Genomic DNA, 56485 nt, shown 5'->3' on the forward strand with positions numbered 1-56485 from the left:
AGTCGCTCTCACCGGAAGAGGGCGCGGGCGGCGGTGCGGCCGGGGGCTCCGCCTCGCGGGGAGGGGCGGCGGCGGGCGGCGGGCGGCTGTAGCCCTCCCCGGCGATGGCGCGCGACATCTTCTCCGCCATGGCGTCGCTGCCGGACAGGAGGAAGTGCTCGCGCGCGCGGCCGTACTCGCCCATCTGGGCGAAGGTCAGTCCCAGGTAGTTGTGGGCCTTCTTGTGGTCCGGGGCCAGGTCGGTGGCCGTCTCGAACTCGCGCGCCGCGCGCTGGAGCGCGTTCGTCTTCAGGTAGACGAGCCCCAGGTTCACGCGCAGCGTCGGGTCCACGGGGTTGTCCCGCACGAGCATCTCGTACAGGTCCGCCGCGCGGTCGAAGAGGCCCAGCTTGAAATACGTCAGGCCCAGGAGGTTCTGGGCCTTCTCGTGGCGCGGCTGGAGCTGGTGCGCGCGCTCCAGGAAGCTCTTCGCTTCGGTGACCTTGCCGGCGCCCAGCAGCTCGCTCCCGCGTTGGAGCTGCTGCAGGAACTCTTCATCAGCGGGACCCGGCTCCCGCGTCCCCTTCGTGCGCGTCGTCATTCTCGGATGTGGGCTCACGGCTGCTGGCCTCGGCCTGGGCGAGCCGCTCGCGCTCCTTGTAGTGGTAGTAGAGCTGGAGGACCTTGCGCACGTATTCCTGCGTCTCGGCGTACGGCGGCACCTGGCCTCCGTACTTCTTCACCGCGTCCGGCCCGGCGTTGTACGCGGCGACCATCTTCACCATGTCGCCGTCGAACATGTTGGCCAGCACGCGCAGGTAGCGCACGCCCCCCTCGATGTTGTCCTTCGAGTCGAAGATGTCCTTCACGTACATCTCCGAAGCGGTGCCCGGCATGAGCTGCATCAGCCCGCTGGCGCCCTTGTTGCTGAGCGCGTTCGGGTTGAAGTTGCTCTCCGTGTGCATGATGGCGCGCACCAGCGCCGTCGGGATGCGGTAGCGGAGCGCCGCGTTGGCGATGTGCGGATCCAGCTCCGCGGGCGTCCGCGCGCGCCCCCGCACGGGCGCGGACTTGGCCGGCGCCGGCGTGAAGGTCCCGGCCAGCTTGCGCGCCTTGCGCGCGCCCCCGGGCGGCACGTTCGTGTAGACGATGGTGCCGTCCTTCTCCACGTAGCTGTAGATGCCGTCCGCGGCGAAGGCCGGGAGGGAGGCAGTCAGCAGGACGGCGAGGGCGGTCAGGACACGCATGGCGGCGGGCGAAACCTTAGACAACGCCCGGAAAGTCCTCAAGAAAACGCCTTGTTTCCGGCACTTACCGCCATTAAGGCTGTCGACCATGCCCCATCGGTTCGATTTCCTGGTCATGGGCGGCGGCGTTGCGGGCCTGTCGTTCGCCCTGCAGGCGGCCCAGCACGGCACGGTCGCGGTCCTCACCAAGCGCGAGCGTGGTGAAGGCAACACGGCCTACGCACAAGGGGGCATCGCCGGGGTCCTGTCCCCCACGGACACGTTCGACGCGCACATCCAGGACACGCTCGTCGCGGGCGCGGGCCTGTGCCACCGCGACGCGGTGGAGGTGACGGTGCGCGAGGGGCCCACGCGCCTCAAGGAGCTGGTGGCGCTGGGCGCGGCGTTCGACCAGCGCGGCGGCGAGTTCGACCTCACGCGCGAGGGCGGCCACTCGGCCCGCCGGATCATCCACGCGGGCGACATCACCGGCCGCGAGGTGCAGCGCGCGCTGCTGGCCGCGTGCGACGAGCAGCCCAACATCACCTTCTTCCAGAACACCGCCGCCATCGACCTCATCCTGGACCGGCGTCCGCACACTCCGGCCGGCAGCCGGTGCCTGGGCGTGTACGCGCTGATCGAGGACGGCTCCATCGAGCGCTTCCTCTCCAAGGTGACGGTGCTGGCCACGGGCGGCGCGGGCAAGGTGTACCTCTACACCTCCAACCCGGACGTCGCCACGGGCGACGGCGTGGCCATGGCGTACCGCGCGGGCGCGCGCGTGGCGAACATGGAGTTCTACCAGTTCCACCCCACGTGCCTCTTCCACCCGGAGGCCAAGAGCTTCCTCATCAGCGAGGCCCTGCGCGGCGAGGGCGGCAAGCTGCGGCTCAAGGGCGGCCAGACGTTCATGGAGCGCTACCACCCCATGCGGGACCTGGCCCCGCGCGACGTGGTGGCGCGCGCCATCGACGCGGAGCTCAAGCGCACGGGCAACGACTGCGTCTACCTGGACATGACGCACCTGGGCCGCGCGTACCTCACGGAGCGCTTCCCCAACATCTACGCCACCTGCAAGGCGTTCAACATCGACATGGCGGTGCAGCCCATCCCGGTGGTGCCCGCGGCCCACTACCAGTGCGGCGGCGTGGTGACGGACCTGGACGGGCGCACCAACATCCCGGGCCTCTACGCCATTGGCGAGGTGTCCTGCACGGGCCTGCACGGCGCCAACCGGCTCGCGTCCAACTCGCTGCTGGAGGGCCTGGTGTTCGGCCACCGCGCGGTGCGGGTGGCGGCGGAGGAGCTGTCCTCGCTGTCCCTGCCGAAGGAGGATCCGCCGGCCTGGGACTCCGGCAGCGCGGTGGACTCCGACGAGAGCGTGGTCGTCACCCACAACTGGGATGAGATCCGCCGGCTGATGTGGAACTACGTGGGCATCGTCCGCACGGACAAGCGGCTGATGCGCGCGCGGCGGCGGCTGGAGCTGCTGCGCGAGGAGATCCGCGACTACTACTGGCGCTTCAAGGTCACCCGCGACGTCATCGAGCTGCGCAACATCGCGGAGGTGGCGCACCTCATCGTGGACTGCGCGAGCCGCCGCAAGGAGAGCCGGGGCCTGCACTACACCCTGGACTACCCCCACACGGACGAGCACCAGGGGACGCGCGACACCGTCCTCTCACGGGAGCTGTGAGCGACCATGTCCCGCCCACGCCGCATGCTGGATGACCTCCCCGGTCCCTCCGGGATGGATGACGCGCGGGGCGCCGCGCCGGGCCCCCGGGATGGGGACGGGCCGCCGCCGGGCCCCCAGCAGCCCCGGACGCGGCTGCCCACGCCCTACGTGTGCTTCGCCATCATCGCGGGCGCGGTGGTGATGTTCTTCCTCAGCCCGTCACTGGGCCGGCCGCTCATCATCGGCAGGACGAACTACGGAGTCGTGGGGCCGCTGGCGCTCTACGGGCCGTGGGTCCAGGCGGGTGAGTACTGGCGCCTGTTGGGCATGGTGTTCGAGCACGGCGGCCCGATGCACCTGCTCTTCAACATGCTCGCCGTGTACTCGATGGGCGCGTCGCTGGAGCGGGGCATCGGCAGCGCGCGGTTCCTGGCGCTGTCGCTCGTCACGGCGCTGGGCGGCTCCGCGTTCGCGCTCTTCTTCAACTTCGACACCGTGACGGTGGGCGCGTCCGGAATGATCCTGGGCTGGGGCGGCGCGATGCTGCCCATCTTCAACCAGCAGGGCCGCCGGGAGCTGATGTTCTGGCTGTTGCAGGTGGCGGTCATCAGCCTGCTGCCCGGGGTGAGCTGGTCGGGGCACCTGGGCGGCTTCCTCTTCGGCCTCCCGTGCGGCATGGCGCTGCGCCAGGGGCCGAAGTTCTACGCGCGCGCCATCCCCGTCCTGCTGTTCATCGCCGCGGTGCTGGCCGTGGTCGCCGCCCATCCCGGGCGCCTTGGAGGCCTTTGACGATGGCTGAAGCCACCGTGCGCAGCGTCTGCGTCTTCTGTGGTTCGCGCTCCGGCGCGCGCGCCGAGTACCGCGAGGCCGCCACCAGGATGGGGGCCGCGCTGGCGAAGCGGGGGCTGGCGCTCGTCTATGGCGGCGCCAGCGTGGGGCTGATGGGCGCGGTGGCGGACGCGGTGCTCGCCAACGGCGGCAAGGCCGTGGGCGTGCTGCCCCACTTCATGGACGCGAAGGAGCTGGCCCACCCGCGGCTGACGGAGCTGCACCGGGTGGACTCCATGCACTCGCGCAAGGCGCTGATGGCCGAGCGCGCGGACGCCTTCCTCGCCCTGCCCGGCGGCTTCGGCACGCTGGATGAGCTCTTCGAGATCGTCACCTGGGCGCAGCTGGGCCTGCACCGCAAGCCCATGGGCCTGCTGGACGTGGACGGCTTCTTCCAGCCGCTGCTCGCGATGGCGAGGCAGATGGTGGAGGCGGGCTTCGTCCCGGAGCCGCAGGGCATGCCCTTCGCGGTGAGCGCCTCGCCGGACGCGCTCCTGGACCGCCTGCTCGCGGGGCCCACCATGCCGCTCACGTCGAAGTGGCTGAAGGATGGCCAGCAGACCTGAAGGCCCGCGGCCGCCCCGCGTCAGCGCGCGTGGACCTTCAGCGCCACGTTCCCCAGCGACGAGGCGACGCGGAACACCACCTCCTCCGTGCCTTCGGGGATGACGGGCTGGCCGTCCGAGAACGTCTTGGGGAAGCGCACGCGGTAGCCCACCCAGAAGAGGCTGGCGTAGGGGTAGTAGGCGCGCACGTTGAGGTCCGACCGGCCCAGGCGGCGGATCTCCAGGGGCGTGATCTCGCCCGCGGGCGTCACCAGCGCGAGCCGCCAGATGCTGTTGCGGTGGGCGAAGTCGTCGTAGCGGTAGTCGTTGACGTGCACCGCCAGGAAGAACTCGTGGAACTTCGCCGCATCCGCCTGCTCCTCCGCCAGGAGCTGCTCCACCTTCGCGGCGGGCAGCGTCTGGAAGATGGCGCGGCGGTGGACCCGGGCCTCGCGGAAGGCGGGCGTCTGGAGCGTGGCCCCCGCGAAGACGCGCGTGTCGAAGCCGTCGTAGATCTCCTTGCGGTCCGAGTACCGATCCAACACCGCGAGGTAGGCGGCCTCCTGCTTCGGATCATCCAGCGTGGGCGCGGGCTCCCCGACGACGGGGGGCGTGGTGGAGCAGCCGCCCAGCACGCCCAGCAGCACCGCGGCCACCAGCAGCCTTCTCACGGGATGAAGTCCTTGCGCGTGAACAGCGTGGTGAGGCGGTGGCCGGCGGCCTCCACGGCCTCGCGCCCCCCCTCCAGCCGGTCCACCAGCGCGAAGGCGCCCAGCACCGTCAGGCCCTCCAGCTTCGCGCGCTCGATGGCCTTGAGCGTGGACGCGCCCGTCGTGACGACGTCCTCCACGATGGCCACCGGGGCGCCGGGGCCCAGCGCGGACAGCCCCTCAATCCACTGGCCGGTGCCGTGGCCCTTGGGCTCCTTGCGCACGATGAACGCGTGCAGGGGCTTCAGGCCGCCGCCCTCCAGGAAGCTGGTGAGGCTCACCGCCGACGCGAGCGGATCCGCGCCCAGCGTCAGCCCGCCCGCGGCCACCGCGGACGGAGCGTCGCGCCGGATGGCCTCCAGCAGCAGCCGGCCGATGAGGTAGTGGCCCTCGGCGAGCAGCGCCGTGCGCTTGCAGTCGATGTAGAAGTCCGACTCCTTGCCGGAGGACAGCACCACGCGCCGCCGCTCGAAGGAGCGCTGCGTGAGCACCGCCAGGAGCCGGGCGCGGTCGCGTTCGAGCGTTTCCGCCATGGCCTACAGACCCTCCAGGTACACCACCAGCTGCGCCGAGTAGCGCAGCTGCATCAGCAACTCCGCCCTGCGCGCTTCATCCAGCGCGGCGAACACGTCCGCGAGCAGCGAGAGGTCCTGGTTGAGGGCGCCGATGCGCTGCACGACGTCCGCCGCCAGCTCGTCCGCGTCGACCTCCTCCTCGACCCCTTCCGGCGCCAGCGTCTCCTCGGTGGCGAGCGCCTTCTCCAGCATGTCGCGCACCGGCGCCGTCAGCCGCCCCTCGGCCTCCAGCGACTCGCGCTTGGCCGCCAGCACGTCGTGCTCCACCGGCGAGGCGTGGATGGCCTCCGCCAGGGACAAGAGGAGCGCGTCCTCGTCCGACAGCTCCTCGTGCACGCGCACCTGGACCTGGTCGCGCTTGAGGAAGCGCAGCGCCGCCACGCGGCGGAAGCCGCAGATGAGCTGGTAGCGGTCCTCACCGCGCGGGCGCACGTCCACCGGGAACAGCTGGCCCAGTCGCGCCAGGTCCGTGGCCAGCTCGGACACGTCGCCCTCGTCCCGCAGGCGGAAGGTGGTGTCCTCGTCCAGTCGCTCCAGCGGCAACACCATCGCCGTCACCTGTCCCATCACGCGCGGCACGATGGCCTCCGCGTGGGGCTCCCCTTCCGGGGGCGCCGCTTCATCGTTGGAGCCCTGCTCCGATTCCGCGCCCGCGGCCTCCTGGCTCGCGCGGCTCGCCACGTCCCAGATGCCGGCGCTCAGCAGCGCGGCGTCCGCGCCCGACACCGGCCCGGAAGGCGGCTCCGCCAGCACGTCCCTCGCCTCGCCGCCCCCGTCGCTGCCCGTGCCGGAGGCGTCCTGGACGCGCTCCCCCGAGGACAGCTCCACGTAGCGGCCGGGCCCTGACGTGGCTTCCGTCCCCGCCGGTGACGTCTCCACACCCGTCGAGGACGCCTCTGCGCCCGTCGAGGATGCCTCTGCGCCCGTCGAGGATGCCTCCGCGCTGGTCGATGACGTCTCCCCATCCGTCGGAGACGCCTCTGCGCCCGCCGAGGACGTCTCCCCATCCGTCGGAGACACCTCTGAGCCCGTCGGTGACGTCTCCGCGCCCGTCGAGGACGCCTCCGCGCCCGTTGGTGCGCCGTCCGGACCGGGAGCTGCGCCCTCCGTGCGCGCTTCGGGCGCAGCGGCGGCGTCGGCCCCGCTCGCGGTGCCCTCGCCGGGCAGGTCCGACTGGGCCCCACCCGCCGCGGCCTGGGCGGCGCCTTCCGGCGTCACGTCCCCGCCCACACCCTCGCCGTGCTTCGGCGGGGACGCGTCGGCCGCGCCGTCCTGCTGGGGCGGCGTCGCGTTCTCCCCCGGCGTGCCCGGCATCCCTTCCTCTCCCTCGGCCCTGTGCTCGGCGTCCATGGTGGCACCCCCGGTGGTTCCACCCCCGCGCCGCCGGAAACGACGGCGCGGCGGGCGGCATCTAGCGGGACTTCTTCACCACGACCTTCTTCTTCGCGCCAGCACCCATCACGCGGGGAACAGGCGCGCCAGCACTGCTCGCCTGCTCAGTGGACGCCGGCCGCGGAGGCTCCGGAGCCCGGGGTGCGGCCGCCGCGGGCGGCGGGGGCGGCAGCGGCTTGGCGGACGGACGCGCCACGACGGTGGCCGGCGCCGTCGTCGCGGGCGGCGTGCGCGCGGGAGGCGGGGGCGGCGTCGGGGCGGCGCGCGTCGGGGCGGCCGGCGGCGTCGGAGGACGCGGCGGGGTGGCCCCCGGGCGCACCGTGGGACGCGTCACCGCCTGGGGACGGGCCACGGCGGGGCGCTCGGACGGCAGACGGCCCGGCTCCACGTCGCCCATGTCCACGCGGCCTCGGAAGCTGGCGCCGTCCACGATGATGACGCGCGGGGCGCGGATGTCGCCCACCATGCGGCCCTCGCGGGTGAGCTCCACGCTCTCGGTAGCGTTGATGTTGCCCACCACCACGCCGCTGACGATGGCGTTCTTCACCGCCACGTTCGCCTTCACCACGCCGGACGGCTCCACGATGAGGGTGCGGCTGAGGGTGAGCTCACCCTCGACGCGCCCGCGGACCGTGAGGTCCTCGTCACCCGTGAGCCGACCGCTGATGAGGATGGAGGGCCCCACCACGGTGTTATCGACGGCGTTGCCTGCAAGCTCCTTCGCGGTCGCCACGGATCAGCGCTCCTTCATGTCCATGTCGACGTTGCCCTTGAAGGAGGCACCGTCGGCGATGAGGATGCGCGGGGCCTTGATGTCGCCCACCACGCGGCAGTCCGTCTTCAGCTCCACCTTGTCGCTGGCGGCGATGTTGCCCGTCACGCGGCCGGCGATCTCCACGTTCTGCGTCTCGATGTCCGCCTCGACGACGCCCGAGCCCTCCACGTAGAGGCTCTCCTTGAGGGAGATCTTCCCCTTCACGGTGCCCTGGATGACCAGGTCCTCGTCACCGGAGATCTCCCCATCGATGACGATGCTCGAACCAATGATCGTATTCGCCATGAGTGTTGTCCGCCCTCTCGAAGCTGTGCGCCTGGGGGACCGTGGGTCGGTCCCCGGTGGATGCTAGATGTCGTCCGGCAACTTCACGTCCATCTCGATGGAGCCGTTGAACACGGCGCCGTCCTCGATGATGACCCGCGGGGCCTTGATGTCGCCCGCCACCTTCGCCGAGGCGTTGATGGCCACGCGCGTGGAGGCGTCGATGTTGCCGCTCGCCTCGCCGTTGATGGTCAGCTCCTCGGCGCGGATGTCCGCCTGCACCTTGCCGGTCCCCTCGATGGTGAGGTGGTTCTTCAGGGCGATCTGCCCCTCCACGCGCCCCTCGATGACCAGGTCCCCTCCGCCCGTGAGGTTGCCCCTGATGACGATGCCCTTGCCAATGATGCCCGTTTCACCCTGTGCCATGAGGTGATCCTCGCCAGCGCCTGCTCCGTCGGGAGCGGGGCGACCTGATTATGTCAGAGATGCGCGGAGATCCAGCCGGAGATGTCCTGGAACACCGTCGCGCGGTCCCGCTCGTTGAGCGGCTCGTGCCGCATGCCGGGGTACTCCTTGAACTTCTTGTCCGCCGTCCCCGCCGCCTCGAAGAAGGCCCGCGCCGCCGCCGGCAGCGCCACCCCGTCCTCCTGGCCGCACAGCACGAACAGCGGGACTTGAATCTTCGGCGCCAGCGAGAGCGTCTGCGCCTGGGCGGCCGTGGACTCCACGAACCAACGGGGCGTGGCGAAGGGCACGTACAACGGGTCCGCCTCGACCGCCTTCTGGATGTCCGGGTCGGTGCTGAGCATGTCCGGCGCCAGGCCCGAGGGGACCTTCATCCAGGGCACCAGGGTGCCCACCATGCGCGCGGCGAGCACCTTCGCGGCCGGCGGGGAGATGGCCAGCTTGAGGTAGGGCGCGGAGAGGATGGCGCCGGAGAGGCCCTCCAGCCTCCCGGTCAGGGCGTGCGCGGCCATCAGGCCGCCGTGGCTGTGGGCGAGGAGGAAGATCTTCTCCGTGCCCGCGGCCTTGCGCACGCGCTGCCAGAAGCCGTCCAGGTCGTCGAGGAAGTCGGTCCACCTGCTGGCGTAGGCGCGGCGGCCGTCCGCGCGGCCGTGGCCGCGGTAGTCGAAGCCGTGCACCGCGAAGCCGTCCTGCACCAGCGCGTCGATGACGGGCCGGTAGCGGCCGATGTGGTCGCCGTAGCCGTGGACGATGGCGACATGCGCGCGGGGGGCGGAGTCCGGCATGTCCAACGTCCAGAACAGCCGGGTGTTGTCCTTGCCGCTGAAGAAGCCTTCGTCGTGACGGGCCATGAGGCCTGGACCTTAGCGGCCCGGCGCGGTCGAGGGTAGCGCCTTCAACTTGCGCTCCAGGGTGACGCGCTGATCGGCGGGCTCGGCGGCCTCCGGATCCAGCGCCAGCACCTCCAGCGCGCGCGTCCAGACCCGGGCGGCCTCCGGGGCGCGGCCGGCCTTGAGGTAGGCGTCCCCCAGGTGCTCCAGGATGGGGGGCTCGTCCGGGGACAGGTCCACCGCGCGCTCCAGGACCTCCACGGCCTTCTTCACGTCGCCGCGCTGGTAGTGCACCCACCCGAGCGAGTCCACGTAGGCCGCGCTGTCGGGCCGGAGCGCCAGCGCGCGGCGCACCAGCCGCTCCGCCTCGTCCAGGTCCCGGCCCCGCTGCGCCAGCACGTACCCCATGAAGTTCATCGCCGCGGCGTGGTCCGGCTTCAGCGCGAGCACCGCCCGCATGCGCGAGAGCGCCCCGGCCACGTCGCCCTGGCGCTCCAGGAGGACGCCCAGGGCGAACTGCAGGTCCTGGTCCTTCGGGGTCCGGGCGACGGCGTCCCGCAGCAGCGAGAGCGCGTCCTGTGCCCGGCCCTGGCGCTCCAGCAGGGACGCCAGCGCGTCGTACGCGAGCACCGCCCCCTCCCCCGCCAACGCCTGGCGCAGCACCCCTTCCGCCTTCGCCGCGTCCCCGCTCCGCTCCAGCGCCCGCGCGTAGCCGACGCGCACCTCCACGTCCTCGGGCGCCTCCGCCAGGGCGGCGCCGTAGAGCGCCAGCGCGCGCGCGTGGTCTCCCGCCAGCGACAGGCAGCGCCCCTGGCGAAGGCGGGCGTCCGGGAACACCTCCGAGTCCGCGGGCACGAGCGCGAAGTCCCGGGCGGCGACGGAGAAGTGGCGCGTGCGCTCCGCGACGAGGCCCGAGTAGTAGGCCAGCCGGGGCTCGTCCGGCGCGTCCTTGCGCGCGGCGTCCAGCACCTCCTTCGCGGCGTCCGGCGCCCCGGCGGCCAGGTAGCTGAAGGCCACCCGCACGGCCAGCTCCGGCGACGCGGACAGCGACAGCAGCCGGTCGAAGTACGCCCGAGCCCGCGTCACCGACCCGCCCTTCAGCGCGGCGCGGCCCGCGGACAGGAGCACCTCGCGGCTGTCCGGATCCGCCTCCAGCGCGCGGGCCAGCGCGTCCTCCGCCTCCTTGGGCCGGCCGGAGTCCTCGTAGAGCCGGGCCAGCGTGGACCACACCTCCACGTCGCCCGGGTCGCGCTCGGTGGCCTTCACGAGCAGGCGCTCGGCGCGGGCCGCGTCGCCGCGCTCGGCGAGGACCAGCCCCAACCGCCGGTAGCCGGAGGCCTCTCCCGGCAGCGCGTGGGCCAGCGCCTCCACCACCTTCACCGCCTCCTCCGGCTTCCTGGCGTCCAGGTACAGCTGGGACAGGACCAGGTACGCCTCCGGCTCGCGGGGGCGCAGGGCCACCGCGCGGCGCAGGTGCTGTCTCGCGCGCGCCGTGCGGCCGGACTCCAGCAGCACCCGGCCCAGGAGCACGTGGGCGGCGTAGTGCGTGGGGGCCCGCTCCACGGCCCGGCGCAGCTCGCGCTCGGCGCGGGCCAGGTCGCCCAGGCGCGCGTACTCCTCGCCCAGCTGGGTGAGGAGCGTCGGGTTGCCGTCGTCGGTGACGAGCGCCAGCCGCAGCTCGTCCACCGAGCCCCGGTGGTTGCCCTCCAGGTGCAGCAGGCGCGACTCGAGGTAGTGCGCGTAGCTGGCGGACGACGCGGACGGCTCGTCGTCCCGCTCGCTGGCGTCCATGGCCTCGCGCATCGCCTCGCGGTCGACGTGCGGGGCCTTCCTCGCGGGCGCGGCGCCCGCGCCTCCGGCGGCCAGCGCCAGGCACACCACGGCGGCACGGCTGAGGAGCGGGAGCGGACGCACGGGGGGCTAGTGGACCTCCGGCGGGGGCGCCCCCAGCTTCTCCAGCAGCTTCTCCACCGGATCGCTGTCCTGGCTGACGTCCGCCATGGCGGCCCGGTACTCGATGGAGGTCACCTTCTCCACGTCCGGCATCAGGCGGTTGATGACCGTGCGCGCCGCGTCCGCGTTGCACTCGGGCAGCACCACCGCGAAGACGCCCAGCCCCAGGTGGGCGATGGCGTCCGGGTGGCGCACGCGCTTGCGCATCACCTCGGCCATGTTGGGCGGCATGACGTCCAGCTCGCGGTCCGGGCGCAGCACCGCCAGCGTGAGGGCGCGGTGGTAGCGCCGGCTGCGGGCCACCTCCTGCTCCAGCCGCAGGAGCAGGCCGCGGCGGTCGTGCAGGCCCGTCGCCGGGTCGCTGCCGGTGCGCCGCTGGAGCGAGGTCGTCTTGTCCTGCGGGTCCTTCTCCCCCTGGCGCAGCTTGAGCGCGCGCTCGGTGCGGTTGAGCAGCTCCACCGCGTTGAAGGGCTTGGCCATGTAGTCCACCGCGCCCAGGTTGAGCGCGCGGACCTTGTCGGCCACGCCCTGGTGGGCGGACAGCAGGATGACCGGGATGTGCGCCGTGTCCGACGAGGACTTGAGCGCCATGGCCGCGTCCAGGCCGTCCAGCTTGGGCAGGAACACGTCCATGACCACCAGGTCCGGCCGGGACGCTCTCGCCTTCGCCAGGCCCTCCGCGCCGTCGCGCGCCACCTCCACGCGGTACTTCGAGCGCAGCACCTCCGACAGCACCGCGGCGATCTCGGGCTCGTCCTCCACCACCAGCACGCGCGGCTGCTCGGGCGCGGCGCCGGGCGCCGGCTGCGGCCGGGGGTTGCGCGCGGCCTCCTGCGCCAGGGGCAGCGTGAAGACGAAGGTGCAGCCGCCATCGGCGGGGCTCTCCGCCCAGATCTCACCGCCGTGCAGCTCCACGAACTCCTTGCAGATGGCCAGCCCCAGCCCCGTGCCCTTGGGCCCGTGGCGGTAGCGGTCGAAGACGAGGTGCAGCTCGTCCGGCGGGATGCCCACGCCGTTGTCGCTCACCATCACCCGCACCGCGTCGCCGTCCGGCCGCGACAGCCGCTGCGTGCGCACCACCACCACGCCCGGGTCCGCGGCGTGCTGGATGGCGTTGCTGATGAGGTTCTGCAGCACCTCGTGCAGCTTCACCTCGTCGCCGATCAGCATCAGGCTGTCCGGGCACTCGGAGCGCAGCGACACGGCCTTCTCCGCCGCCAGGATCTCCAGCTCCGCCACGGCGTCGCGGCACAGCTGCGCCACGTCCAGCACGCGGGGCTCGATGGAGAGGCGCGCCGCCTCGCCCTTGCCCTTCTCCAGCAGCGACTCGACCAGGGTGAGGATCTTCCGGCCCTGGCGGATCATCGCCTCCGCGGACTGCTTCTGCTGCGCCTCCAGCGGCCCCTCCAACAGGAGCCGGCCGTGCCCCAGGAGCACCTGGAGCGGCGCGCGCAGGTCGTGGCTGCACACCGCGATGATCTCATCCTTGAGGCGGTTGAGCTCCTTCAGGCGGCGGTTCGCGTCGTTGAGCTCGCGGTAGCGCTCCACGTACGCCAGCTCCAGGTCCTCGCGCTTCTTCTTCACCGCCGTGTGCAGGCGCGCGTTGCGGATGGAGTTGGCGAGCACGCCCGCCACGGCCTCCGCGAACTCCTGCTCGTCGCGCCCGATGGACGCCTCGCCCCTGGACACGCGCAGGAAGAGCGCGCCGAGCAGGTCGTCCTGGCAGATGAGCGGCTGCACCAGGATGGACTTCACGCCCTGCGGCAGCAGCGACGTGCGCACCTCCGCCATCAGCGGGTCGCGCTGCGCCTCTTCGATCAGGACGGGCTGCCGCGTCTCCAGCGCGCGGCGCAGCTCCGGGTAGCGCGCCACCTCGATGTCCAGCTGGACGAGGCTGGGGTCCTCCTGCGTCGCGACGACCGTGGCCGTGCGCGCGTGGCTGCCCTCCACCAGCACCACGGAGCAGCGGTCCGTGCCCGTCACCTGCCCCACCTTCTCCACCGCGATGCGGAGGATCTCCTCCAGCTCCAGGGAGCTGGTGGCCGCCTGGGTGATCTCGAGCAGCATCCCCATCCGCATCCGGATGCGCTCCTCCCGCTCCTTCAGCCGCCAGGCGCGCAGGGCGGACTCCAGCCGGGGCACCAGTTCGTCCGCGCCGCGCACGAAGTCGTCCACCGCCAGGCGCTTGAAGGCCTCCGCCGAGCGCGCGCGGCCCTGATCCACCAGCACCGGCAGGCGCTGGAGCTTGTCCGTCTTGCGCACCGTCTCCAGCAGCTCCGCCGCCCGCTTGGCCGTCACCGCCAGGAGCACCACCTCCGGCTGGAGCTGATCCACCATCTCCGCCAGCCCGGTCTCCCGCTCGGTGGAGGCGCACTGATAGCCACTCGCCGTGAGCCGCTCCACCAAGGCGTCGCCCGCGGCCTTCGCCGCGAGCACCAGCACCCGCCCCCGCTGCTCCGACGACAACATCTCGATCCTCACGGCGCTCCTCCGCCCCGCCCAGACAGGGAACGACGCCGCGGAAACCCGTTGGGTGCGAAAGGGGTCATGGTCGATTCCGGATCATGCCGTCTAACCCGTCCGCGGGCCAGCGGATGAACGAGGCTCTCCTCAAGCGGGAGGGGTGGGAAAAGGCGCGCGACGTATACCCCGGACCGGGATTCTTCCTCCGGAATCCCGCACGCGCATGACGGACCGGTGACCGGAATCGCCTGCCCACTCCCTTGAAGAAGTGGAACCCCGCGGAAACAGTCGAACTGTTACTTTCTTCCCCCACCATTCCCGCTGGATGGCCGGCAGCCGGGCGGTCGGGCAGGAGGCGCGGGGAGGTATCCGGGGACTTCGCGATCAGGCTTCGCGGGCGGAGGGGTCCCTGGGAGGTGGCGCCGCCCGCTTCCCGAGGGAGCGCGGTAGAGTGTGAAACCATGCACTTCGCTCCTTCGCGCCCGTTCGCGCCGCGGGCCCTCCTGGCCACGCTGACCTTCTGCGCCTCCGTGTTCGCCGCCTGTGGTGGCGAGAAGCCGGCGCCCATCCTGGACCCGCCGACGGTGACCCTCACCGTGCCGCAGCCCAACACGGCGGCCCCGTCGCTGACGGTGCGGGTCATCGTGTCCGGGTGCGACGCCGTGTCGCGGGTGGACATCTACGACCGGGACACGTTCCTGAAGACCGTGCCCTACACCAGCGGGTCCATGGACTTCGAGCTGGCGTTGAACGAAATCAAGTACGACCGCGGCCTCGCCGTGGGCCTGTCGCTCAACGCGCGGGCGACGTGCGCGGACGGCCGGACGAACGTGTCCCAGCCGCAGGCGGCCACGTTCCTGCCGGTGGCGAAGGTCATCAAGGATCCGGACCCCAACGGCCAGGTGGTGACGGACTACTTCATCGCCGAGGGCAGCGGCGCGAACGTGGCCTTCATCGGGTGCGGCAACCCCACCACGGGCTCCGGCACGCTCTACCGCGTGGACTCGGAGGGCGTGGTGCGCAACTCGGTGGCGCTGGGCATCCCGTGCAGCGCGGAGACCGTCATCACGAGCATCAACTCCCAGAGCGGCAAGCGCTGGGTGTGGACGCCCGGCGAGGGCGCCGTGGCGGTGGACTCCAACTTCGGCATCAGCGGCCGCACCTCGCCCACGTACTTCCTGGTCAACCTGTCCGTGATGGCCAACGGCGACGCGCTGGTGCGCGACCGCTACACGGTGTCCCGCCTCAAGCACACCAACGCCGGCGGCACCTTCCAGTGGACGTACAAGGGCGCGGTGCTGGGCCCCATCAGCCCACCGCTGGAGAAGGGCCAGCAGGTGCTGGTGCCCTACGTGGCGCAGCTGGAGTTCTCCACGGTGCCGCAGATCATCGTGGCCTACCTCGACGCGAACGGCACCAGCCAGGAGCTGCAACCGGTCCAGGAGAAGAAGATCCTCGCGTACAACGGCGAGCTGGACGAGCCGCCCGTCACCGCCTTCAGCCCGGACGGGTCCACGCTCTACGTGGCGTTCCTCCTCGCCAACAACCAGTCGCGCGTGCAGGCCTGCTCCACGGACCAGGAGGGCTGCGAGGGCGCCGCCTTCAAGTGGAGCAGCACCACGTTCCCGGTGCCGATGAACTTCCTCCTGCCCTTCGCCGCCGGCTCCCGGCTGGCAGCCATCGGCACGCAGCGGGTGTGGTTCCTGGATGCGTCGAACGGCCTGGTCACCAACAAGGGTGGCACGTCCGTGGACGCGTCCGGTCAGCTGCGCATCGCCCAGGTCCAGCTGGGCCACGCGACGAGCAAGGAGTTCTACCTGCTCAACGCCCCGAACGTGGCCGGCGCCCTGCCCCAGGAGATCGTCGCGGTGGACTCCGCCGAACAGGGCGAGCTGTTCCGCTACGAGGTCTCCAGCAGCCTGTCCTGCTCCGTGGATGACAGCGGGCGGCTGTGGATGCGCGTGGGCAACAACCTGGTCCAGGCGTTGACGCTGCCCGAGTACCGCGCCGTCAAGCCGTGACGGACGGCCGTCAGGGCCTGTCGGCGACGAGGAGCGCCTCCACGTTGCCGGCGGGCCCGGGCACGGGCGAGTCCATCACCCCGCGCACGGTGAGGCCGTGCTCGCGCACGAAGGCCGTCACCGTGTCGATGGCGTCCTGACGCGCCTCCGGGTCGCGCACCACGCCGCCCTTGCCCACCCGCTCCGGCCCCACCTCGAACTGGGGCTTCACCAGGGCGATGAGCAGGCCGCCCGGCGAGAGGAACGGCAGCACCGATGGCAGCACCTGCGTGAGCGAGATGAAGCTCACGTCGATGACGACCACGCCCACCTGCTCCGGCAGGTCCTCGTCCGTGAGGTAGCGCGCGTTGACGCGCTCGCGCGAGCGCACGCGCGGGTCGACGCGCAGCTTCTCGTGGAGCTGGCCATAGCCCACGTCGATGGCGTGCACCCGCACCGCGCCGTGCTGGAGCAGGCAGTCGGTGAAGCCCCCCGTGCTGGCGCCGATGTCCGCGCCCACGCGGCCCGTCACGTCCAGGCCGAAGCGGTCCATGGCCGCCTTCAGCTTGAGGCCGCCGCGCGACACGTAGGGCAGCACCTCGCCCTTGAGGCGCAGCTCCGCGTCCACGGGGACCAGCGAGCCCGGCTTGTCCACGCGCTGATCCGCCACCACCACCTGGCCGGCGAGGATGAGCGCCTGGGCCTTGGTGCGCGACTCGGCGAGCCCGCGCTCCACGACCAGCACGTCCAGCCGCTCCTTCTTCGGCTTCACCGGCGCTCCTCTCCGAGCAGCGCCCGACCCGCGCGCCGCAGTCCCGCCGCGTCCAGTCCCAGCTGCGCGCGCTGCACCCGCGCGTCCCCATGCGGCAGGAACACGTCCGGCATGCCCAGGAGCGTCACCCGGGGGGAGACGCCCGACGCCGCGTACAGCTCCAGCACCGCGCTGCCCAGGCCGCCCCGGGTGGTGCCCTCCTCCGCCACCACCACGTGCCCACCCGCCGCGGCCTCCAGGAGCGCGGCCTCGTCCAGCGGCCACGCCCGGCGCGCGTCCAGCACGCTCCAGTCCGGCTCGGACCGCGCGGCCTCCAGCGCGGAGAGGCCCAGCGGCCCGAGCGTCACCAGCGTGAGCCGCGAGCCGGGAGCGCGCTTCAGCCAGCGGGCGCCGGTCACGGGGACTTCGGGCGACGCGGACGCCAGCTCCGGCGGGACCTCCGGCAACGTGCCGCGCGGGAAGCGCAGCACGGAGGGCCCGGGCGCCTGGAGCGCGGTGGCGAGCAGGGGCGCCAGGTCCTCCCCCACCACCGGCGCCCACTGCGTGAGGCCCGGCAGCGGCCGGAGGAAGGACACGTCGTAGGCGCCCTGGTGCGTGGCGCCGTCCGCGCCCACCAGCCCCGCCCGGTCCACCGCGAAGACGACGGGCAGCCCCGGCAGGCACACGTCGTGGACCACCTGGTCGTACGCGCGCTGGAGGAAGGTGGAGTAGATGACGCACACCGGCTTCGCCCCCGCCGCGGCCAGCCCCGCGCAGAACGTCACCGCGTGCTGCTCCGCGATGCCCACGTCGTGCACGCGGTCCGGGAAGCGCGCCTTCAGGCCGGTGAGCGCGCTGCCCTCCAGCATCGCGGGCGTCACGGCCACCACGCGCGGGTCGCGCTCCAGCGCGTCGCCCAGCGCGTGGGCGAAGGCCTCGCTGAACGTGGTCCGTCCCCCGCGCGAGCGCACCAGCTTGCCGTCGCGCCACTCGTAGGGCCCCATCGCGTGGCCGCGCGTCTGCTCGTCGGCCTCCGCGGGCGGAAAGCCGCGCCCCTTCCGGGTCAGCGCGTGCACCACCACCGGACGCGACGACGCCTTCGCCTCGCGCAGCGCGCGCGTGAGGGCGCCCAGGTCGTGCCCGTCCACCGGGCCCAGGTAGGTGAAGCCCAGCGACTCGAAGAAGGCGCGGGCGTTGCGCGTGCGCAGGAGCGCGGGGATGGCGCCCACGTTCGCGCTGATGGACATCTGGTTGTCGTTGAGCACCACCACGAGCGGCAGCGGGCTGCCCCCCGCGTTGTTGAGCCCCTCGAAGCTCAGGCCTCCGGTGAGCGCGCCGTCGCCCACCACCGCCACCACGTGGCCCGAGTGGCCCAGCTGCCTGCGACCGGAGAGCAGCCCCAGCGCCGCGGAGATGGCCGTGCACGCGTGGCCCGCCGCCAGCGCGTCGTGCGGGCTCTCACGCGGATCCAGGAACGGCGCGATGCCGCCCGCCTGCCGCAGCGTGTGCATGCGCTCGCGCCGGCCGGTGAGCAGCTTGTGCGCGTAGGCCTGGTGCCCCACGTCGAAGAGGAGCGCGTCCTGCGGCGTGTGGAAGACGCGGTGCAGGGCCACCACCAGCTCCACCGCGCCCAGCGACGCGCCCAGGTGGCCCCCCACGCGGCCGCAGGTGGCGATGATGGCCTCGCGCAGCGCCTCGCACAGGCCGGGCAGCGCGTCCTCGGGGAGCGCGCGCACGTCCGCGGGTGACGCCACGCCGGACAGCACGTCCGCCATCAGGACTTCCGCTCCACCGAGTAGCGCGCCAGCGCCGCCAGCGGACCGTCCTCGCCCTCCAGCGGGCGCACCGCCGCCTGCGCGCGGGCCACCAGCTCCGAGGCCATGCGGCGCGACTCGTCCAGTCCCACCACCGCCGGGAAGGTGAAGCGCCCGGCCTCCGCGTCCGCGCCCACCGGCTTGCCCATGGCCTCCGCGCTCGACGTCACGTCCAGCACGTCGTCGGCGATCTGGAAGGCCAGGCCCACGGCCTCGCCGTAGGTCACCGCGCTCGCGAGCGCCGCCGCGTCACCGCCCGCCGCCTGGACGCCCATCCGGCACGCCGCGAGGATGAGCGCGCCCGTCTTCAGCCGGTGCAGCCGCAAGAGGTAGTCCAGCGTCGGGGCCCGGTCCGCCGCGATGTCCAGCACCTGCCCGCCCACCATCCCCGCCGCGCCCGACGCGCGCGCCAGCTCCGCGCACAGGGTGCCGCGCACCGGCTCCGGACCGGAGGCGAGCAGCGTGAAGGCCTCCGTGAGCAGCGCGTCCCCGGCCAGCAGCGCCACCGGCTCGCCGTAGACCTTGTGGTTCGTGGGCCGGCCCCGGCGCAGGTCGTCGTTGTCCATCGCGGGCAGGTCGTCGTGCACCAGCGAATAGGTGTGCACGTACTCCAGCGAGCACGCCGCATCCAGCACGACGACGTCGTCGGTGCTCGCCCTCGCCACCGCGTCCGCGAAGGCCAGGCACAGCACGGGGCGCAGGCGCTTGCCGCCCGCGAGCAGCGAGTAGCGCATGGACTCCGCCAGCTGGGGCGGCGTGCCCGCGGAGGCCCAGCGGTCCGCGCGTTCGAGCAGGAGCGCCTCCACCCGCGCCTGCTGCATGCGCATGAAGGGATCCAGGTTGAAGACGGCCATCGGGGTCAGGGCTCCTTCGCCACGTCGGCGGAGATGAGTTCGCGGATGCGCTTGACGAGCGCGTCCAGCTCCAGCGGCTTCACGAAGTAGTCGGCCGCGCCGACCTCCATGCCGCGCCGCTTGTCCTCCGGGTCTCCCCGCCCGCTGATGAAGATGATGGGGATGTCCCGGAACTGCTTGTTCTGCTTCACGGCCTGGCACAGCTCGAAGCCGTTGATCCAGGACATGTTCACGTCCAGGAGGATGGCGTGCGGCCGGTGCAGCTCCAGCGACGCCACGAGCCGCAGGCCATTGGCCGCGGACATGACCTCGAACCCCTCGGCCCCCAGGGCCTCGGCGAGCAGCTCACGCGTGTCGCGGTCGTCATCGACAATCGTAATCTTCGGCTTCGACATGCCCGGCCTCCGCCCTTCCCCTGGTGACTAGAACGGGACATCGTCCTCCGGCGGCGGACGCGACGGCGCGGCCGTCCGGGGGGCGGCCTGGGGAGCGGGCCGGGCCGCCACCGCCAGCGGCGCGACCACGTCCTGGCCGTCCTCGTCCACCAGCAGCTGTTCGATGCGCTGCTCGGCCTCCGTGAGCAGCTTCTCGCCCCGGCGGACGAGGCGGATGCCCTCCTCGAACGCCTTGAGCGACTCCTCGAGCGACAGGTCGCCGCTCTCCAGCCGCGCCACCGTCTCTTCCAGGCGCGACACCACGTCCCCGTACTGCTCCGGGGCGGGCTCCACCTTGGGGTTCTTGTCCGACTTCGCCACGGCCATCCACCTCCCCGAGCGGGGCGCGGAATGTAGAGGGTGGCCCGCTAGCAGTCCACCGGGCCTTTCAGGCGGGTCACGGTCGCTTCGATTTCTTCACACCCGCCCAGCGTTTTCGCCCCGTGGGCCGCCAGCTTGATGCCCAGCACGTCCCCCACCACCACGTCCGACATGGAGCGCACCACCACGCCGTCCCGCTGGCGGAACGTCACCGCGTACCCGCGAGACATCACCTTCAGGGGGCTCAGGGCGTCCAGGCGCCCCCCCAGCCGTCCGAAGTGGGTCTGCGCGGACGACAGCATGCCCCGCTGCAATTCCAGGAGCCGCGCCCGCGCCTGGGCCACCTTCGCCCGCTCGGCCGCCACGCGCGCCGTGGGCGAGGCCCGCTCCAGCCCCAGCCGCGCGTCCGCCAGCGCGCCCCGCCTCCGGGTGACGCCCGCGCGCGCCGCCTCCGTCAGGCGCATGGCCAGCTTCAGCAGGTGGGCCCGCTGCTCCGACAGCCGCGTCTGGGGCCGCGCCCGCTGGAGCCGGTCCTGGAGGGCGCGCAGCGTCTCCCGGTGCTCGCGCGTCCGGGGGCGCATGACGCGCATCATCGCCTCCACCTGCTCGGACAGGTGCAGGCGCTGGTGGTTCACCTCGCGGCGCGGGTCCGGCAGCCGCGCGCGGAGCTGACCCTGGCGCTCGCGCAGCTCCAGCACCCGCCGCTCCATGGCCCGGCGCAGCCGCCCGGACTGGGTGGCCAGCGTCAGCTCCAGGTCCGCCAGCACCGGCGCCAGCCGCTCCGCCGCCGCGCTGGGCGTGGGCGCGCGCAGGTCCGCGACGAAGTCGGAGATGGTGAAGTCGATTTCGTGGCCGATGGCGGACACCACCGGCACGGGCGAGGCGAAGATGGCGCGCGCCACCCGCTCCTCGTTGAACGTCCAGAGGTCCTCCACGGAGCCTCCGCCGCGCGTCACGACGATGACGTCCACGTCGGTGCGCCCGAGCCGCTCGATGGCCCGCGCCACGTCCTCCGCGGAGCCCTCCCCCTGCACGCGCGCGTCCGCCAGCAGCACGCCCAGCCGGGGGTTGCGCGAGTGCAGCACGCGCAGGAAGTCCTGGAGCGCCGCGCCGGTGCGGCTGGTGACCACGCCGATGCGCCGGGGCAGGAACGGCACGGGCCGGGGCGGCCGCACGCGCCGGTCGCCGATGAGCCCCTCCGCCGCCAGCCGCTGCTTGAGCTGCTCGAACGCGAGCGCCAGCGCGCCCTCGCCCACCGGCTCCAGCCGGGACACGATGAGGCTGTAGCGGCCCTGCGGCTCGTACAGGTCCACGCTGCCCTCGGCCAGCACCTCCATGCCGTCGCGCAGGGCGAAGCGGATCCGCGCCGCCATGGACGCCCACACCTTCGCGTCGATGGAGGCGTCCGAGTCCTTGAGCGTGAAGTACCAGTGGCCGCGGGCGTTGGCGCCCCGGAAGCTGGACACCTCGCCGCGCACCAGCACGCGCGGGAAGCGCGACTCCACCGTCTGCTTGATCTGCCGGGTGAGCTCGCCCACCGACAGCACCGTGCGCTCCGGGCGCGGCGGCGCGGCGATGACGGCCGGGGGCGCCGGAGCGGCGGCGGCGGCCGGGGGCTGCGCGGCGAGCTCCGCCACGGGCGCGGACGGCGGCGCCTTGGGGGGCCGGGGCGCGGCGGTCTTCGGAGGCGCGGGGCGCAGGGGCGGCAGGAGCGACGTGCCGAACAGGTCGCCCTGCCCCGGCTCGTCGGCCGGGGGCGGCTGCGCCCCCTTGCGCTTCTTCATCGCGACAGCTTCTCGACCCAGCCCTGGGCCTTGCCGTGCAGCTCGTCGTCCGGCGGCGTCATCGCGACGACGTCGCGGAACTTGGGCAGCGCGTCCTCCGGGCTGGAGTCCTTGATGGAGTAGGCCTGGAGGTACAGGTCCTTCGCCTTGCCCTTGAGGTCGTTGACGATGTTGGCCGCGCCCGCGTGCGCGGGGTCCGCCTGGAGCGCGCGGCGGGCGAACTCCATGGCGCGAGACCACTGGCCGGCGGCCTTCGCGCCCGCGGCGCTCTTGTAATAGATGGTCGCCGCGCGGGTGCCCGCGGTGCGCGCCAGCTTGCTGCCGCGCCCGTCGGTGATGTCCTTGTCCAGCGCGAGCAGCCGGGTGAGGCCCTTGGCGTCCAGGTCCTCCAGCTTCTTGTAGAGGTTGCCGAACTCCGTCACCTGCCCCATCAGCTGCTTGCACTGCGGCGTCTTGGCCGCGCACGCGTTGAGCATGGCCGCCGCGCCGGTGATGTCACCATCGCGGAAGCGGTCCACCGCGGGCTCCCACGGCTTGGGCGCCGAGGCCACGCGCACGGGGTCCGGGCGGGTCAGGTCCGCGACGACGCGCGCGGCCTCGTCATTGACCAGCTTGCCGTCGCGGTGCTCGGGGAAGGTCGCGAGCACGTCGTCGGTGATGGCCTTGGCCTGCTGCACCTTCTCCAGCTCGCGGGTGTCCAGCAGGCCCTTGGCCTCCTTCGTGCGCTTGTCGGCGGCGTCGATCAGGCTCTTGCGCGCCGCCTTCAGCTGCTCGTAGAGCTGGGTGTCGCTGCTCACCTTCTCGATGGACGCCTTCGCGTTGGCGAGCTCGCCCTTCTCCAGCGCCGCCTGGGCCGTGGCCAGGTGGCCCTGGTTGGGAATCTCGCGCTCCGCGGCCTTCAGGTAGTCCGCCACGCCGGGGTAGTCCGGCGCCTGCGCGTGGAGCTCCTCCAGCTTCGCCTTGGCCTGCTCCCACTGGCCCTCGCGCACCAGGTTCTTGGCCTCCTGGAAGAGGCCGCCCAGGTGCGCGCGGTACTCGAGCTGCTCCGCCTCGATGCGGCCCTGCTCCTCCTGCTGCTGCCGCATGCGCGAGCGCGCGACGCCCAGGCCCGCGAAGAGCAGCACCAGCACGGCGGCGCCCGCGAGCTTGATCCGCATGCGCTTGCGCTTCATCTCCGGCGTGAGCTCCGCGGCGGCGGCGGCCCGCGACGTCTGCGGGCGCGCGCGGCCTTCACGGGCGGGACGCGCGGGCACGGCCGCGGCACCGCGGGCACCCGAGGCGGACGGCCGGGGACGGGGGCTGGAGGGCGCCTGCACCTTGGCGGTGCTGTTGGCGGTGTCCTCGTAGCGCAGCTCCGAGTCGCCCAGCGTGATGATGTCGCCGTTGGCGAGCAGCGTCTCCTCGGAGATGGGCTCGCCGTTGACGATGGTGCCGTTGCCGGAGCCCATGTCACTGACCATCCAGCCAGCGGACTCCTTGCGCAGCGTCACGTGCTTGCGGGAGACGGACGTGTCCTGGATGCAGATGGGGTTGTCGGTGGAGCGGCCCACCGTGTACTCGAGCTCGGAGAGCGCGAACTCCTCGCCCTCCATGGGGCCGGCGACGACGACGAGCTTCGCGGGGCGGGCCGCGGCCGCGGCCGCACCGGCGGTCGACCGGCGGACCGGCGCGCGCTGTCCGGTCCCGGAGGATGGCGTACCTGACGTAGGCCGTCGGCGAGCGGGGGGAGGTGCGTTCGACATGGAGGTCACCACGTCCTGCTGAGGGGGGCACGGGCCCTAAAGCTCGTGCTCATAGGCTTTTTCCAGCGCGAGATTGTGGCAGCGATGCTCGGCGGTAGGGAAGCGTCTCCGCACGTCTTCCAGGGTGGCGACCGCGTCCCGTCGGCTTCGGAACTGAACCGCCCGCTGGAACTGCATCATCAGCTGGCTGCAGCGGTGGTCCAACTCCATTGAAATCTGGGCGATCCGCTCCCGGACGTCCTCGTACAGATCCGGCTTCTCGTCGAGCGCTTCCAGGGTGATCCACGCGGCGCGGTACTCCCGCCACGCCTTGAACAGGTTCTCCGCGCCCACATCCTTGAGCTCGTAGAAGTGGGCGCCGGACCTCGCCAGCTCCCGGGCGGAAGCGACCAGCTGGTCGGGCGGCAGCTCGGGCACCGGGATGATCTCCAGGCGCAGGTTCCAGATGCGCCAGGGGTCGTGGCCGGGCGGGTTGAGGGCGTTGTCGAAGAGGAGCTGGTTGTTGGCGTTGCGGCGCAGGAGGCTGGGCGGGAGGACCTGCTCCAGCTCGCGCTCGGCGGTCTGCGCCGTGTCAGGAGGGACCCAGCCCAGGGACACGCCGTTGAGGGACAGGTTGACCTCGTCCCGGGCGATGTCGCTGGCCTGGTAGTGCAGCACCGCCACCGCGCGCGTGGGGGACACGAATCTGAAGTCGAAGAGCTTGTCGTCGGCGTGGACCCAGCGCACGCCTTCGCCCAGGCCGAAGGAGTCCATCACCGGCTCCATGCCCAGCTTGAAGGGCTCGCGGCCCGGGAGGCGGATGGCGGACGGCATCGCGAGCGCCGCGAGCAGCGTCACCACCACCAGCCCCCCCACCGCTGCCAGCGACGCGAAGCCGATGCGCTTGAGCTTCGACTGGCGCTGCCAGAAGAGCAGGAACCGGCCGGAGAGCGTCTTGCCCAGCTGACGCCGCTTGCGGGCCTTGTCCGCGGCGGACGAGGGCTCGACCTTCGCGACGACCGTCACCGGGCCGTTGGGCGCGGGCTGGGTGGAGGAGGCATCCAGGTCGGGCGAGACGGGCTGGGTGGCGTCGCCCTCCGCGTCCGCGGACGGCGCGGGGGCCAGCAAGGGGGCGGAGCCAGGCAGCGGCCCCGGGTCCAGCGCCGGGGGCGGCGCGGCGTGCTCCCGGCCCACCCACGTCACCGGCTCCGGCGAAGGCGGCGGGACGGGAGGGCTCCAGGCCGGAGGGGAGGCGAAGACCGGCGCGGCGGTGACGGACGCCTCCTGACCCGCGAAGGTCCCCGAGGCCCGGGTCTCCTCGGGCGCCACGTAGGCATCCTGGTCCTGTCCGACGAAGGTCACGGGCTCGTGGGAGCCGGACGCGGCCGGCGTCGCGCTCGCGAGGCGCACGGGGGGAGCCACGAGCGGGCTGACCGGAGTGATGGGCCGGAGGTCGAGGACGGTCCGCTCCTCGGGCTCCTCCATCTCCTGCGGAAGCTGTGCCGGGGCGTCATCCTGTGGCGGCGCCGCTTCCACCAGGGGCGGGGCCTCCGGGGTCGCCGGAATCGCCATCAGCGTGCGCTCTTCGGGCTCCTCCAGGCTCATCGCGGGCAGCGCGAACCCGGCGTCCTGCGGCGGCGCCACCTCCGCCGGGGGCGGCGCTTCCGGGGTCGCCGGAATCGCCATCAGCGTGCGCTCCTCGGGCTCCTCCATCACCGCGAGGGGCAGCTCGGCGACCGGCGCGGGCGAATCCACGGTGGAAATCGCCATCAACGTGCGCTCCTCCGGTTCGTCCTCCGGCACCAGGGGCGCCAGGGCCTCGGAGGGCGGAGCAACGGGAGGCCGCGCCGGGGGCGGCGGAGGCATGAGCCCCGGCGGCGTCATCAGCGGCAGGCCGGACACGGAGGCCCCAGCGCCCTGAGCCTCCGGAGCGGCGGGGGCGCGCGCGGCGCCGCGCCCCAGCGACGGACGGTTGAGCGCGGGCGCACCGAGACCGGGCGGGGGCGCGACGCCATTGCGCTTCGCGGAGACCGCCGGCACCGCGGAAGCCGGGGCTCCGTCCGGGGCGGCGGCCCCTGGGTGACCGCTCACGACGCCATTGCGCTTCGCGGAGGCCGCCGCGGGGACAGGCTCCGTCGAGGCAGGAGCGCCCGCCGCGCGAAGCTCCGGTGCCCTCACCTGGGCGGGCTCCGAAGCAGGCGCGTCCGGCACCAGGATGCGGCCTGAACCCGAGCCCCCCACGGCAGGCAGTCCCGGCCCGGAGGCCCTGACAGAGGCGGAGGCCCCAGGGGCCTTGTTCACATGCGGGGCACTGCCCACTGCGGGTCCAGCGGGCGCCCTGGCCGGAGAGCCCACGGCCGGAGCGACAGCCCCCAGCACCGGCGGCCCCGCGGGAGTCCTGACCGGCGCGTTCGCTGACGGCCCGGAAGGCGCCAACACAGGAGGCGCGGCGGGCACCTTGCCCGAAGCAGTTGCCCCGAGCGTAGAGGCCCCCTGCACCGGAGATTTGACCGGCGCGGTAGCCCCGGGCGCGGAGGTCCCCAACACTGGAGGCTTGACCGGCGCGGTAGCCCCGGGCGCGGGGGTCCCCAGCACCGGCGGCTTGACCGGCGCGGCTGCCCCGGGCGTGGAGGTCCCCAGCACCGGAGACTTGACCGGCGCGACAGTCCCCTGCACCGGCGCTCCCTGAGAAGTCCTCGCTGGAGCTGAGGCACCCGGCGCGGCAGCCCCCTGCACCGGCGGCCCTGACGGAGCCTTAGCCGGCGCGGCAGCCGCCTGCACAGGAGCGACCCCAGGAGTCCTGACGGGGGCGGCAGCCCCCTGCCCCGGTGGCCCAGCCGGAGCCCTGGCCGGCGCGGAGGCGCCGACCGTCGGCAGGTCTGGAGCGGAGGGATGCTTCGAGGGCGTCGCCGCCATCGGCATCGCGGGAGTCGCGCCGGCCTTCGCGACGGGCACGGTCGCTCCGGGACGCGGCGGGGACGCCTGCCGTGCCATGGTCGGCATCGACTGCTGGTAGCTCGTGGGCGCAGCCTCGAGCTCCGCGAGCGACGCCTGCTCCATGCCCTGCGGTGACACCTTCGCGTGGGGCGGCGCGAGCGCGCGCCGGATGGGCCGGGTGACGTCGTCGTCCCCTTCCGGCGGCATCCACACGAAGGTGAACTCCACCGGCCCCACGGTGATGCGGTCACCGTCGCGCAGCTGCTGCTCGCCGCTCAGCAGCTGACCATTCAGCTGCGTGCCGTTCGCGCTGCCGACGTCCGCGGCGAAGTAACGACCATCCCTCTCCGTGATGCGCGCATGACGCCGGGAGACACCGTGGTCATGCAGCACCAGGTCGTTCTCCGAGGTCCGGCCGATCTTCACTTCGGCCTGCTCGAAGGCGAGCTCCCTTCCAACCTGGAGCCCCTGGGTGATGGTGAGCAGGATGGGCAGAGGACTAGCCCCCGACGTTGCCGAACATGAACTGGAACACGATGGGACCGAAGAGCACCATGAACACCGTCGGGAAGATGCAGGCGATGAGCGGGAAGAGCATCTTCACCGGCGCCTCGCCGGCCAGCTTCTCCGCGCGCTGCGTGCGGTCGATGCGCATCTGCGTGGACTGGATGCGCAGCACCTTGCCCAGGCTCGTGCCCATCTTGTCCGCCTGGATCAGCGCCGTGACGAACGTCGTCAGCGACGGCAGGTCCACGCGCACGATCATGCTCTTCAGCGCCTCTTCACGCGTCTTGCCCATCTTGAGCTGCTTGAGCACCAGCTGCAGCTCCTCGCGCAGCGGGCCCTGGCGGCCCTTCTCCACCACCTTCGCCAGCGCGCCCGTGAAGTCCATGCCCGCTTCCACCGACAGCGTCAGCAGGTCCAGGTTGTACGGAAGCGCGCGGCTGATGGCCAGGTGACGGCGCTTCACCTGATCGTTCAACCAGATGAGCGGGTAGAACAGGCCCAGCAGCATCACCAGCAGCGACCAGGCCAGGTTCATCCCGATGCCGTTGACGACGAACAGGCCGGCCAGCAGCGCGAAGAAGGCGCTCACCTCCTGCAGCGCCATGATGTCCTCGGGCTTGTACTGCGACGGCTCGCCCGCCTTGATGAGCTTGCGGCGCGTCTTGGACTCGTAGCCCGGCCACATGAAGCGCCGGTTCATCGCGCCCAGCTTGCGGATGGCGACGGAGCCCGCGCCCTTCATGCCGCCCGCGGACTCGTCGCGGACTTCCGTAAGGAAGCGCTCCAGCACGTTGTTGTACAGGCCGACGCCCAGGAACGCCACCGCGCCCGCGGTCAGCAGTGCCGAGCCGCCCATCAGCAGAACTGTCAGGACTTCCTGCATGGTGCGCCTCGATTCAGATGTCGATGTTGACGATGCGCCGGATGATGAGGATGCCCATGATCTCCATGATGGCGATCAGGGTCACCAGGACGTAGCCGAAGATGTGGTTCATCATCGGCTCCATCAGGTCCGGACGCATGTAGTTGAGCACCATGCCCAGCACCGCCGGCATGGCCGCGACGATCCACCCCTGGAGCTTGCCCTGGGACGTCAGCGCGTCGATCTTGCCCTCCAGGCGGAAGCGCTCGCGGATCACCGTGGAGATGGTCTCGAACATCTCCGCCATGTTGCCGCCCAGCTGGCGCGCGATGTTGGTGGACACCACCACCAGCTCCAGGTCGTCGCTGCCCACGCGGCGGCCCATGTTGATGAGCGCCTCCTCCAGCGGCACGCCCAGCTTCACTTCCTTCACGAAGAGGCCGAACTCCTGGGACAACGGCGGCATCGCCTCGCGCGCCACGTGCTCGATGGCCTGCGGGAACGTGAGGCCGGCCTTGAACGCGTTGGCCATGGCCTGCAGCGCGTCCACCAGCTGCACGTTGAACTTCTTGATGCGGCGCTTGCGGTAGTGCTTCACGAGCAGCATCGGCAGGAAGAAGCCGAAGATGGTCGCCAACACCGCCAGGATGGGGTTGAAGACGATGTAGCTGAGGATGCCCAGGAGGCACATGCAGGCGATGTTGAGGATCAACATCTGCCGCGCGTCGATGAAGAGGAACATGTCGCTCAAGTCGTTCATCGACTTGGCGACGTAGCGCTCCTGGTACTGCTCATACGCCTTCGACAGGACGCTGAAGATCACCAGGCTGAAGAAGAAGACCGAGCCGGTGACGAGAAGGAGGACGATACCTGCGAGCATGGGCGCGAATCCCCGGGGGAGGAGGGAGGGGGTCGCAGGGCCGCTTCAGCTTCGGAAGCGGCCCCGCGCGCGAAAGCTACGGCGAGCCGGCCGAGGCCTTCTCGCTGCCGCCGCCCTTGATGATCTGGATGATCTCCCGGCGCTTCTGCTCCAGCACGCGGGTGCGCTCACCGGAGAGCAGCGTGCTGATGGTGGCGCGGCCGCGCTCCTCGATGAGGTCCACGTCGTCCTCGTTGCGCAGGGACAGCGTCAGCTGACCGAGCTCCGCCGCCAGCACCAGGATCTCCGCCTCTTCCGGCAGCACCATCAGCGAGACGTTGCTGTACTCGCGCTGGCTCTCCGGGATGAGGTTGATGTTCGTGGTGCCGGTGATCTTGCCCGTGGCCACCACGATGATGTTCTGCAGCAGCGTCACGGCGACGCTCTCGTCCGTCTGCGGATCGCGGAACGTGCCGATGATGTCCACGTGGTCGTTCGGACGGATCCACCCGCCCACGGACGTGGTCTGCTTCGCCTCGATGGTGATGGCGCGCGCCTTCTTCTGCACCTTCGTGGACAGGCGCTCGGCGGCCTTCGTGGTCTCGAACTGGCTCCAGAGGATGGGGTCGCCGGCCTGCAGAGCCACCAGCACCTTCTGGTTCACGATGTAGCCAGCGGAGTCCGGCTTCACCACCGACGAGGTGACGAACTGCTCGGGCACGGAGCGCTGGGAGATCATCTCGTACGTGATGACCGAGCCCTCGGGCATGTCCTGGCCCGCGACCACCACGGGAACCAGGTTCCACCCGCGGCGCACATCAGCTTCCTTCTTCTTGATGGCCGAGTAGGCCACGATGCCGGCGAGCATACCGAGCACCAGTGCGACGATGAGTGGGGTCTTACCCTTCAACATGGTTCGAGGTCCTCCAGAACGGTGGGGCGCCGTCGTGGCGGCAGGACTGCTTGGGACGAGGGGCGATGCCAGGGCGCGAACGGGGCGTGATGTTAGCCATGCACCGCTGCGGGTGTCAAAACCACCTCTCGTGACAAAGCGGAATCCCGGGACCTCCGGAGCTCGCGGGGCCTGCCCGCCCGGTCGGGAGGGCGGCTCGACACACGGGCTGATCCGCGGCCCGCCGTCCCTCAGGGGAACGGCAGGTTCAGCACGAAGTAGAACGAGTCGTAATAGATCTGGTACGCCTCGAGGAACAGGTCGATGACGTTGGTCTGCCGGTCGTCGTTCCAGCGGATCTTCACCGTGGCGCCGATGACGAGCCCGACGATCAACACCCAGTTGATCATCGAGTACTCCACCATGGCCTGGCCACGGCGGGCCCGGCGCGGCGGGGACTTCCGGGGGCTGTTCACGGGGGGAGCGTGCACGATGCCCCCATTATCCAGGACGCGGCCCCCGGACGCATCGGTCATGTGGACTGCCGCCCTCCCCTACTTCGCGGGCTGGGCGGGGGCGGCGTTGGCTGGAGCCACGGGGGGCGCGGCCTGACGCAGGCGGCGCTGGGCCAGCTGGGCCGCGCTGGAGTCCGGGGCCTCGGTGAGGATCTGCCCGCAGACGGCGGCGGCCTCCCGGGTCCGGCCCTGGACGGACTCGGACTCGCAGAGGCGGGAGAGCAGCGCCAGCCGCTCGTTGCCGCTGGCGCCGGCCGCGAGCGCGGCGCGCAGCAGCTGGGCCTCCCGGGCGCGGTCGCCCCGGTCCAACGCGGCCTGGGCCTGGGCGGACAGGTCGCGCGCCGTCATCGCCTCGTCGGAGGCGGACTTCTCCACGGGCAGGGGCTTCGAAGCCGACGCGCGGGTGGACTCCTTGCGCGTCCCGGCGGCCGCGGGCTCCGGGGACGAAGGCCCGCCGACCGCCCCCGTGCTGGCAGGGGCTGGCGTCACGCGCTGGGCCAGGGGCGCGGCGGCCGCGGGAGGCGGCGGCGGTGGTGAGGCCGGAGCGCTCGCGACCTCTTGCTCCGCGTCGTCCGAGGAGAGCCCCCGACCGTAGGCCTTTCCGCCCAACCTCAGCGAGCCATCCTTCGTGGCCTGGGCCTTGTCGCGGCCTTCCGCCACCTCACGCCGGGGCGCGGTGGCGACGCTCTCGGCCAGCGCCCCCTGGGCCGCCTCTTCCTTCGGCGGTGAATCCAGCTTCGCCCCAGGAGCCCCGGCGGACGGCTCAAGCGCCGCGAACCCGTTGTCCCCGTCCCGGACGGCCTTGGACACCTTCTTCTTCGGGGCGTCGTCCTCGGACGAGCGGCGCCGCTCCAGGAGCGCGCCACCGCTGCCCGCGTTCATCCAGTCCGACGGACGGGCCGCGGCCGCGCCCTTGCGCTCCATCTTCGCCTTCGCCTGCTCCTGGTCGGCCACCGAGCCCACCGGCTCGGGCGAGACGGCCGCCAGCGCATCCGCGGCCTCGTCGGACGATGCGCTCCGCATGGGCGCGGGGGCCGGCGCCATCATCGCGGCCGGCTTGGGCTCCTGCGCCTCCGCCTTCGAACTGGGAGGAGCGGCCTTCTGCGACAGGTTCGGCGTCAGCTCGAGGTTCTGGCTGATGGTCAGCGTGAGGAGGCCGAAGGTGCTCACCGTGGCCAGGCCCACCACGGGCAGCAGCCAGCGGCGCCAGCGCGCGGGCTTCGGCTCCGGGCCGGCGGCGGCGCGGCGCGCGGACTGCTGCGCGTACGCGAGCAGCGACTCCAGGCCGGCGTCCGGCGCGGGCTCGGACGACAGCTGCGCCATGGTGGTGCGGACACCGCGGATGTCCGCCAGCGCCTTCGTGCAGCGCGCGCAGCCCTGGACGTGCTGCTCCAGCGCCTGGGCCTCCGACGCGGGCAGCTCTCCGTAGGCGAAGTCGAGGAGCCGGTCCTCGTGCGCATGGGCATTCTGGACACTCATCCCGCCACCGTCCTTCCATCCTCCGACAGATCGCCGTCCACGCCCAGCTCTCCCAGGCGGCGGCGCAGGCCCTCCAGCGCGTAGCGCATCCGGCTCTTCACCGTGTTCTCGGACACGCCCGTCACCTCGGCGATCTCCTTGAACGGGATGCCGCTGTACTCGCGCAGCACGAACACCTCGCGCTGTTCTTCCGGGAGGGCCGCGAGGGCCCGCTCCAGCAGGGGCCGGAGCCGGGCGTTGTGCGCCCCGCGCTCCGGGCTGGCACCCTCGTTCGGCAGCCCCTCGCCCAGCGGCCGTCCGTCGTCGCCGTCCGCCCCGGCCGTGGGGGCTTCCAAGGACGTGGCCTGGCGGTAGCTCTCTTTGCGCGTGCTGTCCACGCAGAGGTTCCTCGCGATGGTGTACAGCCAGGTCGTGAACCGGGCCTTGGGCTCGTATTCCCGGGCGCTGCGGACCACCTTGAGCCAGGTCTCCTGCAGCACGTCCTCCGCCCGCGCCCGGTGCCCCACGAAGCGCAGGATGAAGTTGAACACCGGCGCGCGGTGCTTGCGCACCAACGCTTCGAACGCACGCGCGTTTCCCGCCTGGAAGGCGAGCATCAGCTGCTCGTCTGAGGTTTCGGGTGCCAAACTTCCCCCAGTGCCCATGAAGCCACGGGTGCCATCCCCTTCACCGCCCACGGCCTGTAACGGACAGCCGCGCGCGAAAGGTCTATTCCGGCCGTGGCCGCCGGTAAGTGGCGAGAATGACAGGGACCGCCACCCCTGTCACCAGAAGTGCCTGCGCCAGCAGCACGGCCGGTAGCGGACGCTGCACATGGACGTACAGCGAGCGGCCAAGTGCCACCCCCAGCAGGACGCCCGTCAGCGTGCGCACGGGGTTGGAACCGGACGCGGGCCGGAAGCGTCCCACCGCCCAGTCCACGAGCGCGGGCAGCGTGAGGGCCAGCACCACGGGCACGTCCCACTCCCACGCGAGCGGCGCCTTCAGCGCGAACAGCCCGGCGAAGACGGCGGCGAGCACCGGGTACGTGCCCAGGCATCGCGCGCACACGCGCACGCCCGCGAGCACGTATGTGCGGTTGTACTCATCCGCGTGATGATGGCTGAGCCAGAACACCGGCACCTCCTCCGGACGCGGGAACAGCGGGCCCGCCCTGTACGCTCCGCGACTCCCCTTCGGCCAGGAAGCACGCCGCCGCGTGACCTCCGCCCAGGGGATACAGCGGCGGTGACTCGCGGCGGCAGCGCTCCATCGCATGCGGGCAGCGCGGATGGAACGCGCAGCCGGATGGCGGCGCCAGGGGCGAAGGCGGCTCGCCCGGCAGGAGCAGCCGCGTCCGGGGATGCTCCGGATCCGGCACCGGCACCGCGGACAGCAGGGCCTGCGTGTACGGATGGCGGGGCCCGGCGTACAGCGCCCGCGACGGCGCCACCTCCACGATGCGGCCCAGGTACATCACCGCCACGCGCGTGGACACGTACTCCACGATCTTCAGGTCGTGCGCGATGAAGACGTAGGTGAGCCCGCGCTCGCGCTGCAGGTCCACCAGCAGGTTGACGATCTGCGCCTGGATGGAGACGTCCAGCGCGCTGATGGGCTCGTCCGCCACCACCAGGTCCGGACGCAACGCGATGGCACGTGCAATGCCAATGCGCTGACGCTGGCCGCCGGAGAACTCGTGCGGGTAGCGCTGTCGCGCCTCGCGGGGCAGCCCCATGGCGTCGAGCAGCGCCAGCACCTCGTCCTCGCGCGCCCTGCCCTTCGCGAGGCCGTGGATGGCGAAGGGCTCCGCGAGGATGTCCCCCACCGTCATGCGCGGGTTGAGCGACGCGTATGGGTCCTGGAAGACGAGCTGCATCTGGCGGCGCAGCGGCCGCAACTCGCGCTGGGACAGGCCGGTCAGCTCGCGCCCGTCCACGCGGATGGAGCCGGAGGTGGGGTCGAGGAGGCGCAGCACCGCGCGCCCCAGGGTGCTCTTGCCGCAGCCGCTCTCCCCCACCAGCCCCAGCGTCTCGCCCCGGGCGACGTCGAAGGACACGCCGTCCACCGCGCGCACCGTGCCGCGCGTGCGTCCCAGCCACCCGCCCTTCACCGGGAAGTGGACCTTGAGGTCGCGCACCTGGACCAGCGGCGCGCTCATGGCGCGGGCACCGGGTGGTGGCAGGCGGCGGACTGGCCTCCGCGCTTCGGCTCCAGCACGGGCGCGACGCGGGCGCACAGCTCCGAGGCGCGGTCGCACCGGTCGCGGAACGCGCACCCGGACGGCAGCGCGGTGAGCGACGGCACCATGCCGGGGATGGCCTTCAGCCGCTGACGCCCGCCCTCCGCCGCCGCGCCCGCGTCGTGCAGCGACGGGATGGAGCGCAGCAGGCCCGCCGTGTACGGATGGGCGGGCCGCGCGAACAGCTCGCGCACCGGGGCCTGCTCCACGACGCGGCCCGCGTACATCACCACCACCGCGTCGCAGCTTCCCGCCACCACGCCCAGGTCGTGGGTGATCAGCATCACCGCCATGTGGCGCTCGGCCTGGAGGCGCTTGAGCAGCTCCAGGATCTGGGCCTGGATGGTGACGTCCAGCGCCGTGGTGGGCTCGTCCGCGATGAGCAGCGCGGGGTCGCACGCGAGCGCCATGGCGATCATCACGCGCTGGCGCATGCCGCCGGAGAGCTGGTGCGGATACGCGTCCACGCGCTCGCCGGGCGCCGGGATGCCCACCTGCCGGAGCATCTCCACCGCGCGCTCACGCGCCTGGGCCCTGGTGGCGCCCAGGTGCAGCCGGACGCCCTCGCCAATCTGCTCGCCCACGGTGAACACCGGGTTGAGCGACGTCATGGGCTCCTGGAAGACCATGGCCACGTGCCGGCCGCGCACGCGGCGCATCTCCTTCTCCGGCAGGGCCAGCAAGTCCTCGCCCCGGAAGCGCACCTCGCCGCCCACCACGCGGCCCGGCGGCTGGGGCACGAGCCTCATCACCGACAGCGCCGTGAGGCTCTTGCCGCAGCCGCTCTCCCCCACCACCCCCAGCGTGCCGCCGGGAGGGACGGCGAAGGACACGCCGTCCACCGCGCGCACCGTGCCGCGCGGGAGCGACAGCTGGGTGACGAGCCCCCGCACGTCCAGGAGCGGGGCATCGGCCGAGGCCCCGGGGGACGGCGCGGCGCCGGTCACTTCTGGGCCAGCTCCTCCAGGAACTCCGCCTCCTGGATGAGCCCCTTGCGGATGAGCAGGCGGATGAGGCTCGCGACCATGCGCGCGGGCTTGACCTTCTCCGTGTCCAGGCTGGCCTCCTCGCCGCGCGAGATGCGGTCGATGTCGTCCAGCACCGCCAGGTCCTCCTCGGAGAAGTCCGGCGTGGGCGTGAGCGGCACGGACGGCCTCACGCCCTGCGCGGCGCCGCCGAAGAGCACCACCGGCACGCGCGGCTTGCTCGGGTCCTCGGGCTCCGCGGGGGGCGGGGGCGGCGGACGGGCCGCGGCGGGCGGCGGCGGACGCGGGGCCTTGGGCCGGGGCGTGGAGCCCAGGATGTCCTCCAGCACCTCCGCCCCGTCGGCGGAGGACTCGTGGGGCGGCGGCGGCGGCAGGTCCCAGTCCAGCGGCGGCGCGGGCGGGCGCGGCGGCCGCGCGGGAGGGGACGGCGGCGACGGCAGGATGTCCGGCGAATCGTCCTCGTCCATCTCCATGGGTTCAGCCTCCACGATGTCCAGGGGCTCGCCCCGGCCGCGCGCGAACGCCCGCTCCAGGTCGTCCGGCGCGGCCACGAAGACCTTGAGCGGCTTGCGCAGTTGGAAGCGCAGCTCGTCCACCAGCGTCAGGTTGCCCGGGTCCTCCACCGCGACGTGGATCTTCTCGCTGCGGCCGTCCTGCTCCGCCGCGAAGAGGAGCACCCCGTGCTCGGTCTGGAAGTCCATGGACACCAGCGAGGACACCGCGTGCGGGATGTACTCGGGGAGCTTCACGAACGGCAGCTCGTGCTGCGCCGCCAGCGCCCGCGCGATGTCCTGGCCCGTGCACAGGCCCATGGACACCAGCACCTCCCCCAGCTTGCGGCCCTGCCCGCGCCGTCCCGAGGCCAGGGCCTGCTTCACCTGCTCGTCCGTCACCACTCCGGCCTGGACGAGGAGCTCACCGATCTTCTTGCGCATGGCCGGGGGCTACCGCTTGACCTTGGCGAGGTATTCCTCGCGGGAGAAAACGCCCTTCTCGATGAGCAGCTCCACCATGGCCTTCAGCGCCGCGACCTCCTTGCGCTGGACATCCTCCACGCTCTTGAGCAGCTCCGCGGGGGTGCGGGACGCCTCCGCGGCGGGCGCCTGCCGGGGCGGTGGCGCGGCGGCGGGCTTGGGGGACATGGCGACGGCGGCGGCCGGGTCCAGGTCCTTGAGGTTCTTCACGACGGTGCGGCCCTGCGCGTCCACCACCTTGAAGTTGGTGTCCGCGTCCTCCAGCTCCGCCGTCTCCTCGTAGAGGCGCGCGAACGCCCGCGCCACGGAGGTGCGCCCCGCCACGTTGGCCACGATGCGGCACTTGGACAGGGCCCGGAGCTCGTCCAGCACCCGCACGTTGAGCGGGTCCGACATCGCGACCACCAGCGTCTTGCCGTCGTCGCGCAGCTGCAGCGGCACGACGGAGAAGTCGCGCGCCGTCTGCGCCGGGATCTTGGCCTTCACGTGCGGCGGCACCGTCTGCACGGAGTCCAGGTTCACCGCCGGCATGCCGAGCTGTTTCGACAGGGCGCGCACGAGGATGTCCTCGGAGACGAGGTTCATCCGGACGAGGATCTCGCCCAGCTTCCCGCCCCACTTGGCCTGCTCGGCGAGCGCCGCCTTGAGCTGGCTCTCCTGCAGGACGTTTGCCTTGATCAGCAGTTCTCCAAGCTTGATCTGTGCCATGTCGTGCGCGCCATAGTACCCGGTTTGCGCCGGTGCGCCGCCTTTCGACGCCTGGAAGCTCAGGAACCCGGCGCGGGGGGCGGCTGCGACACCGGCCCCTCCGAGCGGACCTCCTGGCCCCTCGCGTCGACGTCCACCACCTTCGCCCCCTCGGGAGCGGCCAGCTCATAGAGCGTCAGGTCCGGTCGGCCGTTGAGGCGGATGTCGGTGTACTTCAGGTCCAGCTTCGTGTCCGCCGACGCGGCGATGAGGTGCACCTTGTCCGGGAAGAACTGGTCGCCGCGCTGCTGGAAGTCCTCGAACGCCAGGTCGTAGCCCGGCACGCCGCGGACCTCGCTTTTCACCACGCGCAGGTGTTTGGGATCCACGCGGAGTGTCTGTGTGGCCGGCCCCCGCTGGAGCTTGAGCACGTACACCCGCGCCTTCTCGTCCAGCTCCAGGGTCATGGACTCCGGGGGCAGCAGGGGGACCTGCCCCAGCATCACCGCGACCAGCTCCTCGCTCGGCAGGACGACGGGCAGGAAGCGGGACACGTTCTCCGCGCTCGCCGGGCCCTGGAGGTACGTGTTCTCCCGCGCCTGGTAGACGCCGAAGCGCTCGCCGTCGGAGACGAGCGAGGCCACCGGGCGGTTGAAGAAGTCGTAGGTCTCCAGGTGGATGAGGGCCGGGCGGGTGATGGAGAGGAAGGTGGAGAGCGTGCCGCTGCCCTGGGGGGAGTCCACGTGCAGCTTGGCGTCGCCCTCCAGGTTGACCACCCGGGCCTGCCGCTCGCGCACGTGCTGGTAGAGCGTCTGGGCGTCCTCGATGCGGCCCTCCGGACCGAACTCGAGGCGTCTGGGGCAGGCCGAACAGAGGAGGGCCAGGAAGATTGCGGCGGCTGCGCGGTTCATATGTCCTAGTGTGAGCCAGGGCCGCCTGCCCGGTCATCCATCATGAGCCTGAACGATCTACTTCATTACCTTCGCCTGGGCGGCGTCACCCTCGCCCTCCTCCTGGGCGCCTCCGTGGTGGCCCTGGGCGTGGCCATCGAGCGGCTCATCGCCCTCTGGGGCGTGAGCGAGCGCTCCCGCAACCTGGGGGAGATCGTCCAGAAGCACCTCCTCCGGGGGGACGTGGCCGCCGCCCGCACCGCCGCCGAGCGCTCCGACGCCGTGGCGGCCGACATCTTCCTCGCCGGGTTCGACCGCTGGGAGCGCTCCCGCGCCAACGGGGGCAACGGCATCGAGTCCGCCGTGGAGCGCGAGCGCGCCCAGGTGGGGCTCAAGCTGCGGCGCAACCTGTGGCTGCTCGCGACCATCGGCTCGACGACGCCCTTCGTGGGCCTCTTCGGCACCGTGGCCGGCATCATGCGCTCCTTCAAGGACCTGGGCGTGGACGTGGAGGCCGGCGGCACCGGCGGCTCCGCGGCCGTGATGACGGGCATCTCGGAGGCGCTCGTCGCCACCGCGGTGGGCATCCTCGTCGCCGTGCAGGCGATGGTCTTCTACAACTACTTCCAGGCCCGGCTGTCCCGGGTGCTGGTGGAGCTGCGCCTCCTGGGTGACGAGTTCGTGGAGGTCCTCAAGGAGCGCGCCTCCGGCGGGCCCCTGCCGGAGGCCACGCCGCCCCCGCGCGAGAGCGCGACGCCCCCGGCGCCCCGGCCGGATCCGCAGCCCGCCTCGTAAGGAGAGACGCCCACCATGGCCATGGGAAAGACGCCCGGCGCGTCCGAGGACGAAGGCGACGGCGCGGGCTTCGCGGAGATCAACATCACGCCGCTGACGGACGTGATGCTGGTGCTGCTCATCATCTTCATGGTGACCAGCTCGGTCATCACCCAGCAGGGCCCGGGCGGCGGCGCCAAGGCCGGCCTCAAGGTGAACCTGCCCAAGGGCGGCGCCGCGGACGTCACCGCGCGCACCACGGACCTGTCCGTGGCGGTGCTGGCGGACGGCCGCTTCGTGCTCGCGGGCAACGTCGTCGCGGAGGCGGAGCTGAAGCAGGCCTTCGACAAGGCCAAGGAGCAGAACCCGGACACGGTGGTCATCGTGCAGGCGGACGAGGGCGTCCCCCACGGCACCGTGGTGCAGGTGATGGAGCTGGCCAAGAAGGCCGGCCTCGCGCAGCTGGCCATCGGCGTGCGCGAGGGCAACTAGGCCCACCCCGAAAAGCCAGAGGCCCCCCGGCGCGTGACGCGCCGGAGGGCCTTCTTCATGTCAGGGCTTCAAGCGCCGCTTCAGACGCCGCCGAACGCCGCGTCGGTGATGTCCATGGGCGAGGTGTCCTCGGTGGCGATGAGGCGCGCGGCGTACTCCACGTTGGGCAGCACGTTGCGCGCGTACCACAGGGCGCTGAACTTCTTGCCCTCGTAGAACGCCTTGTCCGGGTGATCCGCCGCCACGTTCGCGGAGGCCTTCTCCGCGATGATGGCCGCGTCCAGCAGCAGCCAGCCCACGGCGACCTCGGACATCATGTTGAGGAAGCGGTTGGCGGACAGGGGGATCAACGGGAAGCGGGCCTGGTCCTGCGACCAGCCGAACAGCGCCATCGCGCTGGACATCAGGCCCTCCTGCGCGCCGGCCAGCGTCTTCACGGCCTCGCCCAGCACGGGGTGGTCGCGGTGCGCTTCCACGAAGCTGCCCACGTCGCCCATGAACTGCTGGAAGTGCGCGCCGCCCGCCTGGCCCATCTTGCGGCCCACCAGGTCCATGGCCTGGATGTGGTTGGTGCCCTCGTAGATGGAGAAGATCTTCGAGTCGCGCGTGTACTGCTCCACCGGGTAGTCCTGGATGTAGCCGGCGCCGCCGTACACCTGGATGGCCTGCGCGCAGAGGCGGAAGGCCTGGTCCGAGCCGTAGGACTTCACCAGCGGCGTCAGCACCTCCACCTGCCCCTTGTGGTAGGTGGCGGCGTCGTCGTCCTTGCCCGCCAGCTGCTTCGCCTTGTCCAGGTGCATGGCCAGCTTGATGACCAGGGCGCGGATGCCCTCCACGTGCGCCTTGATGTCCAGCAGCATGCGGCGCACGTCCGGGTGCTCGATGATGGCGGCGCGCGGCGCGGACGGGTCCTTCCACTTGGTGAAGTGCGAGCCCTGCTTGCGGTCCTTCGCGTAGTCGAGCGCGTTGTAGTACGCGGCCGACGCCAGGCTCACGCCCTGGATGCCCACGGCGATGCGCGCGCCGTTCATCATCTTGAACATCTGGCTCATGCCCACGTGCTCGACAGTGCCCACGAGCTCGCCCAGACAGGCGTCGTTCTCACCGAAGTTGAGCACACAGGTCGCGGAGCCGTTGATGCCCATCTTGTGCTCGATGGACGCCACGGTGACGTCGTTGGACGGGCCCGCGGAGCCGTCCGCGTTGATGCGCAGCTTGGGGACGATGAACAGCGACAGGCCCTTGGTGCCGGCCGGCGCGCCGTCGATGCGCGCGAGCACCAGGTGGATGATGTTCCCGGCCATGTCATGGTCGCCGCCGGAGATGAAGATCTTGGTGCCCTTGATGCTGTAGGTGCCGTCCGCGTTGCGCTTCGCGGTGGACTTGGCCGCGCCCACGTCGGAGCCGGCGTGCGGCTCCGTGAGGCACATGGTGCCGCCCCAGGTGCCGTTGAGCATGCGCTCCACGAACTGCTTCTGCTGCGCGGGCGTGCCGCACTCGGCGATGACCTCGGCGGCGCCGAACGCCAGGCCCGGGTACATGTTGAAGGCCGTGTTGGCGCCGGAGAGGATCTCCTCCACCGTCACCTGGAGCATCATCGGCGCGCCCTGGCCGCCGTGCTCGGGGCTCACCGCCACCGTCTTGAAGCCCTGCTCGTAGAGCTTACCCCACGCGTCCTTGAAGCCCTTGGGCGTGAAGACGGCGCCGTTCTCCACCCGGCAGCCCTCGCGGTCACCCACCGAGTTGAGGGGCCCCAGCACCTCGCGCGCGAAGCGGTACGTCTCCGTGAGGACCGCCTTCGCCTCGTCCGGCCCCCAGGCGTCGTAGGGCGCCTGGCCCGCCACCTGGCCGAAGCCGAACTGCTCGAACAGCGTGAAGAAGATTTCCCTGAGGTCGGTCTTGTAGGTGTTGATGCCGGCGGACATGGCCACTCCTGCGTAGGGGCTCGCTGCCTGCCTGCTTCCCGCCGGGCGGGAAAAAGTAAGGGTCAGCGGCCCATGTGACGCGGGAAGTGTGGCGTCGACTGATTTTTGAGTCAACCCAAGATGACACCCCGCGTTGATGAACGGTCGAAACCGCCCGGCTCGAACGCGGGGAGTCGCCCGGGAATCCCTACTTCTTGGCCTTCTTGGCGGAGGGAAGTGACGCCGTCTTGGCGGCGGGCTTCTCCCGGGGGGCCGTCTTCTTGGACGAGGCGCCGGAGCGGGGCTCGCCCGCCTCTTCGTCCTCCTCGTCCTCGTCCCGGTCGCGCTCCGGGGCGGGCGCGGGGGCCGAGGAGGCAGCCTCCGGGGAGGAGGCCGAGGGAGCGGGGACGACCAGGCTCTCGCGGGGCACCTCCACCACGATGGGGGACTGGCCGGAGCGCTGCCGGTTCTCGTCCTCCAGGGAGTAGAAGAGCTGGATCTGCGAGCCGCCCTTCATGACGAGCTCGCCCTTCTGGTTCTCCGCCCAGAGGTCGATCTCCACGAAGTACCGGCCGCCGGAGCCGTGGCGGTCGCTCACGCGGCCCTTGCAGACCACGGTGTCACCCGGCCAGACCATCTTGATGAAGCGGACGTTGTAGCGCCGCAGCTGGCCGCCGCGGGCCCAGTCGCTGATGAGCTGGCCCAGCATGCCCATCACCAGCATGCCAGGGGCGTACACGGACGGCATGCCCACGCTCTTGGCGTAGAGCTCGTCCACGTGCACCGGGTTGTAGTCGCCGGAGGCGCCCGCGTAGCGCGACAGCTGGACGCGGTCCACCGGGGCCTTGGCCAGGGCCGGCAGCTCGTCACCGACGCGGACGGCTTCGAAGTAGAGCTTGCGCGCGGGCATCAGGCGTTCTCCTTGGCGGCACGCACCACCAGGGTGCGGCGGGCGCGGAAGACGAGGTTGCCCTCTTCGTCGCGGCCCTCGTCCTCGATGACCGCGATGTCCATCTTGCCGGACATGCCCGGCCGCTCGAAGACGTCCGACACGCGCGTGGACACGTAGATGCGGTCCCCCGCGAAGATGGGCCGCTCGTAGTCGAAGCCCTGCTCGGCGTGCAGCAGGCTCTTGATGCCCACCCCCAGGAGCTCCCGGAGGTCCGCGGCGGAATGGAACGACGCGGGGAACGTGGGAGGCGCGACGATGGTGGGGTAGCCCGAGGCGCGGGCGTACTCCTCGTCGTAGTAGATGGGATTGTAGTCGCCGATTGCCTCGGCGAAGCGCCGGATGGCGCCCTTCTCCACCTCGTTGAGCGTCGGCGGCGAGGCGCGGCCAATCGCGTTCTTGTCCAGCATTTCCCTCTCCTGATGAAGCTTCAGCGGCCTGACGGGAGCTCGAGCACCGTCAGGAGCCCGGCCTCCGCGGCCGTCAAACGTGGCGCGGCATTCACCAGCGCGTTCGCGGTGGCCCGGTCACCCGCCACTCCCCCCGGTATCTCCAGCACCAGCCTGGGGTCCGCGTCGATCTCGATGCGATCCCGCGGGTTGTCCGCCCCCACCGCGATGGTGAGCTCCAGCCGGACCCGCTCCTGCCCCTCCTCCAAACCCACCACGGACTGGAACATGCCCGCGACGCGGCCTTTCTTCACGACAAATGCGCCGCCGGTGATGTCCTCCTCGGCGAAGACGGGCGTGACCTCCTCCTCGAAGTCATCGCAGTCCAGCCCCAGGCCCAGCGCCGCCAGCGCCGCGGACTCCACCAGCCCCACGTGGCCCAGCTCCTCGCGGTCCACCAGGTCGAAGAACTCCTCCTCCGTCAGGCCCGCGCCCACCTTGCGCTGCAGGGCTTCACGGCGCGTCCGGGCATCCACCACCCGGCTGGCCGTCACCTTGCGCACGGGGCCGCACACCTGCCCGGCGACGGACACCAGCCGGTCCAGCACGAAGCCCGGGTTCACGCCCGTGCCCACGATGGCCACGCCCGCCTTCTGCGCGGCGCGCTCCAGCTTGTCCGCCAGCTCCGGGTACTTGAGGTGCGGGAACGCCAGCTCCTCGCAGGTGCTGGCCACCGGCAGGCCCAGCTTCAGCGCGTCCAGCAGCTGATCCATCACCTGGGACAGCCGCGAGCCGGTGGCGTGCAGCACCACCACGCCCTTGCGGCGCCCCACGGCGCGCTCCAGCGAGTCCGACACCTTGAAGCGCGGTCCTCCCTGGCCCAGCACGTCCGCCAGGGGACGACCCACCAGGGAGGGCTGCGAATCCACCGCGCCCATCAACTCCACCTCGGGGGACGAGAGGGCTGCCCTGGCAATCTCCTGCCCGATGACCCCCAGCCCCATCACCACCACCGGCACCGGCCCATCAGGGGCTCTAGCCATCGGAGATTGCTCCCGAATTCCAAGGGGTTACAACCATTTACGTCGGGTAGGCGGCCACCATAGAACACGGCTCGACGGGCAGGCAAGCAGGACGTGGAGTCCGGCGACCTCCGGTTTGAGTGAAACTTCAAGAAATCCGGCTGTTTAGCGGCACTGGAAAGCTTGGGGGGCCTGTTTGCCCGGCCGTGGACCCGATATAAGACTCTGAGAAAAAAAACGCAGCCACTCGCTCGGAGCGTATCAGCCCATGGCCCGAATCCTCGTGGTGGACGACGACGTGCTCATCCTCGCGGCGCTGTCCCGCATCCTGGTGGCGGAGGGGTACGACGTCGTCACCCACAGTGATCCGGTGGTCGCGGCGCGGGAGCAGGGCTTCGACGTGGTGCTGACGGACTTCATGATGCCGTACCTCAACGGCATCGAGCTGCTGTCGGCGCTCCGGGAGAGGAACCCGCGCGCGGTGCGGCTGATGCTGACGGCGGCGGCGGACTTCAAGACGGCGTCGGAGGCGGTGAACCGGGGCGAGGTGTTCCGGCTGCTGGGCAAGCCGTGGGCGCTGAGCGAGCTGACCAGCAGCGTGCGGCAGGCCGTCGAGCACCACCGGCTGGTGGCGGCCAACGAGCGGTTGACGCGGGAGGTCGCGGAGAAGAACGCGGAGCTCCTGGCCATCAACCGGGACCTGGAGCATCGGGTCATCGAGCGCACGACGGGGCTGCTGGACGGGTTGATCAGCGCGCTGGACTACCGGGACACGGAGACGCAGTGGCACTCCAGGCGCGTGTCGCTGTACGCGCGGCGGCTGGCGCAGGAGATCGGCCTCAGCGGGGCGGCGCTGGACACGGTGGAGCAGGGCGCGCTGCTGCACGACATCGGGAAGATCGGCGTGCGGGACTCCATCCTGCTCAAGCCCGGGCCGCTCACGCCGGACGAGTGGGTGGAGATGAAGCAGCATCCGGAGTTCGGCTACCGGATGCTGGCGAAGATGCCCTACCTGCACGAGGCGGCGCTCATCGTGCTCCAGCACCAGGAGCGCTGGGACGGAAAGGGCTACCCGCTGGGGCTCAAGGGCGAGGAGATCGTCATCGGGGCGCGCATCTTCTGCCTCGTGGACACCCTGGACGCCATCACGTCGGACCGGCCCTATCGCAAGGGGCGCCCCATGAGCGTGGCGCGCGACGAGGTCCGCCGCTGCGCGGGCACGCAGTTCGACCCGCTGCTCGCGGAGGCGTTCCTGGGCCTGCCGGAGACGGAGTGGGCCCGCATCCGCCGCGAGGTGGAGGTGATGGAGGAGGCGGAGGGCCACCGCTGGACGGGCGCGAAGCTCAACGCCCAGGGCGAGCCGGTTCCCGCGCGCGCCTCCGGAGCCTGACGCGCGAGGGGCCCGCTTCAGGGGGCGCGGGTGCCGACGAGCACGTCGTCGATGACCGTGCCCTCCTGGAGCGCGTCCACCACGTCCATGCCCTGGAGCACCTCACCGAAGGCCGTGTAGCGGCCGTCCAGGTGCGGCTGCGGGGAGTGCGTGAAGAAGAACTGGCTGCCGCCGGTGTCCTTGCCCGACAGCGCCATCCCCACCGTGCCGCGCGCATACGGCCGGCGCGTCACCTCACAGCGGATGGAGTACCCGGGACCGCCCTCCCCGTCTCCGCGCGGATCTCCGCCCTGCGCGACGAAGTCCGGCACCACGCGGTGGAAGGTGATGCCCCGGAAGGAGCCCTGCTTCGCGAGCGCCATCAGGTTGCCGCCCGTGAGCGGTGCGTCCGGATCCAGCAGGACCGTGATGTCGCCCTTGCGCGTGCGCAGCGTGAGCATCGTGCCCCGAGGCGCGGCTGGCGGACGGTACGTGTCCAGGGGCAGCTCCACGCGGGAGGAGCGGACCAGCTCGCCCGTGAGCGACGTGAGGGCCTCGGCCGCGCCCCGGCGCACGTTGGCGTGCGGATGGGTGAGCCAGTCGCGCAGGCGCGGCTCCGCCTCGCGGCCCTGCAACGCGACGAGCGCGCCAGCCACCGCCTCTGCCAGGTCCGGTTCCCTGGGGACGCGGTCAGCCAGGGCCACCACCGCGGGCAGCGCTTCGGCGTCCTTCAGCCTGCCAGCCGCGGCCGCGGCCAGCCCCGCCACCACCGCGTCTCCGCCTCCGATGAGCGCGCGCATGGGCGCCAGGGCTTCGGGAACGGGGCGCTCGGTGAGGGCGTCCAGCGCGGCGCCGCGCACGACGGGGCTCACGTGATTCAGGTAGGGCACCGCGAAGGCCGCGCCGCCCGGCGTCGCGGTGGAGCTGGACGCGCCCTTGAACGAGGCCACTTCATGGAGCCCCAGGGCGAGCCACCGCGCCTCGGGGACGCGGCCGTGGCCGCACGAGTGGACCTCTTCCAGCGAGCCCCGCTGCCGATCCATCGCCGCCGCGAACCGGCAGTCCAGCCAGGCGAGGTCCGCGTGGGCCTCCTCGGTGGCCGCGCCGCGGTCGGCCTCCGCGAGCGCGCTCCGCACGCGCCGCAATACCGACCGCCCCTCTGACGGAAGCCCCTGCTGCGCCACCGCCAGCAGCGCGTGCCCTTGCGCCGAGTCCCCTTCCGCGACCTGCTTCGCTCGGGGCAGGAGGCCCTCCAACGCCAGCAACGGCTCACAGACCGCTCCGTCCTGGCACTTCGCCGAGAGCTTCGCCAACGCCCGCGCGGCCTCCGCAGAGACGCGGGGAGCGCTGTTCCCGAGCAGCACGGCCAGGGCCTTCGAGTCGGGGGCGCTGCCCACGTCCCCCACCCCCTTCGCGCAGAGGGCCGCGACGTCGGGGGCCCCATCGCCCAGGCAGGCTCGCAGCGCGGCCACGGCCTCCGGGCGCTTCACCGCCGCCATCAGGTAGGCGCCGGCGTAGCGCACGCCTTCGCGCCGCGACCCGTTCACCAGCGCGGTGATGGCCTCCAGGGGGACGTTCGCCAGCGCCGCCGCGCCGGCCTTGCGCGCCGCCACGCCCAGCGCCTTGGCGGCGGCCCCGGCTCCGGGGCTCTCGGGTGGAGACAGGCGGGCCGCCAGCACCTCCAGCGCTCCAGGCGTGGCCAGCTTGCCCAGGGACTCCAGCAGCGTGACCCGCACCGGGCCCTCGGTCTCCGAGGCCTCGGCCCGCACCAACGCTCCGGCGAGCGCGGCCCGCGCGTCCTCCGGCAGCGGCTCCCACGACAGCGCCAGCTCCCCCGCGGCGAAGGCGGCCTCGTCGCGCACGGCCTTGTCCGGCGCCGTCAGCCCGGCGACGACGGCGTCGAGTGTCGCCGCGTCCTGGATTCGCGCCAGGGCCCGGAGGGCGCGCACGCGCACGGCCACCTCCGGCGCGGAGGTGGCGAGCCGCACCAGCTCCCCGTCCCCCAGCGAGCGGCGATCCTCCCAGTCCTGGATCTGCTCGAGGACCCGGGACGACCGCTCGTCCGGGTGGGGGGGCGGCACCGTATGGGCGCAGGCGCTCACGAGGAGGAATCCGGCGGACACGGCGGCGTGCAGGCGGGCCATGTCCGGAGGGGCTAGGTCAATTCCCCGCGAAAATCCAGGGGTTATGGCGTTGAACAGGTTTGACAGGCGCGCGCCGGGACCGGGAAGATACCGGGCCGTTTCCCCCCTCCCGGAGCACCGGCCCTGAACTGCCCAGGCTGCAATCGCAAGGTCGCGGACGACACCGCCATCTGCCCCCACTGCGACCACATCATCGACGAGTCCTTCCTTGGGGGAGCCGGGGACGCGGAAGACTCCGGCGGCGATGACGAGAGCACCGGCGTGCGCCCTCCGCCGCGCTCGCGGCCGGCCCCGGCCCGCTCCGCTCCGGAGCCTCGCGCGCGCCCCGCTCCGGCCCGCGCCAGGACGGGCGCCCGCCCCGCCGCGCCGCCGCCTGGCGACGACGCCACCAACGTGCGCAGCATGGACGACATCGCCCGGGAGAAGGCGCAGCGCGCCGCCCCGGCCCGCGCGGCCAAGGCCGCTCCCGCGCGCGCCCCGGCCCGCCGCGCCCCGGCGCCCGCCCCCATCGAGGAGGAGGACGACGACGTGGGCGACGCGGTGGCGGACCCGTGGTCCCGGGAGGCCCGCGAGTTGGAGGCGACGCGCTCCCCCATCGATGATCCGGAGGTCCTGCTGGATGACGCGCGCTCGTTCCTGCGCGAGCTGGAGGGCGGCGACCGCATCGCGTTCTGGGGCGCGACGCTGGTGGTGCTCTCCTGCTTCATGCCGTGGAAGGAGACGGCGGCGGACGGCGACTTCCTGGGCCTCATCAGCCTGGGGTTCATCTCCTTCCTCTTCGCCGTCGCGACCATGGTCTTGGTGGGCCTGCGCGCGCGGCAGGTGATGACCTGGGTGAACCCCATGCTGCCGTGGGGCGCGCAGATGTTCTGCAGCGCGGTGACGCTCATCTGGTCGCTGGTGTTCCTGAAGCTCTCCTCGGACACCACGCTCGTGCCGTCGCCGCTCGGCAACGCGGAGATGATGAACTCGTCGCCGAGCATCGGCTGCTTCCTGGGCATCCTCGGCGGCATCATCGCGGTGCTGGGCGGCCTGATGGGCCTGAAGCGCCAGGAGTAGGCCCGGAGGATTTCGCTGCCGCGCCGGCTGGGAGGCGGGCTACCGTCCCCCGCCACCATGTCCGACGCCACGCCCCTCTCCCGCCTCCTCGACGCGCTGGGCTCGGCCGTCGTGGGCCAGCCCCGCGTGCTGACCGACCTGGTGACGGCCTTCCTCGCGCGCGGCCACGTGCTGCTGGAGGGCGTGCCCGGGGTCGCCAAGACGCTCACCGCGCGCAGCATGGCGGGGGCCCTGGGCCTGTCCTTCTCCCGCGTGCAGTTCACCCCGGACCTGATGCCCGCGGACATCCTGGGCACCAACGTCTTCCAGCCGCAGACGCAGTCCTTCCGCCTGATCAAGGGCCCCGTCTTCACGGAGGTCCTGGTCGCGGACGAGATCAACCGCACCCCGCCCAAGACGCAGGCGGCGCTCCTGGAGGCCATGGAGGAGCGGCAGGTGACCATCGACGGCGCCACCCACCCGCTGCCGTCGCACTTCTTCGTCGTCGCCACGCAGAACCCGCTGGAGCTGGAGGGCACCTATCCCCTCCCCGAGGCCCAGCTCGACCGGTTCCTCATGCGCGTGCGCGTGGGCTACCCGGACGGCGACGCCGAGACCGCGCTCCTGCGGGGCTTCCACCAGCGCGAGGGCCGCTCCCCCGAGGTGTCCCGCGTGCTCGACGCGGCCACGCTGACGGAGCTGCAGGGCCGCGCGGCCCGCGTCGCGTGCGACGACTCCATCCTCCAGTACGTGGTGCAGCTCGTGCGCGACACCCGCGCCCACCCCCGCGTGCGGCTGGGCGCGAGCCCCCGCGCCGCGCAGGCCCTGCTCGCGGCGTCCAAGGCGCACGCGGCGCTCCGGGGCACGGACTTCGTCACCCCGGACGACGTGAAGTCCGTCACGCCCAGCGTCCTCAACCACCGGCTCCTCCTCAAGGCCGAGGCGGAGGTGGAGGGCGTCACGGCGGACGACGTGCTGAGGCAGATGCTCGAACGGGTGCGAGTGCCCCGGTGAGCCTCGGGCGCCCCGTCCCCAGCGGCCTCGCCGTGGCGCTGTTCGCCGGCGCGCTCGTGCCCGCCGCGCTCGCGGTGGCGAGCCCCGCCTTCGGGTGGCTGGCGCTCGCGGTGGACGTGGCCGTGCTGCTGCTGTGCGCGGTGGACTTCCTGCGCGCGCCGCGCGCCCGCGACGTCGACGCGCGCCGCGAGGTGGAGCCCATCCTCTCCTCGGGCGTGGACAACACGGTGCGCTGGGAGCTGCGTTCGCGCACGGACCGGCCCGTGCGCGGCGAGCTGCGCGACGAGCCGCCCCTGGACGTGGAGAGCCACGGCCACCGCCAGCCCTTCACGCTGGCGGCCGGCGCGTCCACGCGGCTCACCTACCGGGTGCACCCGCCGTCCCGCGGCGATGCGCGCTTCGGGGACGTGAGCCTGCGCCTGATGGGGCCGCTGGGCCTGTGCTCGCGGCAGGTGCGGCGGCCCGCGGGCCAGGACGTGAAGGTGTATCCGGACCTGCGCGCCCTGTCGCGCGAGGCGCTGTCGCTGGCGCGCGCGTCCGAGGCCGTGTCCGCGCGCACGCTCCAGCGCAAGTCGGTGGAGGGCCGCGAGTTCGAGTCGCTCCGCGAGTACCGCCCCGGCGACGACTACCGCCACATCGACTGGAAGTCCTCCGCGCGCCACGGCCACACGCTGGTGCGCACGTGGCAGCCGGAGCGCAACCAGCCGGTGCTGCTGCTGCTGGACTGCGGCCGTCACATGGCGGGCCGGGTGCAGGGGCGCAGGAAGCTGGACCACGCGGTGGACGCGGCGCTGCGGCTGGCGCGCGTGAGCCTGGACGCGGGGGACGTGGTGGGCGTGCTCGCGTTCGCCAGCGACGTGCGCGCCTTCCTGCCGCCGCGAAAGGGGGCGGAGCACCTGCGCCTCATCACCGAGTCCCTCTACCGCGCGGAGGCCGGCCTGGAGGAGAGCGACTACGGCCGCGCGTTCGACTTCGCCTTCGCCCGCCAGACGCGCCGCGCGCTGGTGGTGCTCTTCACCGACCTGGTGGATCCGGACGCGTCCGCCGCGCTCCTCACGCGCACGCTGGCCCTGCGCCCCCGGCACCTGCCCGTCGTCGCGTCGCTGCTGGACGAGGACCTGGAGGCCGCCGCCACGGACGTGCCCGGCGACGCGACGTCCGCCTACGCGCGGCAGGCCGCCTCCCGCATGGAGGCCGAGTACCGCCGCACCGCCACCACGCTGCGCGACGCGGGGGCGCTGGTGGTGCGCGCGCCGGCCCGCGGCTTCGGCGCCGCTGCACTCAACGTGTACCTGGACGTGAAGGCGCGCGGGCGGCTCTGAGCGCTCCCGCCGCATTCGTCAAGCCCTTTGGAACACTCCAGCGCTCTGACGCGCACGCATCACTTCGCCGAACAGCGCGCTTGCCAATCGCGCGGAGGCCGAGTTTTCGGCCTCCGGGAGGACCCCCTTTACAGACGCGGATCGCTGCACAGAATGGCGCGCCTCAACTGTTCGCGCGCACGCGCGCACGCTCCAAACCGGACGGGAGGCGGGACTTGGCGGAGGTCGCGAGGGGTTTGAAGCTGGAAGTGGAGGCGGACGCCGCGGCCATCGCGGCCCAGGCCGCCGAGGAGCTGGTGGAGGCGGCGCTGACGCCCTTCCACGAGCGGCTCCTCGCCGAGGAGCTGCTCGCGCGCAGCGGTGACACGCAGCAGCGGCTGGCGAGCGCGCTGGCCGAAGCGAAGGTGGACCTCAACCCCCATCAGGTCGAAGCCGCGATGTTCGCGCTGGACGCGCTGTCGCGCGGCGGCTGCATGCTCGCGGACGAGGTGGGCCTGGGGAAGACCATCGAGGCGGGCCTCGTCGTGGCCCAGCTGATGGCGGAGGGCAAGAACCGCATCCTCATCCTGGCCCCGGCCGTGCTGCGCGCGCAGTGGAACGCCGAGCTGCGCGAGAAGTTCGACCTGGACAGCGTCCTCGTCGACGGCCGCGACGTGAAGAAGCACAACAACTGCTTCGACCAGCCCTTCCCCGTCATCTGCTCGCACCCGTTCGCGGCGAACAGGTCCGCGCTCGTGGCGGAGATCCCCTGGGACCTGGTCATCATCGACGAGGCGCACCGACTCCGGAACGCGCACCGGCCCAACAACAAGACGGGCCAGGCGCTGCGCGCGTCGCTGGCGGGCCGCCCCAAGCTGCTGCTCACCGCCACCCCGCTCCAGAACGACCTGATGGAGCTGTTCGGGCTGATGTCGCTCCTGGACGAGCAGATCCTGGGCCCCGAGCACGCCTTCCGCAGCCGCTTCCGCGCCGACGAGGGCGGCGGCATGACGGAGGCCGCCGCGTGCGAGCTCAAGGAGCGGCTGGCCCCGGTGGTGCAACGCACGCTGCGCCGGCAGGTGCGCGAGTACGTCCGCTACACCAACCGCCGCAGCATCGTGGAGGACTTCCTCCCCTCCCCCGAGGAGCACGACCTCTACGAGAAGGTCAGCGAGTACCTGCAGCGCTCGGAGGTCGCGGCCATCGAGCCGGGCAAGAAGACGCTCCTGACGCTGTGCTACCGCAAGCTGCTGGCCTCCTCCACGTTCGCCATCGCGCCCACGCTGCGCCGGCTGTCGGAGAACCTCCAGAAGCGGCTGGAGGCCGCGCGGCTGGGGCAGCAGGCCCTGGCGCTCTTCGAGCCGGAAGAGGCCAAGCAGTACATGGAGGAAGGCGAGGAGTGGTCCGACGACCCCGCCAAGGCGCCCCAGGTCCGCACGCTGGAGCAGGAGGTGTGGGAGCTGCGCCAGTACGCGGACCTCGCGGACTCCATCCGCACCAACGCCAAGGGTGAGGCGCTCAAGCGCGCCCTGGACCGCACCTTCGCGGTGATGCGCGCGCACTCCTGGCCGGAGAAGGCGCTCATCTTCACGGAGTCCAAGCGCACGCAGCAGTACCTCTTCAACCTGCTGTCGGAGCACGGCTACAAGGGCAAGATCTCGCTCCTGTCCGGCGACGCCGGCGGCACGCCCGAGGAGCGCAAGGCGCTGGTGGAGGAGTTCCGCCACAAGACGCAGATCCTCATCTGCACGGAGGCCGGCGCGGAGGGCCTCAACCTCCAGTTCTGCAACCTGGTGGTGAACTACGACCTGCCATGGAACCCGCAGCGCGTGGAGCAGCGCATCGGCCGGTGCCACCGCTACGGCCAGCAGCGCGACGTGCTGGTGCTGAACTTCCTCAACCGGCAGAACGCGGCGGACGCGCGCCTGTTCGAGCTCCTGGAGAAGAAGCTCAACCTCTTCGACGGCGTGTTCGGCGCGTCCGACGAGATCCTGGGCGCGCTGGAGAGCGGCGTCGACTTCGAGCGGCGCGTGCTGGACATCTACCAGTCCTGCCGCGACCCGAAGGACATCAACGCCGCCTTCGACAAGCTGCGCGAGGAGCTGGAGGGCAGCATCACCCAGCGCATGACGTCGATGCGCTCCGTGGTGCTGGAGCGCTTCGACGGCGACGTGCGCCGCCGGCTGCGCGTGGCGGGGGACCAGGCCAAGGAGGTGGTGGCCAGGCGCCAGCAGGAGGCGAAGGCGCTCACCGGCTCCGTGCTGGGCAGCCGCGCCTCCGGGCGGCTCCAGGTGGCCAAGGCCGCCTACGCGGTGCGCGACCGCCCCCAGGACTCCGTCAGCTACCTGCAGCTGGACGCGGCCGGCCTCCCCTCGCGGCTGGCGCGGCTGGCGGGCAGCGAGGGCTGGTGGTTCGTCTACAAGTTCGAGACCACCGGCCTCAAGCCCGAGGAGAAGCTGGTCCACCTGGTGCTGGTGAAGGACCGGGACGGCGGCTTCCGCGCCCTGCCGCTGGCAGACGGCGTCCACTTCACGAAGCTCAACGCCAAGGAAGAGAAGCGCCGGCAGCCCGCGCCGGTGTCCGTCCAGCTCATGCAAGAGCAGTCGCTCATGACCGCCAAGGATGAGCTGATCCGGGCCGCGGAGCGGCGCAACGCCCTGGAGCTGGACAAGGCCAAGGAGCGCGCGGACCGCTACGTCGAGGACTGCCTGATGGAGTCGCGCGAGGTGGTGGAGGCCGCGCGCCAGGCGTGGTTCGCCGCGCGCAAGGAGGTCGCGGGCGTCGACGACGTCGCGGAGCGCGCGAAGGCGCGGGCGCACTCGGACCGGATGGAGCGCGACTACCGCCGCAAGCTGGCGTCGCTGCGCAACGAGGAGGAGAAGCGCTACGCCGCCAAGGACCGGCAGATGGCGGAGCTGGCCAACAAGGCGCGCGTGACGGAGAAGCGCACGCTCATCGCCTCCGCGTACTTCTGGCTGTCCTGAGCCCGAGCCCCGTCACAGGGGCTTGAGCCGCACCCACGTCGCGCCCCAGCCTCCGTCCGCCTCGGAGGCCGTCCGGAAGCCTTCCACCTCCGGCAGCGTGGGCAGCAGGGACTGCACGGTGCGCCGCAGCGCGCCCGTGCCCTTGCCGTGGATGATGCGCACGTCGAGCACGCCCTCCTGGCGACAGGCCCAGAGGTACTCGGTGACGAGCGCCTTCACCTCGCGCGGCTGGAAGAGGTGCAGGTCGAGGTTTCCGTCGATCGGAACCTCTACCGCGCCCAGCTCATCGGGCGAGGGTGGGGGCTCCGGTCCCTCCGGCGGCAGGGGCGGGAGTGGCTTTCGGCGTGACACCGTAGCGGGCCTCCTCCAGGCGCTGCTTCTCCTCGGCCGCCAGGCGCTGGCGCTCGCGCGCGAGCCGGAACTGCTCCTTGAGGCTGGAGATCTCCCCCTTGAGGGAGGAGAAGTCCTCCTTCACCGCGCCCGAGTGGTGATCCGGATCCAGGCGATTGCCCGCACGCCTGCCCTCCGCGCCGGCGCCGCCAGCGGAGGTCATCTGCATCAACAGCGCGGCCAGGGTCATCACCTTCATGGCCTCTCACGTAAGCAAGCGCCGTGCTCGCGCGCAAGTCATGTTGCGTGCGCGACGCTCCGTTGGCCGCCCTCCTCCTTGTATGACACGACGCGTTCTGCGAGCCGGACGGCGGACAGGGGGGCGCTGCCCTCCGCCTTGTTGTTGATGGTGACGAAGACGGGACGCTCGCGTCGCACGGCCGCCATGCACACGCGGGCCAGCACGTCGCGGGTGCCCGCGTCCTCGTCCACCAGCCGGTTGAACGGCGCGTAGCGGGCGTAGGCCTCCTCGTAGCCCAGGTTCGGCGGGAGCATCCAACGCACCACCACGGCGCGGGCCTCGAAGGCGCGCGTGAGCTTCGCCTGCCGCGCGACGGGCGGCATATGCGCCCACACCGCGAGCACCGGGCTCACGCCCGTGTCCGCGAGCGCCTGGGCGAAGCCCTCCGTGAGCAGCTCCTCGTTGCGCACCTCCACCGCGTACAGCGGCCCCCGGGGCAGCGCGGAGAAGAACGCGTGCAGCCGCTCCACGAAGCGGCCCGCGCCGCCCAGCGTCGCGGGGTCCTGCGGCGGGAACTGGAAGACGAGCGGCCCGGCCTTGTCCCCCAGCCCCTCCACGAACGGCGCCACCACGTGGTCCGCCGCGTAGGCCGGCTGGAGGAAGCGCTCGTTCACCTGGCCCCGGTGCGCGCCGTAGCGCTCGTGCACGGGGAAGCGCGCCAGCGTGCAGGCCTCGTGGGCCTTCACCAGGAAGCGGAAGCCGTCCGGCACCTGCTGGGCGTACTCGGCGAAGGTGGTGGCCGGCACCGGCGCGTAGAAGGTCCGGTCGATGCCCACCGTGCGCAGCACCGGGTGGTGCGCATAGGCGCCCAGGCCCTCACGCGCCAGTTGGGACGTGCTGGCCTCGTGGTCGTAGACGAGGCCGCTCCAACCCGGGAAGGTCCACGACGACGTGCCCAGGTACACGCCGCGTGGGAGCTGCCCGCCCAGCATGCGCAGGCTGTCGGAGGGCGCGGCCGGCCCCACCGGCTGGGTCCGGCGCCGCGACGACGCGGGTGGCTCCTCCAGGGCCCCGGTGAAGAGGTCGAACTGCGCGGGTCGTCGCGGTGCGCTCATGCGTTCAGCTCCTCTCCCAGGGAGGGGACGGCGGTGGAACCCTGGGAGTAACCCCGACGTCCGCGTGATGCAGCAGGTTGCCCGGATTCGAGGGGACGTTCCAGGGTTCCGGTACACCCCCCAGGCGGGCAGGCACGCTCGGGCGGTCCTCCCCGACCTCCGCGCGAGGGTCTGTGATTGAACCTTTGTCCAAATGCAAACGCAGCCAAGTCACCGTAAACTGATGAATCGAAGGAAATCACAACTACCATTGCAAGGCTTGAACGTGGTTGCAGCGGCCGGGGGGCCCCATGGACTGGTCGTTGACCGCATCGCTGCTGGCGGAGCGGGACGCGCGCCCCATCGTCGTGATGGACCGGCGCGGACGCATCGAGCTGGCCAATGGCGCGTTCACGGCGCTCCTGGGCCGGCCCCGTGAGGAGTTGCTGGGGCGCCGCTGGGCGGAGGTCTGCACGCCGCGCGAGCGCGGGCGCGAGGTGGGACAGGCGCTGCGGGCCATCTTCACCAGCGCCGAGCACCGGCTGGAGACGGAGGTGCTCACGCGCGATGGCGAGCGGCTGCCGGTGGAGCTGGACGTGGCCGCCGTGGGCCGGCCCCCGCTGCGGCTGGTGGCCATCGTCACGCGCGCGGCGCAGCCCCGCTCCCTTCCGGAGCCCGCCCCCCACGCGGAGCCTCCGCCGCCCTCGGGGGCGCGCGGGGACCTGAGCTATGAAATCTCCACCGAGCTGTCGTCGTTCGGGACGCTCAAGGCGGTGTGGACCTCCGGGCAGGCGCTCCAGGAGGAGATGGTGGGCCGGCCGTGCTTCGGCGCCTTCGCCCAGCGCGACGCGCCCTGCCAGGACTGTCCGCTGACGGCGGTGGCCCCCGCGGCCTGGCCCCACACCATCGTGCGGCAGGCCGCGGAGCTCGCCGCGGGCTACGAGGTCGTCACCGCCACGCCCACCGGCGTCGGCACCGCGCGCGTCAGCGTGCACACCATCGGGGATGACACGCTCAGCGGCCTCTTCGAGGCGAAGGTGCGGCGCATGGCCCACGCCGCGCGGCTGTCCGAGCGGGAGGGTGATGTGTTGCGATACCTCGCGCTCGGTCGCTCGCCCACCGACATCTCCACCGTGTTAGGGATTACCGAGCGCACGGTGAAGTTCCACCAGGCCAACCTGCTGCGCAAGCTGGGAGCCGAGACGCGCTACGACCTGCTCCGCCTGTTCTTCTGATCAGGCCGCCTTCCCTCCGGGACAGCTTCCAAGCCGTTGTCATTGGAGGATGCTGGGAACTCGACTCCGGAGTCCTGCGGGTCGGGGGGGCCGTTGCCCATGGGCAGCGCCAATCACATCCGTCTTGCGAAGCGCAGCCGATCCGCCTGGACCTTCGTCCAAGGACGTCCTGCCCGTGGGTGACGCTCCAGGCTGGGATGACGTGATGCGGGAGTTCCTGCTCGAGTCCCGCGAGCACGTGCAGGGCATCGAGGCGACGGTGCTGGAGCTGGAGGCGCAGCCGGGCTCGCAGCCGCTCCTGGCGCAGCTGTTCCGGGCCCTGCACACCGTGAAGGGCACCTGCGGCTTCCTGGGCTTCACCCGCCTGGAGGCGCTGATGCACGCGGCCGAGGAGATGCTCGGCCTGGCGCGCGACCGGCGCCTGGTGCTGGACCGCGAGCGCGTGTCCACGCTGCTGGCGCTGGCGGACGCGGCGCGCGGGGCGCTGGAGCACATCGAGGCGACGGGGCTGGAGCCCGCGGTGGACCACTCGGCGCTGGTGGCCCGCATGGCGGGCGCGGCGGCCTCCGCGCCGCTGGAGGTGTCGGAGCCGCTGACGCCGCCGGGCGCCCTGCCCTGGCGCGGCGCCGCGACGGGGGTGGACTCCAAGCTGCGCGTGGACGTGGCGCTGCTGGACCGGCTGATGAACCTGATGGGCGAGCTGGTGCTGGCGCGCAACCGCATCCTCCAGTGCGCGGCCTCGCCCACGCCGGGCGCGGAGCTGGTCACCGCGTCGCAGCGGCTGGACGTCGTCACCACGCAGGTGCAGCAGGTGGTGATGAAGACGCGGCTCCAGCCGGTGGGCCAGGTGTGGAACCGCTTCCCCCGGCTGGTGCGCGAGCTGGCGCACGGCTGCGGCAAGCAGGTGCGGCTTCAGCTCCAGGGCGCGGACACGGAGCTGGACAAGACGCTGGTGGAGGCGCTGCATGATCCGCTCACCCACCTGCTGCGCAACGCCGTGGACCACGGCGTGGAGACGCCCGAGGAGCGCCGCG

53 protein-coding genes and 1 pseudogene (2 of these 54 only partly in view) are annotated in these 56485 nt (G+C 72.1%); 14 read left to right on the plus strand and 40 right to left on the minus strand.

Annotated elements, in window-relative coordinates; all coding sequences use genetic code 11:
- Both U8525_RS14400 and U8525_RS14405 read right to left on the minus strand, forming a co-directional pair.
- Window positions 1–580, minus strand: partial view of a tetratricopeptide repeat protein gene (locus U8525_RS14400; protein WP_374265870.1) — the beginning only. Its footprint begins 1106 nt before the window's first position; only the first 580 of its 1686 coding nucleotides appear in the window; the start codon lies at window positions 578–580; the stop codon falls past the left edge of the window.
- Entirely contained in the window at window positions 537–1226 is a 690-nt protein-coding gene (locus U8525_RS14405) for a lytic transglycosylase domain-containing protein (protein WP_374265872.1), read from the minus strand. Before U8525_RS14405 ends, U8525_RS14400 begins: the two co-directional genes overlap by 44 nt.
- 88 nt (window positions 1227–1314) lie before the next feature.
- Here U8525_RS14405 and nadB point away from each other — a divergent pair, with 88 nt between their 5' ends.
- From nadB to U8525_RS14420, 3 genes are read left to right on the plus strand one after another with little or no spacing between them, the layout of a single operon-like run.
- A complete protein-coding gene (gene nadB / locus U8525_RS14410) occupies window positions 1315–2901 on the plus strand; it encodes an L-aspartate oxidase (protein WP_374265874.1) in 1587 nt (528 codons plus the stop codon).
- 6 nt (window positions 2902–2907) lie between these two features.
- Window positions 2908–3672, plus strand: a complete 765-nt coding sequence (locus U8525_RS14415) for a rhomboid family intramembrane serine protease (RefSeq protein WP_374265876.1) — start codon at window positions 2908–2910, stop codon at window positions 3670–3672.
- 2 nt (window positions 3673–3674) lie between these two features.
- Complete coding sequence (locus tag U8525_RS14420) at window positions 3675–4277, plus strand: TIGR00730 family Rossman fold protein (protein WP_374265878.1); 603 nt, start codon at window positions 3675–3677, stop codon at window positions 4275–4277.
- Between the two features lie 20 nt (window positions 4278–4297).
- Here U8525_RS14420 and U8525_RS14425 read toward each other — a convergent pair whose 3' ends face one another.
- The 9 genes from U8525_RS14425 to U8525_RS14465 all read right to left on the minus strand — a co-directional run bounded on the left by U8525_RS14425 (window position 4298) and on the right by U8525_RS14465 (window position 13686).
- Window positions 4298–4927 (minus strand): hypothetical protein, encoded by a 630-nt coding sequence (locus tag U8525_RS14425; RefSeq protein ID WP_374265880.1) that lies wholly within the window; start codon window positions 4925–4927, stop codon window positions 4298–4300.
- Window positions 4924–5499, minus strand: coding sequence for an orotate phosphoribosyltransferase (gene pyrE, locus U8525_RS14430; RefSeq protein WP_374265882.1), 576 nt, complete (start codon window positions 5497–5499; stop codon window positions 4924–4926). Before pyrE ends, U8525_RS14425 begins: the two co-directional genes overlap by 4 nt.
- 3 nt (window positions 5500–5502) lie before the next feature.
- Entirely contained in the window at window positions 5503–6891 is a 1389-nt protein-coding gene (locus tag U8525_RS14435) for a ParB N-terminal domain-containing protein (protein ID WP_374265884.1), read from the minus strand.
- A 61-nt stretch (window positions 6892–6952) separates the two neighbouring features.
- Window positions 6953–7666 (minus strand): polymer-forming cytoskeletal protein, encoded by a 714-nt coding sequence (locus U8525_RS14440; RefSeq protein ID WP_374265886.1) that lies wholly within the window; start codon window positions 7664–7666, stop codon window positions 6953–6955.
- Between the two features lie 3 nt (window positions 7667–7669).
- Complete coding sequence (locus U8525_RS14445) at window positions 7670–7993, minus strand: polymer-forming cytoskeletal protein (RefSeq protein ID WP_120565586.1); 324 nt, start codon at window positions 7991–7993, stop codon at window positions 7670–7672.
- Window positions 7994–8056: 63 nt separating this feature from the next.
- Window positions 8057–8398, minus strand: coding sequence for a bactofilin BacN (gene bacN, locus U8525_RS14450; RefSeq protein WP_014397642.1), 342 nt, complete (start codon window positions 8396–8398; stop codon window positions 8057–8059).
- 53 nt (window positions 8399–8451) lie between these two features.
- Window positions 8452–9288 (minus strand): lysophospholipase, encoded by an 837-nt coding sequence (locus U8525_RS14455; RefSeq protein WP_374265889.1) that lies wholly within the window; start codon window positions 9286–9288, stop codon window positions 8452–8454.
- Between the two features lie 12 nt (window positions 9289–9300).
- Entirely contained in the window at window positions 9301–11181 is a 1881-nt protein-coding gene (locus U8525_RS14460; RefSeq protein ID WP_374265891.1) for a tetratricopeptide repeat protein, read from the minus strand.
- Between the two features lie 6 nt (window positions 11182–11187).
- Complete coding sequence (locus U8525_RS14465; protein ID WP_374266140.1) at window positions 11188–13686, minus strand: ATP-binding protein; 2499 nt, start codon at window positions 13684–13686, stop codon at window positions 11188–11190.
- A gap of 458 nt (window positions 13687–14144) precedes the next feature.
- On the opposite strand from U8525_RS14465, the gene U8525_RS14470 reads away from it, so the two are divergent.
- Complete coding sequence (locus U8525_RS14470) at window positions 14145–15704, plus strand: hypothetical protein (protein ID WP_374265893.1); 1560 nt, start codon at window positions 14145–14147, stop codon at window positions 15702–15704.
- Between the two features lie 10 nt (window positions 15705–15714).
- Here U8525_RS14470 and U8525_RS14475 read toward each other — a convergent pair whose 3' ends face one another.
- The 8 genes from U8525_RS14475 to U8525_RS14510 are packed head-to-tail and all read right to left on the minus strand — an operon-like array spanning window position 15715 to window position 25603.
- Window positions 15715–16455, minus strand: a complete 741-nt coding sequence (locus U8525_RS14475) for a TlyA family RNA methyltransferase (protein WP_374265895.1) — start codon at window positions 16453–16455, stop codon at window positions 15715–15717.
- Window positions 16452–18209 (minus strand): 1-deoxy-D-xylulose-5-phosphate synthase, encoded by a 1758-nt coding sequence (locus tag U8525_RS14480; protein ID WP_374265897.1) that lies wholly within the window; start codon window positions 18207–18209, stop codon window positions 16452–16454. The genes U8525_RS14475 and U8525_RS14480 overlap by 4 nt, the downstream gene beginning before the upstream one ends.
- The gene (locus tag U8525_RS14485) at window positions 18209–19102 is read right to left on the minus strand and encodes a polyprenyl synthetase family protein (protein ID WP_374265900.1); all 894 of its coding nucleotides are present in this window, start codon (window positions 19100–19102) and stop codon (window positions 18209–18211) included. The genes U8525_RS14480 and U8525_RS14485 overlap by 1 nt, the downstream gene beginning before the upstream one ends.
- Window positions 19103–19107: 5 nt before the next feature.
- The gene (locus U8525_RS14490; protein ID WP_374265902.1) at window positions 19108–19497 is read right to left on the minus strand and encodes a PleD family two-component system response regulator; all 390 of its coding nucleotides are present in this window, start codon (window positions 19495–19497) and stop codon (window positions 19108–19110) included.
- A gap of 27 nt (window positions 19498–19524) precedes the next feature.
- On the minus strand, window positions 19525–19863 hold the full coding sequence (gene xseB, locus U8525_RS14495; protein ID WP_374265904.1) for an exodeoxyribonuclease VII small subunit: 339 nt from the start codon (window positions 19861–19863) through the stop codon (window positions 19525–19527).
- A 41-nt stretch (window positions 19864–19904) separates the two neighbouring features.
- The gene (gene xseA, locus U8525_RS14500) at window positions 19905–21641 is read right to left on the minus strand and encodes an exodeoxyribonuclease VII large subunit (RefSeq protein ID WP_374265906.1); all 1737 of its coding nucleotides are present in this window, start codon (window positions 21639–21641) and stop codon (window positions 19905–19907) included.
- Complete coding sequence (locus U8525_RS14505) at window positions 21638–23383, minus strand: FHA domain-containing protein (RefSeq protein ID WP_374265909.1); 1746 nt, start codon at window positions 23381–23383, stop codon at window positions 21638–21640. The genes xseA and U8525_RS14505 overlap by 4 nt, the downstream gene beginning before the upstream one ends.
- Window positions 23384–23419: 36 nt before the next feature.
- Window positions 23420–25603: a hypothetical protein gene (locus U8525_RS14510; RefSeq protein ID WP_374266147.1), complete on the minus strand. Its 2184-nt coding sequence runs from the start codon at window positions 25601–25603 to the stop codon at window positions 23420–23422.
- Between the two features lie 817 nt (window positions 25604–26420).
- On the opposite strand from U8525_RS14510, the gene U8525_RS14515 reads away from it, so the two are divergent.
- On the plus strand, window positions 26421–26585 hold the full coding sequence (locus U8525_RS14515; protein ID WP_374266149.1) for a hypothetical protein: 165 nt from the start codon (window positions 26421–26423) through the stop codon (window positions 26583–26585).
- Here the strand turns inward: U8525_RS14515 and U8525_RS14520 are convergent.
- The 13 genes and pseudogenes from U8525_RS14520 to U8525_RS14580 form a co-directional block, all read right to left on the minus strand.
- Window positions 26570–26725 (minus strand): annotated as a pseudogene (locus tag U8525_RS14520) (FHA domain-containing protein); the annotation flags it as partial. The gene U8525_RS14515 and the pseudogene U8525_RS14520 sit on opposite strands and share 16 nt — an antisense overlap.
- A 73-nt stretch (window positions 26726–26798) precedes the next feature.
- Window positions 26799–27689 (minus strand): type II secretion system F family protein, encoded by an 891-nt coding sequence (locus U8525_RS14525; RefSeq protein WP_374265911.1) that lies wholly within the window; start codon window positions 27687–27689, stop codon window positions 26799–26801.
- 13 nt (window positions 27690–27702) lie between these two features.
- Window positions 27703–28548 (minus strand): type II secretion system F family protein, encoded by an 846-nt coding sequence (locus U8525_RS14530; protein WP_374265912.1) that lies wholly within the window; start codon window positions 28546–28548, stop codon window positions 27703–27705.
- Window positions 28549–28624: 76 nt separating this feature from the next.
- Window positions 28625–29440 carry a Flp pilus assembly protein CpaB gene (gene cpaB, locus U8525_RS14535; RefSeq protein WP_374265914.1) on the minus strand — a complete coding sequence of 272 codons (816 nt, stop codon included), beginning with the start codon at window positions 29438–29440 and terminating at the stop codon, window positions 28625–28627.
- Window positions 29441–29670: 230 nt separating this feature from the next.
- The gene (locus U8525_RS14540) at window positions 29671–29910 is read right to left on the minus strand and encodes a hypothetical protein (RefSeq protein ID WP_374265916.1); all 240 of its coding nucleotides are present in this window, start codon (window positions 29908–29910) and stop codon (window positions 29671–29673) included.
- 63 nt (window positions 29911–29973) lie between these two features.
- Window positions 29974–31413 (minus strand): anti-sigma factor, encoded by a 1440-nt coding sequence (locus U8525_RS14545; protein ID WP_374265918.1) that lies wholly within the window; start codon window positions 31411–31413, stop codon window positions 29974–29976.
- Window positions 31410–32057 (minus strand): RNA polymerase sigma factor, encoded by a 648-nt coding sequence (locus U8525_RS14550; protein ID WP_374265920.1) that lies wholly within the window; start codon window positions 32055–32057, stop codon window positions 31410–31412. The genes U8525_RS14545 and U8525_RS14550 overlap by 4 nt, the downstream gene beginning before the upstream one ends.
- A gap of 64 nt (window positions 32058–32121) precedes the next feature.
- Window positions 32122–32529, minus strand: coding sequence for a DUF2085 domain-containing protein (locus tag U8525_RS14555; RefSeq protein WP_374265922.1), 408 nt, complete (start codon window positions 32527–32529; stop codon window positions 32122–32124).
- Window positions 32498–33553 (minus strand): ABC transporter ATP-binding protein, encoded by a 1056-nt coding sequence (locus U8525_RS14560; protein WP_374265924.1) that lies wholly within the window; start codon window positions 33551–33553, stop codon window positions 32498–32500. The genes U8525_RS14555 and U8525_RS14560 overlap by 32 nt, the downstream gene beginning before the upstream one ends.
- Entirely contained in the window at window positions 33550–34581 is a 1032-nt protein-coding gene (locus tag U8525_RS14565; protein WP_374265926.1) for an ABC transporter ATP-binding protein, read from the minus strand. Before U8525_RS14565 ends, U8525_RS14560 begins: the two co-directional genes overlap by 4 nt.
- Window positions 34578–35555: a hypothetical protein gene (locus U8525_RS14570; protein ID WP_374265928.1), complete on the minus strand. Its 978-nt coding sequence runs from the start codon at window positions 35553–35555 to the stop codon at window positions 34578–34580. The genes U8525_RS14565 and U8525_RS14570 overlap by 4 nt, the downstream gene beginning before the upstream one ends.
- A 9-nt stretch (window positions 35556–35564) precedes the next feature.
- The gene (locus U8525_RS14575; protein WP_374265930.1) at window positions 35565–36302 is read right to left on the minus strand and encodes a hypothetical protein; all 738 of its coding nucleotides are present in this window, start codon (window positions 36300–36302) and stop codon (window positions 35565–35567) included.
- 59 nt (window positions 36303–36361) lie between these two features.
- Window positions 36362–37192: a DUF4292 domain-containing protein gene (locus tag U8525_RS14580; protein ID WP_374265932.1), complete on the minus strand. Its 831-nt coding sequence runs from the start codon at window positions 37190–37192 to the stop codon at window positions 36362–36364.
- A 42-nt stretch (window positions 37193–37234) separates the two neighbouring features.
- Between U8525_RS14580 and U8525_RS14585 the strand changes: the two genes are divergently transcribed.
- Both U8525_RS14585 and U8525_RS14590 read left to right on the plus strand, forming a co-directional pair.
- Window positions 37235–37966 carry a MotA/TolQ/ExbB proton channel family protein gene (locus U8525_RS14585; protein ID WP_374265934.1) on the plus strand — a complete coding sequence of 244 codons (732 nt, stop codon included), beginning with the start codon at window positions 37235–37237 and terminating at the stop codon, window positions 37964–37966.
- A gap of 15 nt (window positions 37967–37981) precedes the next feature.
- Window positions 37982–38437: a biopolymer transporter ExbD gene (locus tag U8525_RS14590; protein ID WP_223633638.1), complete on the plus strand. Its 456-nt coding sequence runs from the start codon at window positions 37982–37984 to the stop codon at window positions 38435–38437.
- 80 nt (window positions 38438–38517) lie between these two features.
- Here the strand turns inward: U8525_RS14590 and U8525_RS14595 are convergent, their stop codons facing one another.
- From U8525_RS14595 to U8525_RS14610, 4 genes are all read right to left on the minus strand, one after another.
- On the minus strand, window positions 38518–40362 hold the full coding sequence (locus U8525_RS14595; protein WP_374265937.1) for an acyl-CoA dehydrogenase: 1845 nt from the start codon (window positions 40360–40362) through the stop codon (window positions 38518–38520).
- A gap of 187 nt (window positions 40363–40549) precedes the next feature.
- A complete protein-coding gene (locus U8525_RS14600; protein ID WP_374265939.1) occupies window positions 40550–41251 on the minus strand; it encodes a MaoC family dehydratase in 702 nt (233 codons plus the stop codon).
- A complete protein-coding gene (locus tag U8525_RS14605; protein WP_014397671.1) occupies window positions 41251–41700 on the minus strand; it encodes a MaoC family dehydratase N-terminal domain-containing protein in 450 nt (149 codons plus the stop codon). The genes U8525_RS14600 and U8525_RS14605 overlap by 1 nt, the downstream gene beginning before the upstream one ends.
- A gap of 20 nt (window positions 41701–41720) precedes the next feature.
- On the minus strand, window positions 41721–42722 hold the full coding sequence (locus U8525_RS14610) for a dihydrodipicolinate reductase (protein ID WP_374265942.1): 1002 nt from the start codon (window positions 42720–42722) through the stop codon (window positions 41721–41723).
- A gap of 247 nt (window positions 42723–42969) precedes the next feature.
- Between U8525_RS14610 and U8525_RS14615 the strand changes: the two genes are divergently transcribed.
- The gene (locus U8525_RS14615; RefSeq protein WP_374265944.1) at window positions 42970–44091 is read left to right on the plus strand and encodes an HD domain-containing phosphohydrolase; all 1122 of its coding nucleotides are present in this window, start codon (window positions 42970–42972) and stop codon (window positions 44089–44091) included.
- A gap of 17 nt (window positions 44092–44108) precedes the next feature.
- Here the strand turns inward: U8525_RS14615 and U8525_RS14620 are convergent, their stop codons facing one another.
- Window positions 44109–46214, minus strand: coding sequence for a peptidylprolyl isomerase (locus U8525_RS14620; protein ID WP_374265946.1), 2106 nt, complete (start codon window positions 46212–46214; stop codon window positions 44109–44111).
- 261 nt (window positions 46215–46475) lie between these two features.
- On the opposite strand from U8525_RS14620, the gene U8525_RS14625 reads away from it, so the two are divergent.
- From U8525_RS14625 to U8525_RS14640, 4 genes are all read left to right on the plus strand, one after another.
- Entirely contained in the window at window positions 46476–47273 is a 798-nt protein-coding gene (locus U8525_RS14625) for a hypothetical protein (protein WP_374265948.1), read from the plus strand.
- 57 nt (window positions 47274–47330) lie between these two features.
- The gene (locus U8525_RS14630; protein ID WP_374265950.1) at window positions 47331–48266 is read left to right on the plus strand and encodes an AAA family ATPase; all 936 of its coding nucleotides are present in this window, start codon (window positions 47331–47333) and stop codon (window positions 48264–48266) included.
- On the plus strand, window positions 48263–49588 hold the full coding sequence (locus U8525_RS14635) for a DUF58 domain-containing protein (RefSeq protein ID WP_374265952.1): 1326 nt from the start codon (window positions 48263–48265) through the stop codon (window positions 49586–49588). Before U8525_RS14630 ends, U8525_RS14635 begins: the two co-directional genes overlap by 4 nt.
- A 242-nt stretch (window positions 49589–49830) precedes the next feature.
- Window positions 49831–52551, plus strand: a complete 2721-nt coding sequence (locus U8525_RS14640) for an SNF2-related protein (RefSeq protein ID WP_374266142.1) — start codon at window positions 49831–49833, stop codon at window positions 52549–52551.
- 12 nt (window positions 52552–52563) lie between these two features.
- Here U8525_RS14640 and U8525_RS14645 read toward each other — a convergent pair whose 3' ends face one another.
- Genes U8525_RS14645 through U8525_RS14655 form a run of 3 tightly spaced genes read right to left on the minus strand, consistent with a single transcriptional unit; the run spans window position 52564 to window position 54237 of the window.
- Window positions 52564–52902 (minus strand): Smr/MutS family protein, encoded by a 339-nt coding sequence (locus U8525_RS14645; RefSeq protein WP_374265954.1) that lies wholly within the window; start codon window positions 52900–52902, stop codon window positions 52564–52566.
- Entirely contained in the window at window positions 52835–53140 is a 306-nt protein-coding gene (locus U8525_RS14650) for a hypothetical protein (RefSeq protein WP_374265956.1), read from the minus strand. Before U8525_RS14650 ends, U8525_RS14645 begins: the two co-directional genes overlap by 68 nt.
- Window positions 53141–53178: 38 nt before the next feature.
- Window positions 53179–54237 (minus strand): DUF72 domain-containing protein, encoded by a 1059-nt coding sequence (locus U8525_RS14655; RefSeq protein ID WP_374265958.1) that lies wholly within the window; start codon window positions 54235–54237, stop codon window positions 53179–53181.
- 290 nt (window positions 54238–54527) lie between these two features.
- On the opposite strand from U8525_RS14655, the gene U8525_RS14660 reads away from it, so the two are divergent.
- Window positions 54528–55451, plus strand: a complete 924-nt coding sequence (locus tag U8525_RS14660) for a PAS and helix-turn-helix domain-containing protein (protein ID WP_374265960.1) — start codon at window positions 54528–54530, stop codon at window positions 55449–55451.
- Between the two features lie 175 nt (window positions 55452–55626).
- Window positions 55627–56485: the 5' end (the start) of a chemotaxis protein CheA gene (locus U8525_RS14665; RefSeq protein WP_374265962.1), read on the plus strand. 1304 nt of this gene lie beyond the right edge of the window; 859 of the gene's 2163 nt are visible here — the first part of the coding sequence; it begins with the start codon at window positions 55627–55629; the stop codon falls past the right edge of the window.

Origin of the sequence: Corallococcus sp. RDP092CA (genome assembly GCF_041903675.1) — a bacterium.
In the GTDB taxonomy this organism is placed as follows: Bacteria; Myxococcota; Myxococcia; order Myxococcales; family Myxococcaceae; genus Corallococcus.

Coding starts and splice junctions, on each gene's coding strand:
- U8525_RS14405 (WP_374265872.1), bottom strand. CDS start 1,226: ATGCGTGTCCTGACCGCCCTCGCCGTCCTGCTGACTGCCTCCCTCCCG.
- nadB (WP_374265874.1), top strand. CDS start 1,315: ATGCCCCATCGGTTCGATTTCCTGGTCATGGGCGGCGGCGTTGCGGGC.
- U8525_RS14415 (WP_374265876.1), top strand. CDS start 2,908: ATGTCCCGCCCACGCCGCATGCTGGATGACCTCCCCGGTCCCTCCGGG.
- U8525_RS14420 (WP_374265878.1), top strand. CDS start 3,675: ATGGCTGAAGCCACCGTGCGCAGCGTCTGCGTCTTCTGTGGTTCGCGC.
- pyrE (WP_374265882.1), bottom strand. CDS start 5,499: ATGGCGGAAACGCTCGAACGCGACCGCGCCCGGCTCCTGGCGGTGCTC.
- U8525_RS14435 (WP_374265884.1), bottom strand. CDS start 6,891: ATGGACGCCGAGCACAGGGCCGAGGGAGAGGAAGGGATGCCGGGCACG.
- U8525_RS14445 (WP_120565586.1), bottom strand. CDS start 7,993: ATGGCGAATACGATCATTGGTTCGAGCATCGTCATCGATGGGGAGATC.
- bacN (WP_014397642.1), bottom strand. CDS start 8,398: ATGGCACAGGGTGAAACGGGCATCATTGGCAAGGGCATCGTCATCAGG.
- U8525_RS14455 (WP_374265889.1), bottom strand. CDS start 9,288: ATGGCCCGTCACGACGAAGGCTTCTTCAGCGGCAAGGACAACACCCGG.
- U8525_RS14470 (WP_374265893.1), top strand. CDS start 14,145: ATGCACTTCGCTCCTTCGCGCCCGTTCGCGCCGCGGGCCCTCCTGGCC.
- U8525_RS14480 (WP_374265897.1), bottom strand. CDS start 18,209: ATGGCGGACGTGCTGTCCGGCGTGGCGTCACCCGCGGACGTGCGCGCG.
- U8525_RS14485 (WP_374265900.1), bottom strand. CDS start 19,102: ATGGCCGTCTTCAACCTGGATCCCTTCATGCGCATGCAGCAGGCGCGG.
- U8525_RS14490 (WP_374265902.1), bottom strand. CDS start 19,497: ATGTCGAAGCCGAAGATTACGATTGTCGATGACGACCGCGACACGCGT.
- xseB (WP_374265904.1), bottom strand. CDS start 19,863: ATGGCCGTGGCGAAGTCGGACAAGAACCCCAAGGTGGAGCCCGCCCCG.
- xseA (WP_374265906.1), bottom strand. CDS start 21,641: ATGAAGAAGCGCAAGGGGGCGCAGCCGCCCCCGGCCGACGAGCCGGGG.
- U8525_RS14505 (WP_374265909.1), bottom strand. CDS start 23,383: ATGTCGAACGCACCTCCCCCCGCTCGCCGACGGCCTACGTCAGGTACG.
- U8525_RS14515 (WP_374266149.1), top strand. CDS start 26,421: ATGCCCTGCGGTGACACCTTCGCGTGGGGCGGCGCGAGCGCGCGCCGG.
- U8525_RS14525 (WP_374265911.1), bottom strand. CDS start 27,689: ATGCAGGAAGTCCTGACAGTTCTGCTGATGGGCGGCTCGGCACTGCTG.
- U8525_RS14530 (WP_374265912.1), bottom strand. CDS start 28,548: ATGCTCGCAGGTATCGTCCTCCTTCTCGTCACCGGCTCGGTCTTCTTC.
- cpaB (WP_374265914.1), bottom strand. CDS start 29,440: ATGTTGAAGGGTAAGACCCCACTCATCGTCGCACTGGTGCTCGGTATG.
- U8525_RS14545 (WP_374265918.1), bottom strand. CDS start 31,413: ATGAGTGTCCAGAATGCCCATGCGCACGAGGACCGGCTCCTCGACTTC.
- U8525_RS14550 (WP_374265920.1), bottom strand. CDS start 32,057: ATGGGCACTGGGGGAAGTTTGGCACCCGAAACCTCAGACGAGCAGCTG.
- U8525_RS14560 (WP_374265924.1), bottom strand. CDS start 33,553: ATGAGCGCGCCGCTGGTCCAGGTGCGCGACCTCAAGGTCCACTTCCCG.
- U8525_RS14570 (WP_374265928.1), bottom strand. CDS start 35,555: ATGCGCAAGAAGATCGGTGAGCTCCTCGTCCAGGCCGGAGTGGTGACG.
- U8525_RS14575 (WP_374265930.1), bottom strand. CDS start 36,302: ATGGCACAGATCAAGCTTGGAGAACTGCTGATCAAGGCAAACGTCCTG.
- U8525_RS14580 (WP_374265932.1), bottom strand. CDS start 37,192: ATGAACCGCGCAGCCGCCGCAATCTTCCTGGCCCTCCTCTGTTCGGCC.
- U8525_RS14585 (WP_374265934.1), top strand. CDS start 37,235: ATGAGCCTGAACGATCTACTTCATTACCTTCGCCTGGGCGGCGTCACC.
- U8525_RS14590 (WP_223633638.1), top strand. CDS start 37,982: ATGGCCATGGGAAAGACGCCCGGCGCGTCCGAGGACGAAGGCGACGGC.
- U8525_RS14595 (WP_374265937.1), bottom strand. CDS start 40,362: ATGTCCGCCGGCATCAACACCTACAAGACCGACCTCAGGGAAATCTTC.
- U8525_RS14600 (WP_374265939.1), bottom strand. CDS start 41,251: ATGCCCGCGCGCAAGCTCTACTTCGAAGCCGTCCGCGTCGGTGACGAG.
- U8525_RS14605 (WP_014397671.1), bottom strand. CDS start 41,700: ATGCTGGACAAGAACGCGATTGGCCGCGCCTCGCCGCCGACGCTCAAC.
- U8525_RS14610 (WP_374265942.1), bottom strand. CDS start 42,722: ATGGCTAGAGCCCCTGATGGGCCGGTGCCGGTGGTGGTGATGGGGCTG.
- U8525_RS14615 (WP_374265944.1), top strand. CDS start 42,970: ATGGCCCGAATCCTCGTGGTGGACGACGACGTGCTCATCCTCGCGGCG.
- U8525_RS14620 (WP_374265946.1), bottom strand. CDS start 46,214: ATGGCCCGCCTGCACGCCGCCGTGTCCGCCGGATTCCTCCTCGTGAGC.
- U8525_RS14630 (WP_374265950.1), top strand. CDS start 47,331: ATGTCCGACGCCACGCCCCTCTCCCGCCTCCTCGACGCGCTGGGCTCG.
- U8525_RS14650 (WP_374265956.1), bottom strand. CDS start 53,140: ATGAAGGTGATGACCCTGGCCGCGCTGTTGATGCAGATGACCTCCGCT.
- U8525_RS14655 (WP_374265958.1), bottom strand. CDS start 54,237: ATGAGCGCACCGCGACGACCCGCGCAGTTCGACCTCTTCACCGGGGCC.
- U8525_RS14660 (WP_374265960.1), top strand. CDS start 54,528: ATGGACTGGTCGTTGACCGCATCGCTGCTGGCGGAGCGGGACGCGCGC.